The sequence below is a fragment of the Micromonospora sp. NPDC023644 genome, from assembly GCF_040640115.1.
Classification (GTDB): domain Bacteria; phylum Actinomycetota; class Actinomycetes; order Mycobacteriales; family Micromonosporaceae; genus Micromonospora.
Window position 1 is genome coordinate 1 of the sequence record NZ_JBFABA010000024.1, and the last position, 55,035, is coordinate 55,035.

Here is a 55,035-nt window from a genome sequence, read left to right on the forward strand (position 1 = left end):
TGCCGGCGACCGGGTCGCCGGCGTCGACCGCGCGCTGGGCGCGGATCGCGCCTTCCGCGAGGACCGGGGCCCCGACCCGGTCGCCGCCGGCACGGAGAGCGCGGCAGGGGAGCCGGGCCAGGACCGCCCGTCCGGCGGGTTGGGCCAGGATCGGGCCGCGGGCGGCCTTCGCGCGGAGCGGACGCCGGGCGCCGCCGGCCAGGAGCGGGCGGCGGGCGGGTTCGACCAGGACCGCATGGCGGGCGGGTTCGACCAGGCCCGCGCGGCGGGCGGGTTCGGCCAGGACCGCGCGCCGAGCGCCGCCGGACACGAACCGGCCGGGCGTGGCTTCGGCGCGGACCCGCGCCCGGGCGCGGACCGGTCGCCGGCCGCCGACCCGGCGACGCACGCTCCGGGCGCCGACCGGGAACCGTCGACCGACCCCGAACCGGTCGGCCCGCGACAGTCGGCCGCCGAGTGGCCACCGACGACCGAACCGGACTGGACCGGTCCGAACTGGAACCGCCCGAGCTGGGGCGCCGCGTGGGCGCCGCCCTGGGCCCGGGACGAGCCCGAGCCGACGGGGCGCCGCTCCCGCGAGGAGTCCGAGCCCGTGGGTCGCCGGTCGCGCGAGGAGCCCGAGCCCGTCGGCCGCCGGTCCCGGGAGGAGCCCGAGCCCGTCGGTCGCCGCTCCCGCGAGGAACAGCAGCCGGCCTGGGCCGGTGAGCCGCATCGGCCGTACGAGCCGCCGCGCGTCGAGCCCTCCCGGCCCTACGACCAGCCCCGCGAGTCCGGCCGCCCCTACGACGTCGGCCAGCCCGCGTCGGTGCCCCGCTCGTCGTACGAGCGACCGTCCGCCCCCGTCGACCGGCCGGGCGGGCCCGAGGCCGAACCGTCGACCCCGGTCGAGCGACCGGCCTGGGCGGCTGGCGGGTCGGTCCCCGCGCCGGCGGGCGCGCCCCCGCTCGCGTACGCCCCGGAGGCCGCTGCGACGCCCCGCGCCGAGGACGCCCCGGAGCGGGTCACCCGACCGTTCCGACTCCGGCCGGAGACCCCGGAGCCGGCCCCGAGGCCGACCGGCGCCCCGCCGACCGCCGCCGAGGCCGCCACCGGCGGGTTCGGGCGACGGGACCGCACCCCTGCCACCACGCCCGCCCCGACGAGCGCACCGCCCTACGCGGCCCGCCGATCCGCCCCCGAGCCGGCGCCGCCGGCCCCACCGGCCGCCGCCGACCAGGCGCCGGACCCCGCATCGGCGGTGTTGCCGCAGCGCGTCCCCGCCGAGCCGGACGTGCCCGTCGTGCCGGAGCCGCCAGCCGTGGACCCACCCGCCGAAACCCCCGAACTCGCCCGCATCGCCACCCACCTGCGCCGCGACGACGAGCCCGCCCCGCTGCGGGAGCGCCCGGAGGGCTTCGACGTCAACGCCATCCTCGACGCCGTCCGTGGCGTGGCCGGAGTCCGCGACGCGGCGCTGCGCCGTACCCCGGCCGGCGCGCACAGCCTGCGGCTCGACCTCGCCGACGGGGCCGACCCGGCCGAGGTGAGCCGGCAGGTCGCCCGCCTGCTCCAGGACCGGATGGGGCTGGCCGCCGCGCCGCAGAACCTGCCCGGAATGCCGGCCGCGTCCGCCCCGCCGGTGCGCCGCCGGTCGGCGGAGCCGCGCGGCCTCGACCCCAGGTCACCGGGCTCCGCAGCGCGCCTCGCCGAGTCGTCCGCCGCCGAGCCCCGGGTGCCCGGCGGCAGGGTGGCCGGCAGCCCCGCGGAGGCCCCGCCGACCCGCCCGGACCAGCGTCCCGAGGCGGTGCCCGAGACCCCGCGCCGACGCCGGCAGCCCGCCGCCCCGCACCGGGGCCGGGCCACGGTGGAGGAGCCGGGCTCGGTCTCCGCCGCCCCGGCCGGGAGCCCGGCCGGTGCCCCGGCGACCGTCGGCACGTCGTACTCCGGTGGGCAGGTGACGACGACGGAGACGGCGCCGTCCCGGCCGCTGGACACCGGCGGCGCGGTGGGCCCCCGGGTGGTGATCGACCACGTCCAGGTGAGCACCTTCGGCCTCGACGCCACCGTGGAGGTACGCCTGCTCGCCGGTGGGGAGAGCGCCGCCGGCTACTCGACCGGGCCGGCCGTCGACGGCTACGTGCTGCGACTGTGCGCGGTGGCCGCCGCCGCGGCCGTGGACGAGCTGCTGCGCGGCGGCGAGCCCGGCCCCGAGGCCGGCCCCGACCGTGGGCGCTGCTTCGTCGAGCACGCGGCCGTGGTGCCCTTCGGCAACTGCGACGTGGCCACGGTGGTGGTGCTGCTGGTCTGTGACGGCTGGGTGGAGCAGCTCGTCGGCTCCGCGCTGGTCGCCGGCGACCCCCGGCAGGCGGTCGTCCGGGCCACCCTGGCCGCAGTCAACCGCCGGCTCGAGGCGCTGCTGGCCTGAGCGCTGCCGCTCGGCGCGACCCCGGGCAGACTGGAGTCATGAAGAGCGCCACCCTGCGGCCGGACCATCTCCTTCCCGAGCCCTCCGTGCCACCGCCCTGGCCGGGGCGGGAGGTACGCCTCGACGGCACGGTGACGTACGTCCGGGACACGCCGGCCACCGCGCCCGGCGCGGAGCCGGCGCTCTACGTGCACGGGCTCGGCGGCTCGTCGCAGAACTGGACCGACCTGGCGTACCTGCTCGCCGACCACCTCGACGGGCAGGCCATCGACCTGCCGGGGTTCGGCCGCAGCGAGCCGGGTCGCCGGTACACCGTCCCGGCCTTCGCCGACCGGGTGATCCGCTGGATCGAGCACTCCGGCCGGGGGCCGGTGCACCTGTTCGGCAACTCGCTGGGTGGGGCGGTCTCGGTGCACGTGGCGGGGGTGCGGCCGGACCTGGTCCGGAGCCTGACCCTGATCTCGCCCGCGCTGCCGTTCCTGGACTTCCGGCGCTCGTTGCAGGGTCGGATGCTGCCGCTGCTCGCGGTCCCCCGGGGCGAGCGCCTGGCCGCCTGGCGGCTGGCCCAGATCGCGCCCGAGGTGATGGCCCAGCAGGTGATGGAGGCGTGCGTCGCCGACCTCACCCGGATCTGCGACCAGCGCCGGCAGGAGGCGCTGGAGGAGATCCGGGTGCGGCACGAGGCCGCGCACTACGCCGCCGCGTACGTCCGGACGTTCCGGGGGCTGGTCTCCAGCTTCCTGCGGTCGTACCTGCCGGGGTCGGGGTCGCTGTGGCGGCTCGCCGCGACCGTCGCGGCGCCCACCCTGGTCGTCGGGGGGCGGGCCGACCGGCTGGTGGACGTGCGGGTGGCCCCGCAGACGGCCCGCGTCGTCCCGGACAGCCGGCTGCTGATGCTCGACGGGGTCGGCCACGTGGCGCAACTGGAGGTCCCGCGCCTGGTCGCCCGGGCCGTGCTGGGCCTGCTCACCGATACGGGGGACACCGCCCGGCAGTCCGACATGGCAGGCTGACCGGGATGTCCCCCGCCCGTCACCCCACCCCGGCCCGTCACGTCCCGGCTCCCGCCGAGGGCCGCCGTCGTGCCCCGGCCGGGTCGCCGCCACGGGACGGCGGCGTGGACCTGACCCGCCCGCGGCACCGCCGTCCGGCGCGTCGGCGGCGTCTCGTGGAGCTGGTCGCGCTGGTGCTCGCCATCGGCGCGGCGGTGGCGGTGATCGCCGACCGGCGGGGCGGCGACGTCGGGGCGGAGACGCTCACCGCCGAGGAACTGGCTCCCGCGCCGATGCTCGCGCCGGGGGCGGCCTCGCCGCTGCCGTCGTCGCCCGCCGCGACGCCCTCGTCCGTCGAGCCTCCGCCGGCCGTGCTCCGCCTGCCCGGCCCGGTGCCGTCGGCGGGGCGCGGCAGCTTCGGCTACGACGACCGGGCGGGCCCGGTGCTGGGGGACGCGGGCACGCTGCGCCGCTACCGGGTCGCGGTGGAGTCGGGCGCCGACGAGGACGCGGGCGAGTTCGCCGCCGCCGTCGAGCGGGCGCTCGCCGGGCCGGGGAGCTGGGTCGACGGCGGGCTGCGGTTGCAGCAGGTGACCGCAGGCTCCCGGCACGACTTCACGGTCTACCTCGCCACGGCGAAGACGGCGGGCCGGATGTGTGCCGCTGGAGGGGTGGACATCCGGGTGGGCGGGCGGCCCTACACGTCGTGCCGCGCGCCCGGCAAGGTGATCATCAACCTGGACCGCTGGCGGCTCTCGGTGCCGCACTTCGTCAGCGCGAAGGTGCCGCTCTCGGTCTACCGGACGTACGTGGTGAACCACGAGGTCGGGCACCAGCTCGGGTACCGGCACGAGCGCTGCCCCGGCAGGGGTCGGGTGGCGCCGGTGATGATGCAGCAGACGCTCTTCCTCAACGGCTGCATGGCCAACCCGTGGCCATACCGCGACGGTCGCCGGTACGCGGGCCCACGGCTCTGACCGGCGACGATCGGGCGTCCCGCGCGGCTCGGAGGGAGCGGTCCGGGGGCGTTTCCGGGGGATGAGCCCTGTTCGGGTTTTACCCGGCGTAATGCCCGATTGGTGTGGGACGCTCGGCTCATGACGTCGTCGTCCCCTTACGACCCGCCTGACCCGGCACGCCGTCCGACGCCATCCCGGTCGTCGTCATCCCGGTCGGCGCGGTGGTGGCGACCGCCGGCCCCGCTGCGGGACCGGCGGGTGCTGGGGCTCGGCGTGCTCCTGCTGCTAACGGCGACCGCCGCCGTGACGCTGCCCCGCGCCGGCGGCCCCGCGACCGCCCCGGCCACCGACCGGGCCCGGCAGTCGTACGCCGCGAGGGCGGACGAGCGGGAACGGCCGCCCAGCTACCCCCGCACGGGCACGGGCGACTTCACCGCCGCGCCCGGCGACTCCCCGGTGCGGGGCACCGACGGGCCGGTCCTGCACTACCGGGTGGCCGTGGAGCAGGGCACCGGCCAGGACGTCGCCGCCTTCGCCGCCACCGTCGACGAGGTGCTGGCCGACCCCCGCGGCTGGATCGCCTCGGCGGAACTGCGGATGCGGCGGGTGGCGGAGGGGGCCGACGCGGACTTCACCGTCTACCTGGCCACGCCGGGCACCTCGGAGCGGATGTGCGCCGAGGGCGGGCTGAGCACCGAGGGCTACACCTCCTGCCGGCTCCCCGGGCAGGTGATCATCAACCTGGCGCGCTGGCTGGAGGCGGTCCCCGACTACGGGGCGCCGCTGGAGATCTACCGCGCCTACGTGGTCAACCACGAGGTGGGCCACGAGCTCGGCGAGGAACACCAGGCCTGCCCGGGGCCCGGCGAACCGGCGCCGGTGATGCAGCAGCAGACGTACGGCCTGGACGGCTGCGCCGCCAACGCCTGGCCGTACGTCGACGGCTCGCGCTACGACGGCGAGGTCGTTCCCGGCACCTGAGTTATTCCCCTTCCCGCAGTTCGGGCGACGTGTCACTCCTCATGGCCGATCGACCCGGGTACGAGCGACAATGGCCCGGTTCGCCTTCAGCCGATTCCGGGGAGTCCACCGTGTCGTTGCCCCCGCTCGTCGAGCCCGCCGCCGAGCTGACCGTTGACGAGATCCGCCGCTACTCGCGCCACCTGATCATCCCGGACGTCGGGGTCGAGGGGCAGAAGCGGCTGAAGAACGCCCGGGTGCTCTGTGTCGGTGCCGGCGGGCTCGGCTCGCCGGCCCTGATGTACCTCGCCGCCGCCGGGGTCGGCACGCTCGGCATCATCGACTTCGACACCGTCGACGAGTCCAACCTCCAGCGCCAGATCATCCACGGCGTCTCCGACATCGGCCGCTCCAAGGCCGAGTCGGCCGCCGCCTCGATCCGCGAGATCAACCCGCTGGTGCAGGTGGAGATCCACAACACGGCGCTGGACCGGGAGAACGTGCGGGACATCTTCTCCCGCTACGACCTGATCGTCGACGGCACCGACAACTTCGCCACCCGCTACATGGTCAACGACGCGGCGGTGCTGCTCGGCAAGCCGTACGTCTGGGGGTCGATCTACCGGTTCGACGGCCAGGCGTCGGTGTTCTGGGCCGAGCACGGCCCCTGCTACCGCTGCCTCTACCCGGAGCCCCCGCCGCCCGGGATGGTCCCCTCCTGCGCCGAGGGCGGCGTGCTCGGCGTGCTCTGCGCGTCGATCGGCTCCATCCAGGTCAACGAGGCGATCAAGCTGCTCGCCGGCATCGGGGAGCCGCTGGTCGGCCGGCTGATGGTCTACGACGCCCTGGAGATGAGCTACCGCAAGATCAAGGTCCGCAAGGACCCGAACTGCGTGCTCTGCGGCGAGAACCCCACGGTCACCGACCTGCTCGAGGACTACGAGGACTTCTGCGGCGCCGTGTCGGTGGAGGCCCAGGAGGCGGTGGTCGACGCGACCATCACCGCGCTGGAGCTCAAGGAGTGGCAGGACGCGGGCAAGGACATCTTCCTCGTCGACGTCCGCGAGCCCGCCGAGTACGAGATCGTCCGGATCCCCGGCGCGACGCTGATCCCCAAGGGCGAGATCATCTCGGGTGAGGCGCTCGCCAAGCTGCCGCAGGACCGGCAGATCGTGCTGCACTGCAAGTCCGGGGTCCGCTCGGCGGAGGCGCTCGCCGCGCTCAAGGCGGCCGGTTTCCGCGACGCCGTGCACGTGCAGGGCGGCGTGCTCTCCTGGATCAAGCAGATCGACCCGTCGCTGCCCGCGTACTGACCGGCGTCGGCCGAGGTCGCACCGGGCCGTCCCGGCCGGGCGCGGCCTCGGCCGATCCACCGAGGCGGGATCGCGTTTGCGCAGGTAGCGTTGCCGCCGTGGTCGACATCGATGCGGCGGTCGGGTTCGTCGTGGCACACGGGGACGCGGTGGACCGCGCCCGGCTGTCCCGGCTGCGCACCGGCGCGCCGCCTTCTGCCGAACTGCTCGACGACGCGGAGGTCGGCCAGGCGCCCGACGGCGGCTGGCCGGCGACGCTGGACGGGGAGGTCTCCTCCGTGGACGCCACCTGCTTCCGCCTGTCCGAGCTGGACGATCTCGGCGCGCTCGGCCGGCCGGCCGCCCGCCGGGCGCTGGACTGGCTGGCCGCGCGGCAGTTGCCCGACGGCGGCTGGGAGGAGGACGCGGCGCTGGCCGACGTCGCCCCCGAGTGGGCCCGGCCGGGCGACCCCGAGGCGGGGTTCCACCTGACCGCGAACGCCGGCTTCTGGCTGACCGTCGCCGGCCTGGACGCGCGGGCGGCGGGGCCGCTCGACCACCGGGTCGGCGGGGCGTACGCGGGCGTCGTGCACGCCGCCGCGCAGTCGCTCGTCGCCCGGCTGCGCCCGGACGGCAGTTGGCCGTCCTTCCTACCCGCCGGCTGGCTCAGCGCGGCGGTCCTGTACCGGCAGGAGATGTTCCACGAGGCGGCGCGGATCCAGGTGATCCTCGCCGAGCGGATGCCGGAGTTGTCCCCGGGCGACGTGGCCTGGCTGGCCGCGACGCTGCGGCGCATCGGCATCGAGGGGGAGGACTGGCTGCTGGCGCGGGCGCGGCGGCGGCTGGCCGAGACCCAGCGCAGCGACGGCGGGTGGGAGAGCGACGACGGGCACCAGTTCGACGTGCACACCACGCTGAGCGCGATCCGGGCCTGCCGCTGAGCCTCGATCCGTCAGCCGCGCGCCGGACCGGCCGGCCTCACTCGAGCTGGCTGATCACCAGGGGCCACCAGGCGTCCGGGGCGAACGCGGCGCGGTCGATGCTCTCCAGGACGGTGCGCAGCGCCTCCGCCCGCTCGGCCCGGCCCGGCTTGCCCTCGTCGGCCTCCACGAAGAGCGCGAACTGGTAGAGGAACTCGACGAAGGTGCGGAAGTTGCTGTTGACCGCCTGGACGTCCTGCTGTTCCAGGTCGAACTGGAGGATCTCGCCGGTCTTCGGGTCGAGCACGTAGAGCAGGTCGGCGTTGTCGGCGACCGCGCCCACCACGATCAGCCGGATGTCCAGCGAGCCGTCCTCGGTGCTCAGCTGGATCGTGTCGAACAGCTCGATGTCGCCTTCGAGGAAGGCGGTGTAGACGACCGCCACGTCGAGCGGGATCTCGTCGCCGGCCGGCAGCATGTCGGGGCCGAAGCCACCCTCCAGCCACGCCTCGCGCGGGTACGGGATGAGCTCGTCCTCGCTCCACAGTGAGCGGAACCGGGGGTCAGCGGCCATCGTTGGTCCTCTGCATTCTCGGCGGGACGGTACGGGTCAGGAGACGATGCCCGCGGTCACCAGCAGGCGCAGCCAGGTGTCCGCGTACTGCCCCTGGAACCGGCCCTTGCGTACCCGTTGCTCCCGCACGCCGGGCCCCAGGATCGTGTCGACCACCTGCGGGTACTTGTCGCCCAGCACGTACTCGTCGAAGAACGTGACGATGTCGGGGGCGAAGACGTGGATGTCGACCTCCTCGTCCGGGTGCTCGTAGAGGAAGACGTAGTCGTCCGGGTCGATGTGGTAGACGTCGCCCTCTTCGAGGTCGAGCGAGACGCTCTCACCGCCGTCGATCTCGTCGCGCAGCCGCGGCGGCACGCTGTGCAGCTCGCAGCCGATCGACACGGCGGGGCCGAGCGGGTCGTGCGGGTTGTCCGGCCGGGCCTGGAGGGCGGCCGGGCTGCCGATCTCGGCCGGCTGTTCGAACCGGAAGTGGCTGCCCTCGATCTTGCCGATGATGCGGAATACCTCGAACGCGCCCTCGGGCACGCCGGGGAAGGGCTCCAGCGGAACCCCGTCGACGAGGACGACGCCGAACCCGTGCTCCGCCTCCAGCTCCTTGAGCCGCGCGAACCTGGTGCGGATCCGGTCGAGCCTGGCCGCCGTCGCGTCACTCGTCACGGGATCACCTTCACTATGACCGGGGTCCCCTCGGGCACGTCCTTGAGCGCCTGGCCGATCTCCCGGCCGATCTCGCGGTTGGTCCAGGCGTCCATCAACCGGAGGTTATCGTACGAATCCTCGCCGCCCAGTTGCAGCTCGTGCACGTGGTCGGGGTCGAGTGTCACGCCGGGACCGGTCACCGGGTACTTGTCGGGCTTCTTGCCCCGGTAGAGGCTCTGGACCAGCTCCTTGTTGCTCATGTAGTTCTGGCCCTTGTTGAGCTGGCGGATCACGCGGTCCCGGTAGACCGTGGTCAGCTTTCGCGTGCCCGGCTTCTTCGGGTCCTTGTGTTCGACCTGCTTGCGTCTCGGCTTGGTCTTGACCAGCTTGCCCTCCTGGCCGAGCCGCACCAGGTCCGCCGCCTTGCGGTCGAAGTCCTTCTTGACGAAGTCCTTGCGGTTGCGCAGCACCAGGACGGCGGGGCCCTTGGGCTTGCCTCCCTTGGCCGTCCGGAAGACGTCCGCGTTCTCCAGGTAGGCCGAGACGAGCTTCGCGCCCTTGGCCTGGGTCTGCCGGGGCGGGGCGGTCCGCTGCCTAGGCATTGAGCACCGTGTCCACGGCCATCCCGATGAGCTGGTCGATGATCAGCCCCGTGATCATCTTGAAGATCGGGATCTGGAGGAGGGACGCGCCGAAGGTGACCGCCGCCGTCGCGATCGCCTGTGCGATCTGGATCGCCAGCAGTGCCAGCTGGACGATCACCTGGATCTTCAGGGCCAGCACCACGCCCGCCGCGACCATCAGCCCGACGCCGATGACGGTGGCCGGGCGGGCGACGTCCGCGATGTTGCGCGCGGCCGACTCGCCGTCGTTCCACTCACCCGCGAAGGCGGTGAAGCTCTCGCCCCGGTTGTTGTCGAGCACGGTGCGCGCCGCCGACTCCAGCTGCGCGACCGACCCGGAGATCCGGCCGGCCATGCCGGTCCACTCGCCGGCCAGCTGGAAGATGGCCGTCTCGTCCGACTGGGGCCAGTCGTAGCCGAGCATCGAGAGCAGGGAGGCGAGTTCGCCCGGGAGCGTCAGGCCCACCGCGACTCCTTTCCTAGGCCGGGCGGCGGCTCAGCCGCCCAGCGAGCCGAGCATCGAGCGGAAGGACGCGGCCACGTCGTCCTCGACGGCGCGGTAGCTCTCGGCCATCCCGCGCAGCCCGTCGACGTAGCTCTCCAGCTCGGTGATGTTGGTGTCGAGGCACTCGGCCAGCGCGTCCACGCACGCCTGGTGGGCGATGCCGAGCAGCGAGCCGATGTCGTCGCCGCCGAAGGCCGCGGCGTAGCCGTCGACCGACGCCTGGAAGCCCTCGAAGACCTGGCGGACCGACTCCTTGGCCCGTTCCAGCTCGTCCGCGCCGCGGCCCAGCGCGTCGATGTCGACGTCGAGGTTCTCCACGCTCAGCTCCTGTGCAGTTTCCGCATGGTCTCGCTGACGGTCTGGCTGATCTCCCGCATCTGCCGCAGGCCCTGGTCCTGGAGGCGCTCGATGGTGGCGGTCATCGCGGCGAGATCGGGCATCGGTTCGGTGGTGGCGGTCCCGTCGTCCTGACCGTCGAGCGCCGCGTTGACCGCCTGGCGCAGCTCGGCGGCGAGGTGTTCCGAGCCCTCCCGGAGCAGCCGGGGGTCGATGTCGACGGCGCTGACCCGGCCGTCGGTGCCGAGGGTGACCCGGATCCGGCCGTCGGCGGCCTCGGCCACCGACTCCGCCCGCTCCCGGGGTGCGGCCGCGCCGCCCACCTCGCGCAGCGCGGCGCGTGCCTGCGCCAGTTGCTGTTCCAGGGCACTCTCGCCCAGCATGCCGCCTCCCCAAGACAAGCCGTGCCGAACCCGCCCCAGACTAACGGTCACCCGCCATCCGGCGGTGCCCCCGCCGCCGCCCGGGGGCGGTCAGCCGCGCAGGTGGCCGTCGCCGGTGACCACGTACTTGGTGGAGGTCAGCTCGGGCAGGCCCATCGGGCCGCGGGCGTGCAGCTTCTGCGTGGAGATGCCGATCTCGGCGCCGAAGCCGAACTCGCCGCCGTCGGTGAACCGGGTCGAGGCGTTGACCATCACGGCCGCCGCGTCCACCCGGGCCACGAACTCCCGGGCGGCGCCGGTCGAGTCGGTGACGATCGCCTCGGTGTGCCCGGTGCCGTACCGCCGGATGTGCGCGACCGCCGCGTCGAGCGAGTCGACGACGGCGACCGAGATGTCGGCGGAGAGGTACTCGGTGGCGAAGTCCTCGTCGGTGGCGGGCCGCACCGCGGCGGAGTGGGCGGCGACCCGCTCGTCGCCGTGCACGGTGACGCCGGCCTCGGCGAACGCGGCCAGCACCGGCGGCAGGAAGGCGTCGGCGACCGCCGCGTGTACGAGCAGCGACTCGGCGGTGTTGCAGGTGGAGAGCCGCTGGGTCTTCGCGTTCAGCGTGATCGCGACGGCCTTGGCGAGGTCGGCGGCGGCGTCGACGTAGACGTGGCAGTTGCCCACCCCGGTCTCGATCACCGGCACGGTGGACTCCTCCACCACCGTGCGGATCAGGGACGCGCCGCCGCGCGGGATCAGCACGTCGACCAGGCCCCGGGCGCGCATCAGCTCCTTGACCGAGTCGCGGCTGCTGGCGTCGAGCAGCTGCACCGCGTCGGCCGGCAGGCCGGCGTCGGCCACCGCGTCCCGCAGCACGGCGACCAGGGCGGCGTTGGAGCTGGCCGCCGACGAGGAGCCGCGCAGCAGCGCCGCGTTGCCGGACTTCAGGCAGATGCCGGCGGCGTCGACCGTCACGTTCGGCCGGGCCTCGTAGATGATGCCCACCACGCCGAACGGCACCCGGATCTGGCGCAGCTCCAGTCCGTTGGGCAGGGTCGAGCCCCGGACCACCTCGCCCACCGGGTCCGGCAGCGCGGCCATCTGCCGCAGCGCGTCGGCGATGCCGGCCACCCGCCCCGCGTCGAGGGCGAGCCGGTCCAGCACGGCCGCGCTCAGCCCGGCCTCGCGCCCGGCCGCCAGGTCCGTGGCGTTCGCGGCCAGGATCTCGGGCGTACGCGCCACCAGCGCGTCGGCCATCGCCACCAGCGCGGCGTCCTTGGCCGCACGCGTGGCGACGGCCAGCGCCTCCGCCGCCGTACGCGCCCGCCGGGCCTGCTCGCTCACGCTCATCGCCGTACCCACTCCTCGGTCGTCACAGCAGTACCAGGTCGTCGCGGTGGACGACCTCCCGTTCGTACGCCGGGCCGAGCGCCGCGGCGAGTTCCGTGGTGGACCGGCCGAGCAGCCCGGGCAGCTCGACCGCGTCGTAGTTGACCAGTCCCCGGGCGACCGGCGCGCCCTCGGCGTCCACCAGGTCGACCGGGTCGCCGGCGGTGAACGCCCCGTCCACGGCCGTGATCCCGGCGGGCAGCAGCGACTTGCGCCGGCCCACCACCGCCGCGACCGCGCCCGGGTCGAGGTGCAGCCGCCCCCGGGGGGAGGTGGCGTGGGCCAGCCAGAAGAGCCGGGCCGCCGGGCGCCGCCGGCTCGGGTGGAACAGGGTGCCGACACCCTCGCCGGCCAGCACCGGGGCGGCCAGCGGCGCGGCGGTCAGCACCACCGGGATGCCGAAGCCGGTGGCGATCCGGGCCGCCTCCACCTTCGTCACCATGCCGCCGGTGCCCACCCCGGCCCGGCCGGCGCCGCCGATGTCGATCCCGGTCAGGTCCCGCTCGTCGTGCACCTCGCTGATCCGGCTGGAGCCCGGGCGGGTGGGGTCGCCCGTCCAGAGGGCGTCCACGTCGGAGAGGAGCACCAGCAGGTCGGCGTGGACCAGGGCGGCGACGAGGGCGGCCAGCCGGTCGTTGTCGCCGAACCGGATCTCCTCGGTGGCGACCGTGTCGTTCTCGTTGACGATCGGCACCGCCCGCAGGTCGAGCAGCTTGCGCAGGGTGCGGTACGCGTTGCGGTAGTGCGCCCGCCGGGTCACGTCGTCGACGGTGAGCAGGACCTGTCCGACGGTCAGCCCGTGCCGGGCGAAGGCGGCGGCGTACCGGCCGATCAGCAGGCCCTGCCCGACGCTGGCGGCGGCCTGCTGGGTGGCCAGGTCGCGCGGACGCCGGGAGAGCCCCAGCGGCGCGAGGCCGGCGGCGATCGCGCCGGAGCTGACCAGCACGACCTCCCGGCCCCCGGCGGCGAGCGTGCCCAGGGTGCCGACGAGCGCGTCGACCCGCTCGTCGTCCAGCCCGCCGGCGGCGGTGGTCAACGAGGAGGATCCGATCTTGACGACGACCCGCCGGGCCGCCGTGACTTCGTCGCGCACCCGCCCATTCTGCGCGGTCGGTCCCGGCCCGCCCCGGCGCGTTCCCATATCGTGGCCGGTCGTGAGACCTGACGAGTACGTCGAGGCGGTGCTGGAACTGGTCGAGCGGATCCCGCCCGGGCGGGTGATGTCGTACGGGGCGGTCGCCGACGCGCTGGCCGAACGCTCCGGGCGGGCCTCGGCCCGGCTGGTCGGCTCGATCATGGCTCGGCACGGCGGGGGAGTGCCCTGGCACCGGGTGGTGAACGCGGCCGGCCGCCTGCCGCCCGGTCACGAACGGGAGGCGCGGGCCCGGCTGCGCGCCGAGGGGACGCCGCTGCGCGGCGCCGGGGTGGACATGAGGGCTAGCTGGTCCCCCGAGGAGGGGATGTGACCCGCGCCATAACGTGAGTAACATTCGGCGTCATGGACGCGCCGTCGGGTGGAGCTGGTCCGGTCGCTGGCGTGCTGCCGCGCCGGGTGCACGCGGGTTACGCGCTCGGATCGCTCTCCACCGGCGCGTTCGGCACCGTGCCCGGCCTGCTCCTGCTGCCGTACCTGACCGACACCCTCGGCGTCGCGGCGGGCGCGGCGGCCCTGCTGGTGCTCCTGCCGAAGGCGTGGGACGTGCTGGTCAATCCCGTCGCCGGCCGGATCTCCGACCGCACCCGGTCGCGCTGGGGCGCCCGCCGGCCGTACCTGCTGGGCGCCGGGCTCGCCCTCGGCGTGCTCTTCGCCGCCATCTTCGCCGCGCCGTTCGGCGCCGGGCCGGCCGCCGGGGCGTACGTGGCGGTCGCCTTCCTCGCCACCGCCACCGCGTTCGCCTTCTTCCAGGTGCCGTACGTGGCGATGCCGGCGGAGCTGACCGGCGACTACGCCGAACGTACCCGGCTGATGAGCTGGCGGATCGCCGTGCTGGCGCTGGCCATCCTGGTCTCCGGTGCGGTCGCCCCGCTGGTGCGCGACGCCGGCGGCGGAGGCGTGGCCGGGCACCGCTGGATGGGGCTCTTCGTCGCCGGGCTGATCGTGCTCGGCGCGCTCGGCGCGTTCCTCGGCACCCGCTCCGCGCCCGGCGGCACGGTGGGGGAGAGCGAGCCGACGCTGCGCGCCCAGCTCGCCGTCGCCGCCCGCAACCGGCCGTTCCGGGCGTTGCTGGTCTGCTTCGTGGTGCAGTCCGCCGGGGTGGCCACCGTCCTCGCCGGGGTCAACTACTTCGCCGACCAGGTCCTGCGCGATCCCGACGGCGGGCCGACCGTCCTGTTCGTCTGCTTCGTCGGGCCGGCCCTGCTGGTGATGCCGCTCTGGACCCGGACCGGGGCGCGGATCGGCAAGCTCGCCGCCCTGGTCGCCGCGTCGCTGATCTTCGCGGCGGGCGCGCTGGCCCTGGTCGCCGCCCCGGTGCTGCCGGCGCCGGCGGTCTACCTGCTGGTCGCGCTGATCGGCGTCGGCTACGCCGGGCAGCAGGTGTTCGCCCTCGCCATGCTCCCGGACTGCATCGCCTACGACACGGCGCGCACCGGCCGGCGGCAGGCCGGCGTCTTCACCGGGCTCTGGACGGCCGGCGAGACCTTCGGGCTGGCCCTCGGGCCGGGCATCTTCGGCCTGGTGCTCCAGCTCAGCGGCTACGTCTCCTCCGACACCGGCACGGCGGCCGCCCAGTCCGACACCGCCCGACTGGGCATCCTGATCGGCTTCACGGTCCTCCCCGCCCTCCTGGTGGGCCTGGCGGTCCTCGCCCTGCGCCCCTACGACCTGACCCCGTCCCGCCTAGCGGCCGCCAAGGCGGACCCCACCCCCCGTACCCACCCCGCCGATCATGCGGTTGTGGTGGGGGAGGAAAGCCGCTGAACCCCATGGAAAGGGCACCACAACTCCATGATCGACGACGACGCTGACCGACGGGCGCTGCCCGGCAACGGGTTGCCCGCCGAGCGGGTGCTGGCGGAGGTGCGCGCCCTGCGCGACGCCGACCGGCCCACCCACGGGGGGCGGCTGTTCGCGTACGTCTACGACCCGGCGGTGCCGGGGCTGGACGAGCTGGCCGCCGCCGCGTACGCCGGCAGCGCCCACGTCAACGGGCTCGACCCGACCGCCTTCCCGTCGCTGCTGGCGATGGAGAACGCGCTCGTCGGCGCGGCCGCCCGGCTGCTCGGCGGCGGCCCCGGCAGCACCGCCCCGGACGTGGTCGGCAGCGTCACCAGCGGCGGCACCGAGTCGCTGATCCTGGCCGTGAAGGCCGCCCGGGACGCCCACCCGGAGATCGCGGCACCCCGGATCGTGGTCCCCGCGAGCGCGCACGCCGCGTTCGCCAAGGCGGCGCACTACCTGCGGGTCGCCGTGGACACGGTGCCCGTGTCGGCGTCGACGCTGCGGCCGGCCGCCGCCGACGTGGCCGCCGCCATCGGCCCGGAGACCGTGCTGGTGGCCTGCTCCGCCCCCTCGTACGCGCACGGCGTCGTCGACCCCGTCGCCGAGATCGCCGAGGCGGCCGCCGCGGCCGGGGTGCGCTGCCACGTGGACGCCTGCTTCGGCGGTTGGACCCTGCCGTACCTGCGCCGGCTCGGGGCGGACGTGCCACCGTTCGACTTCGCCGTCGCGGGGGTCACCTCGATCTCGGTGGACCTGCACAAGTACGCGTACGCCCCGAAGGGCGTCTCGGTGCTGCTGCATCGCGATCCGGCGCTGCGCGCCCCGCAGTACTTCGCGTACGCGGACTGGCCCGGCTACACGATGGTCAACCCGGTCATCGCCTCCACCCGCTCCGGCGGCCCGATCGCCGCCGCGTACGCCACCCTGCGGCACCTCGGCGACGACGGGTACCTGCGGCTCGCGGCGGCCACGCGGGACGCCGTCGCCGGCCTGGCCGACGCCGTCCGCGCGGTCGACGGGCTGCGGCTGATGGCCGAGCCGGAGTCGACCGTCGTCTGCTTCACCGCCACCGATCCGGGCCTCGACCTCTTCGTGCTGGTCGACGAGCTGGCCGCGCGCGGCTGGCACACCCAGCCCCAGCTGTCGTACGCCGACCTGCCGCCGAGCGTGCACCTGACGGTGACCGCCGCGGTGGCGCCCCGGGTGGCCGAGTTCGGCCCGGACCTGGCCGACGCCGTGGCCGCCACCCGGGCCGCCGGGCCGGTCGCGCTCCCCGCCGAGCTGCTCGCCCTCGCCGGCACGCTCACCCCGGAGACGCTCACCGCGGAGACGGTCGCCGGGCTGGCCGCCGGGCTCGGCCTCGGCGCCCCGGGCGCGGGGCCGGCGCCCGACCGGATGGCGCTGGTGAACACGCTGCTCGACGCGGCCCCGGCGGGCCTGCGGGAGCGGTTGCTCGTCGAGTTCGTCAGCCTGCTCCAGCGCCCGAGCTGGGAGTAGTCCCCGCTCGCCGGTGACCCGGTGCGCCCTCGCGTGGCGGCCCGGCCGGGGTCACCCCGACCGGGCCGTCCGTTCCTCGCGTGGCGGCCCGGCCGGGCCGCGCCGCGGTCAGACGCCGTCGAGCAGGGTCACCGGGAAGGACACGACGTTGTCCGCGGGGAACCGGTCGTCGACCGGACCACCCTCGTAGACGACCTCCGACGCGAACGTCCCGGTGCCGAGGACACCCGGGTCGGCATCGGCCGGGGCGGTCAGGCTGACCCGCACCACGCGCTGCTCACCGGCCATGAACTCGCCGCCCGGCACGAGGAAGCCGCCGGCGAACGTGGGCACCTCCGACGCCGGGTCGGTGCCGGGGATGTCCATCCCGTCCGGCAGGCTCGCCGCCACGTACAGGTCGTTGTGCGGCGCGTCGCCGCCGTACCGGATGGTCACCGGCAGCCAGCCGGCCCAGCGACCGTCCTCCTGCCGGGTGAGCCGGGCCTCCCCGACGGTGAGGGACGCGTCCGCCGTCCTGTCCTGACGGTACGGACGCGCCCCGGCCAGGCTGCCGGAGGTCGAACGGAAGAGGGTGCGGAACGGCGTCACCGTGGTCACCGGCGCGTCGTAGCCCACCTGCACCGCGACCTGCCCGCCCCGCGTGTACATCGGGTACGGCCGGGTGCGGGTCAGCACCTCGAACCGGGCCGAGAAGGTGTAGCTCTGGCCGGCGGCGACGGGCACCGCGCAGTCGTACGTCCGGACGAACTGCTTCGGCACCACCACGGTGCAGAACTCGTTGGCGAGGGTGCCCCGCCAGGAACCGGCGACCGGCTCGGTGACCAGCACGTGCGACACCGGCTGGGCGGTGTCGTTGGTGACCGTGATGGGCAGCGTGCCCTGGTAGCCGCGCGCGGACGGCTCCAGCACCAGGCGGCCGACCTCGGCGACGGCTCGGCCGGTGGTCGTCGGCGCGGCGGCGGCCGGGACGGCGGGTGCCAGCAGAGCGGCGGTCAGGCCGACGGCGGCGAGGCCGCGGCGGGTGATCGTGGTCATGGTGTCCTCCTGTTTCCCCGTGGGTCGCCTCCGGTCGGGACGACATGTCAGACACCCCCGTGACCCGGTGCGGGTTGCGGTGCCGGCGAGACGCGAACCCGACACCGAAAGTCGTCGATCGGGGTGTGCGGCCCCCGGAACCGGCCAGCGGTGTGCGGTCCGTCCGGACGGGTCGGGCGGGACGGCCACGCCGGGCGCTGTGGTTGACTGGCACCGGAAGCGGAAGGGAGACCGACGTGCAGGTGCCGGGAGTGCTCGGCGAGCCGATCCGGTTCGTGCTGAACTGGGGCCGCCGCTACTCGCTCTGGGTCTTCAACTTCGGCCTGGCCTGCTGCGCGATCGAGTTCATCGCCACCAGCATGGGCCGGCACGACTTCATGCGCCTCGGCGTGATCCCGTTCGCGCACGGGCCCCGGCAGGCCGACCTCATGGTCGTCTCCGGAACCGTCACCGACAAGATGGCCCCCGCCATCAAGCGGCTCTACGACCAGATGCCCGAGCCGAAGTACGTCATCTCGTTCGGCGCCTGCTCCAACTGCGGCGGCCCCTACTGGGACTCGTACTCGGTGACCAAGGGCGTCGACCAGCTCATCCCGGTCGACGTCTACGTGCCCGGCTGCCCGCCCCGCCCCGAGGCGCTGCTGCACGGCATCCTGCGCCTCCAGGAGAAGATCGCCGCCGAGCAGTCCGGGATCGGCGGCGTGCCCCGGCCGGACGCGCTCGCCTCGCCGGTCGACGCCCCGCCGGCCGACGCCGGGTCCACCGGCGTGCCGCCCCGCTCGGCGGAGTCGCTGACCGCCCCGCCGGTCCGCCCGCCCACCTCCTGAGGACGCACCGCCCGCCCACCTCCCGAGCCGTACCGTCCGGTCGGACGAGGGCCCGGGTTGGCCGCCGGGGGCTAGCCTGCGCACCATGAACCACTCCGCCGACCAGCGTTCCGCCCACATCGTCGACGTGCTCACCGAGGAGTTCGGCGCGTCGATGGCTCTCGACCCGGCAGCCTTCCGGCGCAAGTTCCGCAAGATGGCCGCGTCGCCGTTCGCCTTCTACCGGGGCAGCGCCTCGCTCTTCTACGCCGACCAGGTCGGCGACTTCGCCGACGACCGGTTCCTCGACGACCGCACCAGCCGGGTGTGGATCCACGGCGACCTGCACGCGGAGAACTTCGGCACGTACATGAACGCCTCCGGGCAGCTCGTGTTCAACGTCAACGACTTCGACGAGGCGTACGTGGGGCCGTTCAGCTGGGACCTGAAGCGGCTGGCGGCCAGCGTGGCGCTGCTCGGCTACGCCAAGGCGCTCTCCGACCGGGCCATCAGCGACCTGGTCGCCGGCTTCGCGGCGTCGTACCTGACCGAGCTGCGGGCCATCGCCGCCGGTGGCGACGACGCGATCGGCTCGATCACCCTGGACAACGCCGACGGGGTGCTCCGCCGGGTGCTCCAGCAGGCGCGGCTCAACACCCGGGTCGACCTGCTCGCCACGCAGACCACCATCGACAACTACGAGCGCCGCTTCTCGCTGGGCGACGGCGTCTTCGAGGTCGACGCCGCGACCCGGGAGCGGGTCTGCGCCGCGTTCGAGGACTACCTCGGCACGCTGCCCGCCTCCTCCGCCCAGTTCCGTCCCGTCGCCACGCACATCAAGGACGTGGTGCTGCGCAAGGGGGTGGGCATCGGCTCGGCCGGGCTGCCGTCGTACAACCTGCTGCTGGAGGGGCACACCCAGGCGCTGGAGAACGACGTCGTCATCTACATGAAGCAGGCCCAGGTGCCGGCGGTGGCCCGGCACATCGCCGACGAGTCGGTCGCGGGCTACTTCCAGCACCAGGGGCACCGCACCGCCGAGTCGCAGCGCGCCCTCCAGGCGCACGCCGACCCGTGGCTGGGCTTCACCGAGCTGGACGGGGCCGGGCAGCTCGTCGCCGAGGTCTCCCCGTACGCGGCCGACCTCGACTGGGCCGACGTGAACGAGCCGGAGGAGCTGGCCGGGGTGCTGGCCGACCTGGGCCGGGCGGTCGCCCGGATGCACTCGGTGGCCGACGACGAGTCCAGCCACGACCTCGTCGACTACTCCACGGAGGAGGCGATCGTGGCGGCGGTGGACGCCGACGAGGCGGGCTTCGTGGCCCACCTGGTCGACTTCGCCCACGCGTACGGCGTCCGCGCCCGACAGGACCACCAGCTCTTCGTCGACCTGTTCCGCAACGGCCGGCTGCCCGGCCTCTGAGCGGCGGTCAGGAGCCGAACTCCAGCACCACCTTGATGTCGTCCGGCTCGGGGGTGTACGCCCCGGCGTACGCCTCCACCGGCACCCGGCGGGTGATCAGGGCGTCGAGCCACGACCGGTCGGCGCGGGCCAGCGCCGCGGCGGCGAGGTCCCAGTGCCGGCGGTTGGCGTTGACCGAGCCGAACACCACGTTGTTCTCCAGTACGAGGGCGCGGTTGAGCGCCCCGGCGTCGAGGTCGATGGTCCGCCCGCCGCTGGAGACGCCGGTCAGGCAGACGATGCCGGTCGGCGCGGCCTTGTACATCACGTCGAGGACGACGACCGGCGCCCCGGTGCACTCCAGCACCACGTCCGGCTCGAAGTCCAGCTCGCCGACGGGCACGGTGTGGTAGCTCGCCCCGAGCGCCCGGACCAGGTCCGGCTTCGGCCCGGTGGTGTTGCGGTCCAGCACGTGCACGGCGAGGCCGCGCTGCGTGGCCAGCAGCGCGGCCAGCAGGCCGATCGGCCCGGCCCCGGTGACCAGCACGGTCTGCGGCTGCCACTCGGCGCGGGCGCCGATGCGCTCGATGTGCTCCCACGCCTTCGCCACCACGCTGGTCGGCTCCAGCAGCATGCCGACCGGGGCGAGGGCCCGGTCCAGCCCCACGGCGAACCGGGGTTGCAGCCGCCAGCGGTCCCGGGCGAAGCCGGGCAGGGCCTTGATGCCGTGCTCGGTGAACCGGCCGTTGCGGCACATGTCCCACTCGCCGACCGCGCAGTTCGGGCAGGGCACCGGGTCGGGGTGCCGGACGACGCCCGCCACCAGGTCGCCGGGTTGCAGGGTGCCCGACGGGTCCTCCAGCACCCGGCCCAGCGACTCGTGCCCCAGCACCAGCCGGTCCGCGCCGGGCGGCGCCTCGCCGTACTGGCCGGCGATGATCTCGTGGTCGGTGCCGCAGATCCCCACCGACAGTGCCTCGACCAGGATCGCGCCCTCCTCGGGCGGCGGCTCCGGATGGTCCTCGACCAGCCGCAGGGAGTCGGCGACACCCGGGGTGACAGTCACAGCGCGCACGCCCTCATCCTTCCCCGCCGCCCGTCCCCCCGCCGCCAAAGCCCCAGATCCCCCTGGCCTCCTCGCGCCGCGATCATGCAGTTGTGGTGGGGGACGGATGCCGCGTACCGGGGTGAGCCGGGCACCACGACTGCATGATCAACGAAGTGGGGGTCGGGGCGCGGGGGTGGGGGTGGGGGCGTTCGGTTCGGTGGGAGGTGCGGGCCAGGACCTAGGATCAGCGGCATGACTCCGGAAGAGGTCGGCCAGCGGATGGTCGCGCTGCTCGCGCCCGCCGAGGTGACCCCGTCGGTCTCCGGCGGCCAGGCGCACGCCCGCGCCACCGTCGACGTACCGCCGGCGAACTGGCCGGACGCGCTCCGTGCCGCCCGCGACGACGCCGAGCTGGCCTGCGACTACTTCGACTGGCTCTCCGCCGTCGACGAGCTCGCCGGTGGCTTCGACGTGGTGGCGCACCTCTGGTCCACCACCCGCCGGCACGGGCTCCTGCTGCGCACCCGGGTGCCCCGGGAGGCCCCGGCGGTCGCCTCGGTCGTCGACGTCTACCCGGGCGCCGGGTGGCACGAGCGGGAGACGCACGAGATGTTCGGCATCGACTTTCCCGGCCACGCCGGGCTGGCGCCGCTGCTGCTGCCGCCCGAGTTCGAGGGTCACCCGCTGCGCAAGGAGTTCGTGCTCGCCTCCCGGGTGGCGAAGCCCTGGCCGGGCGCCAAGGAACCGGGCGAGTCCGAGGCCGGCGGCGGGCGCCGGCCGATCCGCCCGCCGGGCGTGCCCGCGCCGGGGGAGTGGGGGACGACGCCGACGCCGGCCGGTGCGGGCGGGGTCGGGGAGGGGCCGCGCGGCGGCACCCCGGCGCGCCCGGCCCGGGAGCGGCCCGCCCGGCCGGCCCCGGGGGCCCGTCCACCCCGTACCGCCAGGCCCGCCGCCACCGCGGACGGCCCGGCGCCGGCCGACCCGGCGGACCGGCCGGCACCGCAGGGGCCAGCCGCGTCGGAGCGGTCCGGCGACGACGGAGGTACGCCCTGATGCCGCTGTGGTTGGAGCTGGTCATCCGGGTGGGGGGCGTGCTCGTCGCGTTCCTCACCCTGCCGCTGCTGGTCGGGCAGGCCGAGCACAAGGTGATGGCGCACATGCAGGGCCGGCTCGGCCCGATGTACGCGGGCGGCTTCCACGGCTGGGCCCAGCTGGTCGCCGACGGCGTGAAGTTCGTGCAGAAGGAGGACGTCACGCCCCGGGAGGCCGACCGGGCGGTCTTCCGGCTCGCCCCGGCGGTCGCCCTCGTGCCCTACCTGCTGGTGCTGCTGGTGATCCCGCTCGGCCCGAACGACCTGGTCGGGCAGCCGCTGGACATCGGCCTGTTCTTCGTGCTGGCCGTCGTGGGCGTGGGCGTCGTGGCGGTGCTGATGTCGGCCTGGGCGTCGGCCAACAAGTACAGCCTCCTCGGCGGCCTGCGCGGGGCGGCCCAGCTGCTCGGCTACGAGCTGCCGCTGGTGCTGGCCGCCGCGTCGGTGGCGATGGCGGCCGGCACGCTCAGCCTCTCCGGCATCGTCGAGGCGTGGCAGCCGTGGTGGCTGCTCTGGCAGGCCCCCGCCATGGTCGTCTTCTTCCTCGCCGGGCTCGCCGAGATCCGCCGCCCGCCGTTCGACATGCCGGTCGCCGACTCGGAGCTGGTCTTCGGCTACATGACGGAGTACACGGGCCTGCGGTTCGCGTTCTTCCTGCTCGCCGAGTACGTCGGCATCGTGGTGATCGCCGCGCTCACCACCGTGCTGTTCCTCGGCGGCTGGCAGGGCCCGTTCGCCGACGCGCAGCTCGGCTGGCTGTGGACCCTGCTGAAGGTCTTCGCCGTCTCGTTCCTGATCATCTGGCTCCGGGTGTCCTACCCCCGGCTGCGCGAGGACCAGCTCCAGCGCCTCTGCTGGCTCGTCCTGGTCCCCGTCTCCCTGGGCCAGCTCGTCCTCACCGCCGCCGTCCGCGTGGCGCTGTAGGCCCGTTCCGACCCCCGCGGGCCGGCGCACGTGCCGTGGCGGCGGCCGGCGCTGCGGGGCGCGTCGTCAGCGCAGCGGGGTGTGGGCGGGGTCGACGCGCTCGGCGGGCGGGGGCGGCGGGGGCGGGGTGCCGTCGCCGAAGGGGCGGCCGCCGAGGGCCTCCCGGCCGTGCGGGGTGAGCCAGTTCGCCAGGTCGGGGCCGAGCGGCACCACGCCGGTCGGATTGATGTCGCGGTGCACCTCGTAGTAGTGCCGCTTGATGTGGTCGAAGTCGATCGTGTCGCCGAAGCCGGGCGTCTGGAACAGGTCCCGGGCGTACGCCCAGAGCACCGGCATCTCCGCCAGCTTGCTCCGGTTGCACTTGAAGTGGCCGTGGTAGACGGGGTCGAAGCGGACCAGCGTGGTGAACAGCCGCACGTCCGCCTCGGTGATGGTGTCCCCGACCAGGTAGCGCTGCCCGGCCAGCCGCTCGCCCAGCCAGTCCAACCGGTCGAACAGCCGGCGGTACGCCTTCTCGTACGCGGCCTGGTCGCCGGCGAAGCCGCACCGGTAGACGCCGTTGTTGACGTCCCGGAACAGCACCGCGCTGACCTCGTCGATCTCGTCGCGCAGCCGCTCCGGGTAGAGGTCGGGCGCCCCCTCGCGGTGGTACGCCGTCCACTCGGTGGAGAGGTCGAGGCTCATCCGCCCGAAGTCGTTGGTGACCACCTGCCCGGTCGGCACGTCCACGATCGCCGGCACGGTGATGCCCCGCTCGTAGCCGGGGAACCGGGCGAAGTACGCCTCGGCCAGCCGCTCGATGCCGAGCACCGGGTCGCGCCCGCCCGGGTCGAGGTCGAACGTCCAGCTCCGCTTGTCGTGGGTCGGGCCGGCCACCGCCATCGAGATCGCGGCCTCCAGCCCGAGCAGCCGCCGGACGATGACCAGCCGGTTCGCCCAGGGGCAGGCGCGGCTGACCGCCAGCCGGTACCGGCCGGGCTCCACCGGCCAGCCGTCCCGGGCGTCGGCGGTGATCCGGGTGGCGATGTAGCGCTGGTCCCGGGTGAACTCGCCGCCCGGCTCGACGTACCTGCCGCCGGTCCGCATGAGCACGTCGTCGGCGCTGCCGCCGCCCGTCGCCGCGCCGCCCGTCGTGCCGCCCTCGGTCGTGCCGCCCATGCCAGCCCTCCGCCGTCGCCCGTCGCTCGTCCCATCATGGCGGCTGCGCCGCCCGCGGGCCCGCCGAGTGCCGACCTCCGCGATGAGGTCGAGCCCGGAGGCGGTGGGCCGGGTCCGGGCGGGGCGGCGGTTAGGCTGCCGCGATGATCGATGTGGAGGCGGCGGCCCGACGCTTCATCGCCGACGTGTGGAACGCCGGGCGGGAGGAGTCGGCGTACGAGCTGGTGTCGTCGGAGTGCCCGGGGCTGGGCGGGGCCGGCCCGGAGGCGACGCTGGCGTGGCACCGGGAACGGCGCGCCGCCTTCCCGGACCTGCGCTACAAGATCGTGGACGTGGTGGCCGCCGGGGACCGGGTGGCGGTGCACTGGCGGGCCGCGGGCACCCAGGCCGGGCCGTTCGGTCCGGTGCCGCCGACCGGGCAGGTGGTCAGCTACTCGGGGGCGAGCTTCCTGCGCTTCGACGACGCGGGCCGGATCGTCGACGTGTGGAGCTGCAACGAGCTGTTCCAGCTCCTCCAGCAGCTCGGCGTTGAGATGCTCCCGCCCGCGGCGGGTGGGCTCAGCGGGACCGGGGCGTGATCCTGGCGAGCGGGATGTCGATCTCCCACGGCTCGGGGACGAGGATGCCGTCGGTCATCCGGGCCTGCTCGACGTAGACCCGCCTGGCCGGGTCGAGCTTGTGGGCGTGCACGACGATCCCCGACTCGGTCTCGATCCGCCAGAAGTAGGGGATGTCCGCCTCGGCGTAGAGCGCGGGCTTGAGTACCCGGTCGATGCTCCGCGAGCCCTCGGAGACGATCTCGACCACCAGCATCACCTCGTGGGGCCGGTAGTGCGAGGGGTTGCGCGAGGCCGCGTCCAGCTCCGTGACCAGCACGTCGGGGATGAAGGCCCGGGTCCGGGAGAGCCGCACCTCGACGCCCTGCGTGACGTCGAGGTCGGCGGGGCAGCTCTCCTGCAGAGCCGCACCGAGCATGAGTGCGATGGACTGGTGGAGTCGCGTGGGGGAGGGCGACACGATGAGGTTTCCGTCCAGGAGTTCGTGGCGGCGGCCGTCGTCGGGCAGGCGGTCGAGGTCGTCGACCGTCCACCCGCCCGGCGGCGGATAGTCGCCCTGCAGCGCGGCGGTCATGGCGAGCCCTTTCCGGTGCGTCGTTCTCCCCGCTTCACCGTACCGCCGGCAGACCCCGGGTGGTGGTCGCGCGCGCCGCGGCCACAGGGCAGGATGGTCGGCATGACCGACCGCAGCGAGCGCAGCGAGCCGGGCGGCGCCGGCGGAGACCGTGGCCTGCCGGGCGCGGGACTGGTGAAGGGGCTCGCGGTCACGTTGAAGACGATGACCCGCCGCTCGACCACCCAGCAGTACCCGGACGTCGCCCCCGAGCTGCCGCCCCGCTCGCGCGGGGTGATCGCGCTGCTGGAGGAGAACTGCACGGTCTGCATGCTGTGCGCCCGGGAGTGTCCGGACTGGTGCATCTACATCGACTCGCACAAGGAGGAGGTGGCGGTGCCCGGCGCCGCCCGCCCCCGCCAGCGCAACGTGCTCGACAAGTTCGACATCGACTTCTCGCTCTGCATGTACTGCGGCATCTGTGTGGAGGTCTGCCCCTTCGACGCCCTCTACTGGTCGCCGGAGTTCGAATACTCCGAGTACGACATCAAGGACCTGCTGCACGACAAGGACCACCTCGGGCAGTGGATGGGCACCGTGCCGCCGCCGCCCGCGCACGACCCGAACGGTGAGCCGGCGAAGGAGGAGACCGCCGCCGCGCGCAAGGCCGCGGTCCCCGCCGCGCCCGCCGCCCGTCCCGCCGCCCCGCCCGTACGCCCCGAGCCCGAGGCCGGCGCATGACCGGTGCGGACGTGCTGCTGCTCGCCCTCGGCGCGGTGGCGGTCGGTTCGGGGGTGCTGGTGGTGGCGACGCGGCACCTGGTCCGGGCCGGCCTCTACCTGGTGGTCTGCCTCGGCGCGCTGGCCGGGACGTACCTGGTGCTCACCGCCGAGCTGGTGGCCTGGGTGCAGGTGCTGATCTACGTCGGCGCGGTGGTGGTGCTGCTGCTCTTCGCGGTGATGCTCACCCGCGCCCCGATCGGTGCCTCGGACGACCTGGACCGGCCCGGCTGGGCCGCGGCGCTGGTCGGCGGCGGCACCGGGCTCGGGCTGGCCGCCCTGCTGGTCGACGCGTACCGCTGGACGGCCGTGGAGCTGCCCGAGGCGGGCACCGCGGAACGCCTCGGCGACCAGATCTTCCGCAGCTGGGTGCTCCCCTTCGAGGTGCTCTCGGTGCTGCTGCTGGCCGCCCTGGTCGGCGCCATCGTGATCTCCCGCCCCGACATCGGCCGGCCGAGGGCCCAGGGGCCACGCGACGAGGGGCCCGGTGTCGACCGGCCCGACGCGGACCGGTCCCGCCCCGACCGGTCCGGCAGAACGGTCGCCGGCGGGGACCCGGGCGACGACGGAGGGCGGGCGCGGTGAGACCCGTCATCCCGTACGTCACCGCCGCGCTGCTGTTCGGCCTCGGCGTCTACGGCGTGCTGCGCCGCCGCAACGCGGTGCTGGTGCTGATGGCCGTCGAGCTGATGCTCAACGCGGTCAACCTGATCCTGGTCACCGCCGACACCACCGTGCGCGCGCAACTGCCGCACGGCGGGCAGGTCTTCGCGCTCTTCGTGATCGTGCTGGCCGCCGCCGAGATCGGGGTCGGCCTGGCGATCGTGCTCCAGCTCTACCGGCTGCGGGCCACCGTCGCCGTCGACGAGGTGCCGCTGACCGAGGGCGCGCCGACCGGACCTCCGGCCGAGCCGGCCACCGCCACCGCCGGCACCGCCGCCGGGACCGCCCGGCCCGGGTCCGCCGACCGCCCGGAGGGGGAGCGGTGAGCACGACCACCCTGCTCGGCGCGCTGCTGCCGGCCGTACCGCTGGTCGCGGGTCTGCTCGGCCTGTTGCTGCCGCCCTCGCCGCCCGGCGCCGGGACGGGCGGGGACCGCTCCCGGCGGGCGGCGATAGCGCTCGGCGTGGCCGGGGCGGCCGGTGCGCTGGCGCTCGCCGTCGCCCTGCTGGTCAGCCTCGACCGTCCCGCCGAGGCGTCCACCACCTGGGTGGACCTGGGCGGGCTGACCGTGAGCCTCGGGGTGCGGCTGGACGGTGCCGCCGCGCTGGTCGCCGTCGCGGTCGCCGCGGTGGCCCTGGCCGTGCAGGTCTACTCGGTCGGCTACCTGCGCCGGGGCCCGCACGACGACGTCGACACCGACCACCGCTACCCGCCGTACGCGGCGCAGATCAGCCTCTTCACCGCCGCCATGCTGCTGGTGGTGGTCGCCGGCGACCTGATCCTGCTCCTGGTCGGCTGGGAGGTGATGGGCATCTGCTCCTACCTGCTCATCGCCCACGACCGCCGGCTGCCGGAGGCGCCGGCCGCCGCCATGAAGGCGTTCCTGGTGACCCGGGTCGGCGACGTCGGCTTCCTGCTCGGCATCGCGCTGCTCGGCGTCTCGGCCGGCAGCTTCCGCATCGCCGACGTGCTCGCCCAAGACCACGCCACCGGCACGCTGACCGCCGCCTGCCTGCTGCTGCTCGCCGGGGTGGCCGGCAAGAGCGCCCAGTTCCCGCTGCACACCTGGCTGCCCGACGCGATGGCCGGCCCGACGCCGATCTCGGCGCTGATCCACGCCGCCACCATGGTCGCCGCCGGCGTGTACGCCGTCACGCGCCTCTACCCGCTGTTCGAGGTGACGCCGACCGCGCTGGCCGTGCTCGGCGTGATGGCCTCGGTGACCCTGCTGCTCGGCGCGTTCGCCGCCACCGCCCAGGACGACCTCAAGCGCGTGCTGGCCTGGTCGACGGTCTCCCAGATCGGCTACATGACCGGCGCGCTGGCGGTCGGGTCCACGCCGGCCGCGCTGTTCCACCTGCTCACCCACGCCGCGTTCAAGGCACTGCTCTTCCTCGCCGCCGGTGCGGTGATCCACGCCGTCGGCACCACGCTGATGTCGCGGATGGGCGGGCTGCGTCGGGGCATGCCGGTCACCTTCTGGTGCACGGTCGTCGGGCTGGGCGCCCTGGCGGGGGTGCCGCCGCTGTCGGGCTTCTGGAGCAAGGACGGCGTGCTCACCGTCGCCGGGGACGCCGCCCTGCACGGTGCCGGGCCCGCCCCGGCCTGGGTGGGCTGGCTGGTCTGGCTGGCCGGGCTCGTCGGCGTCGCCGTCACCGCCTGGTACGCCACCCGCCTGCTGCTGCGCACCTTCCTCGGCGAGGCGCGGATGCCGCTGGCGCACCCGCACGACCCGCCCGCCGTGATGCGCTGGCCGGTGCTGCTGCTCGCCGTGCCGGCCGCCCTGCTCGGCCTCGCCGGCTTCGACTGGGCCTTCGCGCGCCAGCTGCTGCTCGCGCCAACCGCGGGCGAGCCGGGCGAGCGACTCCTGGTCCACGTCGGCCCGGAACTGCTGCTGCCGCTGGCGCTGTTGGCCGTCGGGGCGGGGCTCGCCTGGCTGCGCTGGCGGCGGGACCCGGCCGCCGACCCGGCGACCGCTCTGGGCCCGCTGCGGCCGGTCTTCGCCGCCGCGTTCCGGCTCGACGACGTCCAGCGCGCCCTGGTCGTACGCCCGACGAAGGCGCTGGCCCGCGCGACGCGTACCGCCGACGAGGTGGTGGTGGACGGCGCGGTCGAGGGCAGCGGCCGGGCCGCGTTCGGCCTCGGCGGCGGCCTGGCGGCGCTGCACCGCGCGGCGCTGCCGCGCGCGGCGGCCGGCGTGCTGGCCGGGGCGCTGCTGATCGGCCTGGCGGCCGTCCTGATCGGAGGGTCGTCGTGAGCGCGAGGAGTGAGCCGGGGTTGCGAGCCCCGCAGTCGCGAACCGAGGTAATGCCGTGACCATGGGGGAGTTCCTGCTGGTGGCGGTGCTGGCGTTGCCGGCGCTCGGCGCGCTGGCGGTGGCGGCGACGCCGCGGGACCGGGCGGCCCGGGCGGTCGGCACGGCCGTCGCGGCGCTGACCCTGGTGGCCGCCGCGCTGCTGTTCCTCGGCGACCGGACCTGGTCGGCCTACGGGACCGACGCGCCCGCGGTGCGCCCGTGGCACCGGCTCGACCTGCCCTGGGTGCCCGGCCTCGACCTGCGCTTCCACCTCGGGGTGGACGGCATCTCCTGGCCGCTGGTCGTGCTGACCGCCCTGCTCACGCTGCTCTGCTGCGCCTACACGCTGTGGAAGGTCCCCGACGGCGGCAGCGGGCGGGCGCTGGTGGCCCTGCTGCTGGTCGTCGAGGTCGGCATCCTCGGCACCTTCCTCGCCCTCGACCTCGTGCTCTTCTTCGTCTTCTTCGAGGTCGTCCTGCTCCCGATGTACGCGATCATCGCCGGCTGGGGCGGCGCGGACCGGCGGCGGGCGGCGGCGAAGTTCGCCCTCTACACCCTGCTGGGCTCGGTGCTGCTGCTGGTCGGCGTCTACGTGGTGGTGGCCGCCGCCGGGACGGCCGACGTGGTGGCGCTGACCGGCGGGACGGGGCTGTCCCGGGGCACCCAGCTCGCGGCGTTCACGCTGCTCGCGCTGGCCTTCGCGGTGAAGAGCCCGCTCTGGCCGCTGCACTCCTGGCTGCCCGACGCGCACACGCAGGCACCCACCGTCGGCAGCGTGGTCCTGGCCGGGGTGCTGCTCAAGATGGGCACGTACGGGCTGATCCGGATCGCGGTCGGGGTGGCCCCGGAGGGCGCCCGCTGGGCGGCCCCGGTGCTCGGCGCGCTGGCCGTGGCGGCGATCCTGGTCGGGTCGCTGGTCTGCCTCGCCCAGCGCGAGCTGAAGCGGCTGATCGCGTACTCCAGCGTCGGGCACATGGGCTTCGTGCTGCTCGGCGTCGCCACGCTCACCACCACCGGCATCCAGGCGGCCCTGATCGGCAACGTCGCGCACGGGGTGATCACCGGCCTGCTCTTCTTCCTCGCCGGCGCGATCAAGGACCGTACGCACACCGGGTCGCTGGACGAGCTGTCCGGGCTGCGCGAGACCGCCCCCCGGCTCGCCGGGCTGCTCGGCTTCGCCGCCGTCGCCTCGCTCGGCCTGCCCGGGCTGGCCGGCTTCTGGGGCGAGGCGTTCGCGGTGGTCGCCGCCGTCGAGGTCGGCGGGGCGCTCTGGACCACCCTGGGCGTGCTGGCGGCGATCGGCGGGGCGCTCACCGCGGCGTACCTCCTGCGGCTGCTGCGCCGGGTGACGCACGGGCGGCCCAGCCCGGCGGTCGGGCGGCTCACCCCCGGCCTGGCCGGCGTGGAGCTGGTCGCGTGGGCGCCGCTGGTGCTGCTGGCCCTCGCGGTCGGCCTGGCCCCGACCCTGGTGCTCGGCGTCGCCGAGGCCCCCGTCGACGCCCTGGTGGAGGTGCTGCGGTGAGCGAACCGGGCCGGCGGTACGGACGTGACGGAGTGCCAGCATGAGCATGAGCGTGGTGCAGAGCGTCGACAACGTGGCGCTCCTTCCGGCGTACCTCGCCGCGGGGACGGCCGTGCTGGTGCTGCTCGCCGACCTGCTGGTGGCCCGGAGCCGGGTCACGCTGGCGACGGCCGCCGCCGGCGCGGCGGCCACGGCTCTCGGCGCGGCCCTGGTCGGCGGCGGGGACGAGCGCCGCACGTTCTGCGTCGGCCCCGACTGCTCGTACGTCTTCGGCGGCCGGGCCGCCCTGGTCGCCGCCGTCGTCGCCCTGCTCACCCTGGGCGTGCTCGCGCTGTCCGGCCCGCTGCTGCGGGCGGGGCAGTCGCCGACGGGGGAGTACTGCTTCCTGCTCGCCTGCTCGATGACGGGCGGCGTGGTGCTCGGCGCGGCCGGCGACCTGATCACCCTGATCGTGGCGCTGGAGACGCTCACCCTCCCGCTCTACGTGCTCGTCGGGCTGCGCCGGGACAGCCTGGCCAGCGCCGAGGCGGCCGTCACCTTCTTCGTGGTCAGCGTGGTCGCCACCACCCTGACGCTGCTCGGGGCGGCGCTGCTCTACGCGGCCACCGGCGGGCTGCACCTGGGCCGGATCGGCGCGATCCTCGCCGACCGGCCGGACCTGCTGGACCTGCCGCTCACCACCGCCGCCGTGGCGCTGGTGGTGCTGGGGCTGGCGTTCAAGGTGGCGGCCGTGCCGTTCCACGCCTGGGCGCCGGCCACCTACGACGGCGCGCCGCTGCCCGTGGCGGCGTACCTGTCCACCGCCTCCAAGCTGGGCGGCGTGGTGGCCCTGCTCGCCGTGGTGCAGCACGCGCTGCCGGCCGGCGTGACCGGCCCGGTGCTCGCCCTGCTCGCGGTGCTGACGATGACCGTCGGCAACCTGGTGGCGCTGCGCCAGCGGCGTACGGTCCGGCTGCTCGCCTGGTCCTCGGTGGCCCAGGCCGGCTACATCCTCGCCCCGCTCGGCGCGCTGGCGCTGGCCGCCGGACGCACCGCCGACGCCCGCACCGCCGCGTACGCGGCCGCCGTGGCGTACGCCGTCTTCTTCGTGGTGCTGGAGCTGGCGGCCTTCGCGGCCCTGGTGGCGCTGCGCCCGGCGGGCGCGGACGGCGGCACGCTCGACGACCTGCGCGGGGCGGCCCGGCGACACCCGTGGCGGGCGGCGGCGCTCGGGCTGGCGCTGGTCGGGCTCGCCGGCCTGCCGCCGGGCCTGGCCGGCCTCTTCGCCAAGGTGACCGTGGTCCGTTCGCTGCTGGACGGCGGCGCGGGCTGGCTCGCCGTGGTGGTGGCCGTGAACGCGGTGATCGGCCTCGCCTACTACCTGCGCCTCACCGCCACCCTCTGGGCCGCGCCGACCGCCGCGCCAGCCGCCGCGCCAGCCGCCGGGCCGGCCGGCACGCCGGGCGGGGACGCCCCGGTCGTCGGCTCCGGCGGCGCGCCGGCCGTGGTCCCCGTGCGGGCCCGGACGGTCGGCGTGGTGCTGGCCGTGGCGACGGCGGCGGCGCTGGTGCTCGGCTTCGCCCCGCAGCTCGTGCTCGACGTCGCCGCCCGCTGAGGCGGCGGTCCCGTCGGGCGGTCTTCCCGTCTTCGGGGGCGGTAGTCCCCACGGGCACTTCGGACATCTCAGGCAACTCACAGCCATGAGACGGATGGTTGGCGGGTACCGGGTTGTTGAACCGGTCAGCGGATCCCGCGTGATCCGTGCTGCACCGAAGGAGTGATCGTGCACCACAACCGTCTGAAGACCGCCGCGCTGCTCGGCCTGCTCACCTCGCTGATCCTGGCGGTGGGCTACTGGTTCGGCGGCAGTGGCGGCCTGGTCATCGCCGTCGTCGTCTCGCTGGTCATGAACGGCGTCACCTACTTCTACTCCGACAAGCTCGCGCTGCGCTCGATGCGGGCGCAATCGGTCAGCGAGGCGGAGTTCCCCGAGCTGTACCGGATGGTCCGCGAGCTGGCCACCGAGGCGGGGCAGCCGATGCCGCGCTTGTACGTGAGCCCGACGTCGCAGCCCAACGCGTTCGCCACCGGGCGGAACCCGCAGCACGCGGCCGTCTGCGTCACGCAGGGGATCACCGAGATCCTCGACTACCGCGAGCTGCGGGGCGTGATCGGGCACGAGCTGTCGCACGTCTACAACCGCGACATCCTCATCTCCAGCGTGGCGGCCGGTCTGGCCGGCATCATCACCATGCTGGCGAACATCGCCTGGTTCATCCCGCTGGGCGGGGGCGACGACGAGGACTCCCCGAACCCGGCCGTGCTGCTGCTCACCATCATCCTGGGGCCGATCGCGGCCACCGTCATCCAGCTGGCGATCAGCCGCAGCCGGGAGTTCCAGGCGGACGCCTCCGGCGCCCGGCTCACGAAGGACCCGCTGGCCCTGGCCAGCGCCCTCAAGAAGATCCACATGGGTACCCAGCGCCGGCCGTTGCCGGCCCAGGGGCAGCTCACCAGCACCGCCCACCTGATGATCGACAACCCGTTCCGGGGCGGCGGCGTGGCCGCGCTCTTCTCCACCCACCCCAAGATGGAGGAGCGGGTCGCCCGGCTGGAGCGGATGGCCGCGAACAGCGGACCCGTGCAGTTCCAGCGCTGAGGCGCTGATCACCTTTCCGCCCGTGTCCGGTCCGCCGGACACGGGCGGAACGCCGTGTGAGCGCGTTAACCGTTCCTTTCCCGCGTCCGGCGGCGTTAGGGTCGAAAGGTCCCCCACCCGTTACATCCCCTGGAGGTCGACCGTGGCCGCACTGCGCCAGTACCTGGGCGTCTGGCGGATCCCCGGAGCGCCGATGCTGCTGCTCACCGGCATCCTCGGTCGGCTCGGGATCGGCATGACGCCGCTGGCGCTGCTGCTGGTCGTCGAGCAGGTCACCGGCCGCTACTCGCTGGCGGCCGTCGCCGGGGGCATCTACGCCCTCTCCGGCGCCGCGCTCAGCCCCGTGGCCGGCCGGATCGCCGACCGGATCGGTCCCACTCCGGTGCTCGTCGGCACCGCCGTCGCCCACCCGTTCGCCCTGCTCGGCCTGCTCTGGTCCGCCCGCTCCGACGCCGGCAGCCTGACGCTGGTCTTCGTGGCCTCCGGGGTCGCCGGGGCCACCTACCCGCCGCTGACCGCCGCGATCCGGGGCGCCTGGAACGACCTCACCTCGCCGGCGTCCGGCCGGTGGCACCTGCGCAACACCGCCCTCGCCGCCGAGACCACGCTCTTCGAGATCGTCTTCGTGCTCGGCCCACTGCTGGTCGCCGGCTTCATCCTGTTCGCCGACGCTGGGGCCGCCCTGGTCGGTTCAGCCGTGGTGACCCTGGTCGGCACGATGGCGGTGGCCCTCGGCCGGGTGATGCGCGGCTGGCGGCCGCACCCGCGCGAGCACCAGACCAGAGGGCTCGGCCCGCTGCGCGTGCCCGGCTTCCCGGCCTTGCTGCTCTGCGTCGCGAGCCTGGGTATCGCCTTCGGCGCGGCCGGCGTGACCGTGCCGGCGTTCGCCACCGCCTACACGTCCGACGATCCCGACAGCCTCGCCGGGGTGCTGCTGGCCGTCTGGGGCGTGGGCAGCGCCGTGGGTGGTTTCTGGTTCGGCGTCCGCAAGCCGGCCCGGAACATGACCCGGCAGTTCTCGCTGCTGCTCGGCGCGGTGGCCGCCAGCTTCGCCGTCTTCGCGGTGATGCCCACCCCGGTGGCGCTGGGCACCGCCCTGGTGATCGGGGGCGCCACGATCGCGCCCGCGCTCACCCTGGAGAACACCCTGGTCGGCCGGATCTCCCCGACGAGCATGCTGAACGAGGCGTACACCTGGGTGGTCACCATGTCGGTGGGCGCCAGCGCCGCCGGCGGCGCGGTGGCCGGCCTGATCGTCGACCACGCCGGCGGGGTGCCCTGGGCGTTCGTCTTCGCCGGGGCCGCGGTCGCCGTCGGGGCCGGGGTCGCGGCCCTGCCCGCCGGGCCGATCTCCCGCGCGGAGGCCACGGCGGTACGCACCGAGGAGTTGCTGCCCGCCTGACGTGCCCGGGGTTCCCCGCCGCGCTGGCGGGGTACCACGCGGTCATGTTCGTCTTCTTCTCGAACCGGGTGGGCTGCCTCGGTTCCCTGCTGATCAGCGCGATCCTGACGGTGGTCCTGCTACTCGTCTTCTCCCGCTGACCCGACGCGGGCTCGCGCTGTCGATCCCTGCGGCCGGGGCGGATGTCGCGGGGCGACGGGACGACCGGTGGTGCGGCACACTGCCGAGGTGGGGATGCCAGCGCCGGTCACGGCTCATGACATGACGGTCGCTCTGGACTACGGGCAGTTCACGCTCTCCGGCAACCTGGACGACGACCCGGACTTCACGACGATCCTCCAGGACGCGCACGTCGACGCGCACATCGCCAGCACTGATCACACGGTGCTCGTCCTCGTGCCGCACCAGAACAACTTCAGGATGCCGCTTCGCGTCGAGGTGTGGGCCGCACCGCCGCCCCGCGACTTCGGGCACTGGGAAGAGATCTTCGAGTGCGCGCTGGCGGTCGACGGCGGCGAGCTGTGGTACGGCTCGCCGACGCTGGCAAGCCGGCCCTGCGAGGTGCCCGACGGGCGGTACGGCGTCCGCATCTGCGGCCGGGGCTTCGTCAACCGCGGCTGGCCCGGGTCCGCGACGCCAGGTGACGTCTGGCGGGTGCAGCTGTGGCCGTCCAGGAGGAACCTGCCGGACCGGAGGATCAGGGCGTGGCACCCGCCGGTGACCGGACCTGTTCCGCAAGCCGGCTGAGAGTGGCCCGCTCGTACGGGGGCAGAGCCGGTCGGCGGCGTGCGGACGGTTGCCCGGGGTGGCCGATGCCCACCGGCGCGGGGGCGGATGGGCCGGCCGGAGCTTGCGGGCGAGGGGCCGCAGTGGACGGGAGTGCGGGGCCCGACGCAGGGACGAGGGCCGCGCAGGCCGCCGCCAGGCCGTCGGAGGGCGCTCGGGAGCGACCAACGACGACTACTGGCGACGACGTGTGCCCGGGTGACCAGGCGTCATCGGGCCGGTTCGAGCCCCTTACCTGTGAGGCTCGGGGTCCCTTACCGGTAGTTGGTGAACTGGAGGGCGACGCCGAAGTCCTCGCCCTTGAGCAGCGCGATGACGGCCTGGAGGTCGTCCCTCTTCTTGCCGGTGACCCGCAGCTGGTCGCCCTGGATCTGGGCCTGGACGCCCTTGGGGCCCTCGTCGCGGATCTTCTTGCTGATCGCCTTGGCCTTGTCCGAGTCGATGCCCTGGATCACCTTGCAATCGATCTTGAAGATCTTGCCGGACGCGCGCGGGTCGCCGGCGTCCAGCGACTTCAGCGAGATGTTCCGCTTGATCACCTTCTCCTTGAAGACCTCCAGCGCCGCCCGCACCCGCTCCTCGGTCTCCGCCTGGAGGCTGATGGCCTCCTCGCCCGACCAGGAGATCTCGGCGCCGGTGCCCCGGAAGTCGAACCGCGTCGCGAGCTCCTTCTCCGCCTGGCGGAGAGCGTTGTCGACCTCCTGGCGGTCGACCTTGCTCACGATGTCGAACGACGGGTTCGCTGCCATGCTCATGCTCCTGCTGTCCGGCGGTTTGTGGTCCTTCGTCCCCCGCTGACCAGCGGTACGACCCCCTGACGGTACCCGGTTGCGCAGATGCCGGGGGCAGCCGCTATCCTTGCTTCCGCTGCCGCGTTACGACGCGGTGGGGTGCCCTGGCGGGTTGCCCGAGCGGCCAATGGGAGCGGACTGTAAATCCGTCGCGAAAGCTACAGAGGTTCGAATCCTCTACCCGCCACCAGGTGCAGAGAAGGGCCCCTGACCAGCGTGAACGCCGGTCAGGGGCCCTTCTCTATTGGTCCCGCTGAGTCTTACTCTGACCCGCTTGATCTCACCGGTTGTGTCGCATACGTGTCGCCGAGGATTGCTCCCCACCTTGGCTACAGCCTGGTGGTGAGCATCTCCATGGCTTCGACGCAGTTCTGCCGGTACTCCTCGTGAACGGTGACGCGGTGTCCCATGACGTCCAGCTTTCCGGAGCTCAGGGCGTAGAGGGGGCAGCCGCGGGCGAAGGCGACGACGCCTGTCGTCTGGAAGTCGCGGATGTCGACGAGGCCTTCATCGACGTCCTCGAAGGTGAAGATGTCCGGATGGCTCGCCATGAGCTTCTGGACGTCGACCGTGATCGACCTCAGCACGGCAGCATAGGCTGAGGCCGGGCCCATGTACTGCGTGAGGCGATTCTTGGCGATCATGTGCACCTTCGGCAACGTGCGTCCGGCCTGGTGGAGGCGTGTGGCGAAGGCGTAGGTCGCATAGATGTCGGAGGGCAGCTTCAGGCCGTAGACCAGAGAGAAGGCGTTCTGGATCGCGCGACGAGAGGAGTCGTCCGCCATGACCGGCAGCACCAGTCGCTCAACGGCCGACAGGGCAATCTGCGTGTAGATCGAGAAGCTCGGGTTGCAGTCGATGAAGATCGCGTCGTAGTCGTCCCGGATCGGATCGAGCAGGTCCCGGAGCCAGTCCACCACCGCCACCCAAGCATCGGTCCCGGGGATCTGGTTGTTGGCCAAGGTGGAGATCGCGTTGGCCTGGAGTTCCAGGAGCGGGTCACCGCAGATCAGGTCGATGTTCGCTGGCACCAGCGAGTTGAACTGATACGGCTGGGTGATGTAGTCGGCCGGGTTCAGGGCCGGCGGCGAGTAGGGCGAGGGCAAGCGGCGCTGGAAGTAGCCACCGATGGTCGCTCGGGGGAGCTCGCCCTGGCGAGCCAGCAGCTTTGCGCTGCCGTCATTGGCCAGGCCTCCGAGGAAGAGTTCCGAAAGGTTGGCCTGAGGGCAAACGTCGATCGCGAGAATGCGCTCGTCGGGGTGTTCTTCTGCATAGAAACAGATGGATTGAAAGCACAGGCTAGTCTTCCCGGTTCCGCCCTTGTTGTTCCAAAACGCGTAGATCGCCATTTGTCTCCGATCTTGGGTGGTATCGCCTATCAGCATCCACGTCCATATGGGCCGTTGTCAAGTCCGAATCGGACGTGCCGACGTCCGGGTGGGTTCGACGCTGGTTGATCCTGTGGTCAAGGCTGCCTCGATTCGGCGGCGCGCGGCCTCCTCCTGGCCGTAGACGCACTTCGCGTACACCCGCATAAGCACGTGCACGCTGTGCCCGGCCCACGTGGCGACCTGGGTAGCCGGCACCCCGGCATTGAGCCAGAGTGACACGGCGGCGTGCCGCAGGTCGTACGGCCGGCGAGCCAGCGGAGAGCGCTGTTGAGCCGGGGTGAGCACCTTGGCCCGCGCGTCCCGCCATGCCTTCCCGTAGGTGTTGTTCGGGATCGGCTGCCCGGCGGTGGGCACGTACCGCCCGCCGGGGCCGCGCCGGGTAACGAACAGCTTGCCGTTCGATCCCGGCGGGTACTCCTTGATGTGGTGATCGAGCAGCCGCACCAGCGGCGGCGGAACTGGCACATCACGCGTAGCCGTCTTCGCCCGGTGTTTCAGCCCTCGGTCCTCGGCGGTGTTGTCCCCGTCGCCCCAGTCTCGGCCCACGGCCACCGTCGAGCCGGTCAGGTGCAGCACGCCCCATCCCCCAGGCTGGACGGGTCGCTCGTACTCGTCTTCGCGGAGATGGAGCACTTCCTCGGGCCGCAGCGCGGCGTAGTACATGCACCCGAAGAACGCCTCTAGCTCGGGCACGTTGCGCCCCACCTCGGCGAGCAGCGCCCGTGCCTGCTCGGGGTTGACCACCGCCCGCCTGTCGACCTCATCGGCCGTCTTCGGGGCGGTCCAGCTCAACAGGGACATCGGGTGTGCGTCGAGTAGCCGCAGCTCGACCGCGTACTTGAGGGCGCCGGAGAAGACGGCTCGCTTGCGGGCGATCGTGCTGGGCGACGCGGGCGCGCCGTCCATCCGAAGCGCAAGCGTGTCGAGAGCTTTGCGGACCAACGCGGCATCGGCGAGCGCGGCCAGGTCGACGGTGTTGGCCTTGAGCCACCGCACAGCGGCGGCGAGGTCGGCGGGCGGCTCTCCGGCGTCGCGGCGGGTCTTGTTGAACACCCACCCGTAGAGCGCGGCGCGTAGCGCCTTGTCGCTGGGCACGCCGCGGTCCGTCGCGAGCAGGGCTGGCGTGACGGTCGCCAACGTCTCGGCGATGCCCTTGCGGTGCTTGGCCGACGCGCGGGGCCACTTCATGTCGACGTAGGCCACGGCGTGCTCGTACCACGACCGGGTGTTGAGCGCCCGCGCCATCGGTTCGGGTAGGCCGCTGGCCTCATCGAACGCGACGCCTTCCCGCTGGGCTACGACCAGCTTGGATCGGTAGCTCTCGGCCAGGGCGCGGGTCGCGAACGTCTTGCGGAACGCGTGGCCGGCGACCTTCCACCGGACCACGTAGGAGTAGCCCTTGGCGAGTTGGTTCTTGAGGATGCCGTGTACACGCACGTCGTAGGTGCTCATGCTGCCTCTTCGTGGTCGTTGAGCCAGGCGTCCAGGTCGCGGCGGCGGACGTACAGGCTGCCGTTGGGGTACTTGATGGTTCGGGGTGCGCGGCCGGTGGCCTTCCAGCGGAAGAAGGTCGACCGGGGTACGCGCAGTTCGTCCAGGACTTCGGCGAGGGTGAGCAGGTTTCCGGTCGGGGTGCGGCGAGTAGTCATCGGCGGGTGTCCTCCCTCGGGGTGGCGTCGAGGTAGATGCGCTGGAACATCGGGGGTCGGGGGTCGGGGTGCGGCCGGGAGGCGGTGCGGATTCGCAGCACTCGGGCGACGGGGGCAAGCGCTGCGGCTGTTTCAGCGGGGTTGCTGGGCAGTCCGATTCGCACGGTGAGGGCCTTTCGGTCGGCGCGGGTCACCTGTGGAGGGATAGGTAGACATCGCCGCAGAACGGCATAGAGCGACCCGATGAGAGCGCCGTAGACGCAAGATCCGGCGCAGGTCGGGGTAAGGGCATAGGGCCGAACCGTTTCCGTGGCTCTCAGCGGGTCGTTTCCGGGTGCCGGCGGGTCGCCTGGTGGTGGGCGAGGGGGTCGGGAAGCGTTGACACGTTGACAACCGGCCGACACGCGCACGTTTTCGCAGGTGAAGGCGGGTTTCGGGGTGTCAACGCCCCCCGTTGACAGGCGTTGACACCCGTTGACACCGGGCGGCCCGGCGGGCGGGGTGTCAACGCCTGTCAACGGCTGTCAACGCGGCCCGTTGACACCCTCGTGGGTGTCTTGACCTGCGGAAACGTCGCCGTTTGAGGCCGGTGTCAACGTGTCAACGCTTTCGGGCACGTCCGCCACGGCGCGGGGGTGCAGTTCGTACCGGCCGTCCGGCCCGTGGCGGACCCATCCGAGGGCGGCCAGCTCGGCGAGCACCGCCGACACTTCCTCGGACTTGGGGAGCCGGCGGGAGACGCGGCGGTGCAGTTCTCGCCGGGTGAACGTGGTCATGCCCTTGGCGGTGAGCACCCCGAGCACGTAGCGGGCGTTCTCCATCGCGGTGTCCGTGCCGATCGCGGTGAGCGCGGCCCGGTAGTGCGCGGCGAAGAACTCCGCCAGCCGCACCGCGTCGGCCATCCGGTCGGCGTCGACCGGCCGCCGCCAGGCGTCGGCGGGGTGGTGCGCGACGTGCAGCAACCCGCTCAGGCGCAGCGTTGCGCCGGAGAGCTTGTTGCCCCACTCGCGCATGTCGTAGAGGCTGCCGCCGGGCCGTAGCTCGGCCTCTACCTGCTCGGCGGCGGCCCGCCGCACCCGTCCGGCGTCCTCGGTGAGGGTGACCACCGCCGGGTCGGTCCACTCGGCGAGGGTGGCGGCCAGGTCGTGAACGCGGTGCGCGTAGCCGGCGGTTACCTGCTCGGGCACCGGCTCGGTGTCGACCGCCCGATACCCGGCCAGCGACCGGGGCAGGGCGAACAGGAACCGGGCCGGTAGCCCTCGGCCGGCGAGGTCGGCGTTGCCGCCGAACTTGCGCAGCACGGTCGGTTGTGCCATCACGCACACGGTCAGCGCCGGTTTCTCGACCGAGGCACCCTCGCGGGTCTGCCGCTCGTTGCTCATCGGCTGCCCCGCGTGCCCTTTCAGGTAGGGGTCGAGGTTGGGTGCGCCGGAGTAGCGGCCGGCAAGGGTGTCGAAGATGCCGCCCTCATCGCTGATGATCGCCATACGCCCGCCGTTGGCGGCCATCAGCCCGATCAACGCTTCCGGGGTGGCGTCGTCCACGATCAGTTTCGGTAGGACCGGCACGGTGATCGCCTCGGCCGCGATGGCGGCGGCCACCGCCTCGGCCGATGCCTCATCGCGCTTGGCCGGGTCGCTGGCCTTGGCCGCTGTCGCTTTGGCTTGCTCGGCCTGCCGGTCGGCGATGTCGCGCAGCGCGGCGGCCTCGGCTATGCGGGGCCGCATCGCCTCGGCGAGCGTCGACTGTGCGGAGAACAATGGCGCGGTCATCGCCCGGTGAACGGGCGACTTGCGTTCGCCGGGGCCGGCGATGACGGCGGCGAAGATGTTCACCGGCTCTCGCCACCCGGCGACCGGCTCTACCTCCAGGCGGCCACCCGCGCACGCGGACAGCACCGCCACGGCGAGGGTGCCGGCCATGGCCGGATCGGTCTGGGTGAACCGGGCGACGCCGGTCACCATGTCGCCGAGCCAGCGGGGGAACACGTCGGCCGGGAACGGCGGCGGTGCGGTGTTCGGGCCGGTCAAGGGCACTGGAACATCCCACAGTGGGCCGCCCGCGGATTGCTGCCCGGTGGTGTCGTTCGGGTCGGTGACGAGGTGCAGGCGGGCGGCGGTCATGCGGCCACCTTTCGGGGACGGTGGGAGCCAGCGGCTAGCCCGGATCGGATGGTGCGTGCCGTCTCGACGTGGCCGAGCCCGGCGCGCGCTGCGGCTTGTTCCAGCACTGCTCGGGCGTCGTCCTCCGTGAGCGCCCCACCGGCCGCAAGCTGGCCGAGGGCTACGGCGGCGATGTAGAGCGACCGATTGCGCTCTCCGTCTGGCGCGGTGGTCACCCGCTCGGCCTCCCGGTTGATCGCGGCCCGCACGTACGCCCCGGTGCGGTCGGTGGGCAGGTCGACCACCACCGGGCGCTGCGGCGGCAGCGGGGCCGGGGCGAGCAGGGCGGCCAGCCACGCGGGCAGTGGGGCCGGGTCGGTGTCCAGGTCGACCACGTACGGGCGGCCGGCGACCGTCGAGCCGGCGGCGACGACGTAGCCGCCGTGGGCGCGGGTGTCGACCATCGGGCCGAGGGTGCCGGCGGTGTTGCGCAGCGCCGGACCGTCGCCGGGGTGCCGGTAGTAGAGGTGGGTGCCGCCGCGCCCGGTGGTCACGGTGTAGGTGGCGTCGATGCCGGTGGCGTGCGCGGCGGCCAGCTCGGCGAGGGTGTCCAGCCCGGTCGGGCCGCCGGTCGCGTTGCCCTTGGGCACGTCCAGGTCGACCACGACAAGCCGGGACGGCCCGCACGCGAGGCCGATGCCGTAGGGGCGGGTCAACCACGCCCGGCGGATGCGGTCGGGGTCGCAGGTGGCGCGCGGCTCCCACCCGAGGTGCTGGCCGGCGGTGCGGCAACGCGGGTCGCGGCCGGTGCAGTCGTCGGCCGCGTGGTCGGGAAACGCTGGTCGCTTGTCGTCGGGGCGTAGCGGAAAGACGTGCCAGCCTCGTTCGGCATGGGCGAGCGCGGCGGCGAGCAGGTCAGCGTTAGGCATGGTGCTCCCTTTCGGTGGGGGCGGGGCGTGCAGTGGTGTCGACGGGGGCTCGGGCCGCCCGGCGAGCGCTGAGGGCGTGTGGGCGGGGCAGCGCAGCCCTTGCAGGTAGGGCCGTAGGGCCTCGGCGGTGTGGCAGTAGCGGGCGGCGGTGCCGGTCCAGTGGCCGCACCGCCCGGCGGTCACCGCTCGGCCCGCCTCGGCCGAGGCCGGGCGGCAATGGCGGCGCGGGTCACGGCCTGCCGCATGTCTCCGAGCAGCCCGACCAACTGACGGCGGGCCGCGATTTCGCCGGAGGCGAGGGCGACCCTGACGCGCACCTCGGCGTGCTCGCGGCCGGCGGCGGTGCGCACGCGCACCAGCACGGCCCGGCCGTGGCCGGCGACGTCGACCACGATTTCGTCGGAGCGGTGTTCGCCGAGGCCGCATCGGTGGTCGCGTCCGCACCAGTCGGTGTGGCCGGCGGTGCGGCGGTTCATCGGGTGCCTCGGCGGTGTTCGTCTTGGATGCGGTTGAAGAGGTGGACGGCGAGGCGGATGCGGCGGCCGGTGGCGTCGCAGCGGGGGCAGGGCGAGCCACGGCGGCCGGTGATGGTGCGCAGGCGGCTGGTGCCCCGGCACCGTCGGCAGGGTCCGAACGGGTCGGCAGCGCACCGGATGAGATAACCGAGTGTGACCACGACGAGGATGAGGCAGGGGGCGCTAGCGATCATGGCGAGGGAGTCCACAGGTGCCTCCACAGGCGGTTTCTCGGGTACAGGGCAGCCAGGGCGCTAGATCGCTAGCGTCCTGATGGGGATTGATGTGTGGGGCTAGCGGTGCCGCTAGGTCTAGCGGATCTAGGCGCTAGACCTAGCGGCCCGCGATGGGCTATCCGGCCTTCCGCTTCCGATCACGTTCGGTTACAGCGGTGGTGATGTCGTCGCGGTGGATGCCCTTGCGGTTGGCACCCTTGCCGGTGGCCGGGTCGGTGCCCCACACCTGCCGACCGACCGGCACCCGGTAGGGCTTGAGCGCCGCCGCAAGTTGCGCCGGCTCCCACCCGCCGTACGTCTCGGGCCGCAGCTCGGCCAACCGCGCGACGACGGTTTCCGACCACACCTTCGGCTCGCTGGCCGGGACAACGGTGAGGATGTCGTCAAGCAGGGTGTCTGCCGGGCCGCCGGCCATCTCGGGGGCCTGGCCGATGGCGTGGCCGGTAAGGGTGCCGGCGGCCTGCCGCAGCGCGTGAGCGCGGGTGATGACCTGCTCTACGTGCTCGGTCTTGGCGAAGTTGGTTCGCACGGTGACGGCCTCTTCGACCGCGCCGGAGTCGTCCGCGCCGAGCAGAATGCCGACTCCCTTGTGGGCGCGCTGGAACCGCGACGAGTCGTAGCCGGCCGGGTATGACCCGGCACCCAACACCGCCTCCGACGACTGCCACGTCATGGTCTTGAGGGCGAAGCGGGTGCCGATGTTGTCGCGCAGGTCGGTCGGTACGGCCTTGCCGTCCGGCTTCTGCGTGGCGAGCAGGATGATGATGCCGACCGAGGGGCCGACCTTGCACAGCTCGGTCAGCAGCTCCACGATCTCTTTGCCGTACTCGGGGTGCCCGCTGTAGCGCTGGAACTCATCGATCGCGACCAGCACCGGCCACAGCTTCAACGCCCGCTTGTCGGCAATCTCCCGGGTCACTTTCGACTCGGGGCACAGGTCCGGCGGGAGGGTGGCCATGGTGTCGTAGCGGCGGTTCATGTCGACTACCAGCGCCCGCAGGTCTTCGACCAGGCCGAGCACCACGTCGTCGCGGACGCCGAAGCCGACGCGGTGGGCGATGCGTTCGAACGCCCGCCAGTCCTGACCGCCCTTGCCGTCGTAGATGTGCAGCTCTACCGACGCGTCCAGCGCGGCGGCCAGCACCGGCAGGCGGGCGGCGAACGTCTTGCCCATGCGCGGGATCGCACCGACGAGCAGGGACGTGAACATCAGCAGCAGTGGCACCATCCGCCCGCGCTGGTCCTGACCGAACGGGAACGGCGCGAAGATGTCGACCGTGCCGCGCTCGATCAGCGGCCACAGGCCGGACGGCTTGGCGTAGGGGTCCTCATCGGCGACCCACAACGACAGCCGCCGCGCCGACCCGGTGGTGCCGCGCACCCGTTCCGGCCACACCTGCACCTCGTCCAGGTCCAGGCCGGCGGCCAGCTCGGTACGCCGCTTCACGGCCTTGTCAGCGGTCACGCCGAACGGCAGATCGACCACGGCCCGCCAGCCCGGCCCGTCGCGCATGATCGGCATGGGGAACGCGATCAGGTCATCGGGCTTGCACAACCCGGCGGCCAGGAACGCGCGGGTCACCACGTCGGCCGACAGCCGCCGCGCCCTGGGCGTCACCGCCGCCACGTCGAGCAACGGCTTGTCCTTCGGCGACCCGGCCAGACCGAACACCGCCACGGCGGCGGCGAGCATCAGCCAGCGTTGCCACGAACCGGCCAGCACCGCCAGCACCGCCACCGTGGGCAGGCCGAGCAGCAGCACCGCCGACACCACCAGCGACCGCCACCGCACCCGCGCATCACGCTGCCGCGACAGCTTCAAGTACAGCTCGGCATCCTCGCGCCGCACGGCGGCCAGGCGGACGGGAAGGCCCTCGGCATCCGACGCCCACCGCACGGTCGCGCCCAACAGCCGGGCGATGCCGAACGGGGCACGCCACGTCAGGCGACCGGCGTACTTCGGGGTGCGGGTCAGGTGGTACGCGGAGACGTGGGCGGTGTGCGACAGCGCCCACCGGGCCGCCGTGACCAGCTCGGCGCGCGACCGCAACCACGCCGGCACGATCGGCCGGCGCATCGCCGACCGCCCGGCCAGCACCGCCGCGAAACCCGACGGCTCGGAAACCGCGGGCGGGTCCACCGGCGGCGGGGTGTCGTCGTCCAGGTCGTCGGCCTCGTCGTCCAGGTCGACCGCGAACGCCCGCGCGTCGGGCTTGCGGCGCCGGGCCGCGTCCAGGTCGACCACCTCAGCATCCGGGCCGGTCAGGTCTTGCTCTGCGGCCTGCCAGTCGAAACGGTCGTCATCTCGGGGGGCAGTCATGATGGGGGTTCCTCCAACTGATCCGTCAGGGTCGGGGGATGAGGGCCGGCGGCACGGCGAGGTTGTCTAGGCCAGGTGCCGTGCCGCCGGGCCGGGTCAGAAGCGGATGCGGATGGGGCCGGTCACGGTGTCGGCCTGGATGCCGACGCGGGCGTTACCGGTGACGGTGTTCTCGGTCCGGCCCGGCTTGGTGTCGGTGTCCTTGGGGGTCTTGCTGGTGTCGCGGCGGCCGGTGACCTGACCGGCCTGCACGGCGATGCGGTCGTCGCCGGACGCGATGTTGGTGCGCTTGCCCATGGCGGTGGTGCTCCTTCGGTTGGGCCGTCAGCGGGTCTGGCGGCTTCCGCACATCACCGGGTGATGAGCCGGTGACGACGGGAGCGGTCAGCGCCGGGGCTTGCGGCTGCCGATGGCGGCTGCGCCGTTGCCGATCGCGGACTGCTTGGTGACCGTCACGCGGCCGGTGCTCACCGTGCCGCCGTTGTCGCTAGTGGCGGGGTCGAAGTTGTAGTGACCGGCGGTGCAGATGGCGAGGGTGCCGGTGCTGTCGACAGACACGCTCTTGAAGCCCTTGCCGCACTGGTTGCAGGACGAGATCGCCACGGGGATGCCTCCTTGTCGGGCTGCCAGCGGGTCTGGCAACCTCCGCACCCCACCGACCGTCAGAGGCCGGGCGGTGGAGCGCAGGGGTGGTCAGACCGCGCAGAACAGGGCGGCGATGAACAGCCACCCGATGTGCCACGACTGGTCGAGGGCGTAGGCCCCGGTGCCAAGCGAAGGGTTGTCGTCGCGCCCGGGGCGAGGTGCGCCGAGGGCGTAGAAGCGGGCCGAGCCGAGGGCAGCGGCGATGCGCTTAAGTGGGGTGCGCCGGTCGGCGACGTAGTGCGATACGGCCGAGATAGTCAAACCGACCGCCACGCCCCACGGGTCCAGCCGCAGGCCGGTACCGGCGACCAGGAACAGCAGCGCGACCAGGGCGGTAAGGGTGTAGGTGGCGACGTGCACGGCACAGGCGACACGGCCGGGCCAGCCGGGCTGGCCCTTGCAGTCGGCCTGGTGCTGGGTCTGGATCCAGTGGTCGCCGACCTGGTGGGCGACGTAGAGGGCGACGTACACGGCGGCGAACGCGGCGGCGTGGCGGCCAGTGGGATCTGCGAACATGGGTGGTCTCTCCCGAGGTCGGATCGGCTGAGGGGTGAGGGCCGGCGGCACAGCACTGGTTTCCAGGCCGTAGGGCTGTGCCGCCGGGCGGGGCTACGTGCGGTTGCGGTGGCGGTTGGTGGCGAGCAGGGCGGCGGATGCCATGACCATCAGGCCGTCGATGGCCAGGGGGCCGATGGCGACGGTGAGGGGGTCTTCGCCGAAGTGCTCCAGGAGTCCGGCGAGGTGCCGGTAGGACACGACGGCGGCGACCAGGGCGACGGGCAGCACGCCAACGATGCGGGCCATGAACCAGCGCAGGCCCTCGCCCCACGGGATGCGGGTCAGGATCTCGACCGCGACGAACAGGGCGACCGGCCAGAACACCGAGAACGCCACCGCCAGCGGTGAGGGGGACCAGTCCGGGGCCGGGGTCCAGCCGGCGGGTGCGCCCTCGGGCGGCTTCGGCAGGTAGGTGTGCGCCACGTTCGCCGCGATGGACACCACCCCGCCGAGAATCACCCCGACGTACGCCCACCCACGCCCCGCCGAACGGGTAGCAGCCGGGGCGGTGGTGATGTTGGGACCCGGGTGACCGACCACCGTGACCTGCTCGGCCGCCTCGGCGACGGGGGCCGCCGGTGCGGGGGTCGGGGCCGGCTCGGCGACCGGCACGGACTCGGGTACGCCCGGGTCCGTCCAGGACGTGCCGGCGGGCGGCAGCAGCGCGCCCCGGGCGGTCATCGCCGCGCGCAGCGTCTCGGCCCGCTCCGTCGTCTCGGCCGGTGCCGGCGGTGCCGGGTCCGGGCCGATCGGCTCGGCGTAGTCCAGCGGCACCGGGTTCGCCCCGTCGGCCGGTTCGTTGTAGATGTCGACGGGAAGGCCGGCGTCCCGACGCTGGCGGGCCAGAGGCACCAGCACGGTCATCAGGTGGGCCAGGTCCGGCCTGACGCCGAACATGGCCACGTACTCGGCGGCGGTGGGAACCTCGCCGCGTTCGTCGGCGATGTCGACGGCCGTGCGGAGCATGTCGGCGTCGCTGAGGCCGGTCAGGTCCCGCGGTGCGGGGGTGGCGTCCGGCTTCTCGGCCAGGTCGGTGCCGGCGAGCAGCCGGACCACCTCGGCCCGCACCGCGTCGGCCTTCGGCGCGCCGATGCGGTACTGCCGCATCAGGGCGTTACGCGACGGAATCTTGCGCTCCTGCTCGGCCCATGCCAGCGCGCGGGGCACCAGCTCGTCGATGGGCTGTGGGTAGCGGGTGCCGTTGATGGTGGGGGCAGTCATGACAGGTGGCCTCCGGTCAGTCGTTGAGAATGTCGGCGAGCAGGTCACGGTGGGCAGCGAACACCTCGCCGCCGTAGACCTCGGCCAGGTGGCGAGTCACGCAGTCGAAGTCGACGGCGGGCACCCACACCGCCCGGCGGGCGTCGTCGCGGCCGGTCACGTCGGGCAGGACGCGCCATCCGTGGCCGAGGTCGATGCGGACCGGAACGGTGACCATCCACGCCTCATCCGAGGCGCGCGGGTCGGGCACGTAGCGGGCCGGCATCGTCTTTGCCCACGGGGCCGTGTGGGTGGCGATCAGGCCGGTTTCCTCGGCCAGCTCCCGGAACGCGGCGGCGGTGGGGTTCTCCCCCGGGTCGACGTGCCCGCCGGGCAGCGCCCACCCGTGTCCGTCGCCGCGCTCGATCAGCAGCAGCCACCGCCACCCGTCGGGGTCCGAGGCGGTGACGATCGCGTCAGCGGCCAGGGCCTCGCCCCAGTGGCCGAGCTGGTTGCGGCCGTAGCGGATACCGGTCGGGGCGTACGGGTTGACCGGGCGTCCGTCGACCAGCGGGAACGGGATCGCGGCGGCGGCGCGGCGGGCGGTCCAGTCGATGGCAGTGGGGTCCATGGTCGGGTCGGCCCACGACGCTCCGGCGGCGATGCCGTCCAGAACGCTCGGGTGGGTGTAGGTGCGGGGGATCATGCGGCGGCCTCCATCGGGTAAGCGCATTCAAGGCACTCGCCGAGCGAGCGCGGGATGTAGTAGCTGCGCACCTGCCGGCAGATGCGGCAGGTGCGGCGGGCGGTCAGCGCGGCGCGGACCGCCCGCAGCTGGGCGGGGGTGGCGGTGCGCTTGGGTCGGGCCAGGTCGACCCGGTACAGGTAGGCGGCGCGGGTACCGCCGACCCCTTGCCAGAGCACCTGAGCGGCGATCGGCTGACCGCCGGGGCGTAGGCCGGCGGCGGTCAGTTGACGGCGGGTGGCGTAGCCAGCGGGGGCACCGCGCCACCAGTAGGTGGGGATGCCGTACCGCGTGCCCTCCGGGTCGTAGTAGGCGGCGCGGATGCGCGACATCAGGCCGCGCGGTGCGGGCCGGCGAGGGTGCCGGCGGCCAGCTCGGCGGCGGCGCGGGTGACGCGGGCTTCGGCCCGGCGCAGCCGCCGCCAGTCCAGGACGGTCGGCCCGCCGTGGTCCTCGGCGTAGAGCATCGTGATTTCGGCGTCGAGTACGTCCAGTTCGGCCGCGATCAGCGGCCACTCCGTGTCGATCGCGTCCAGGTCGGCTGCGGTCGGCGCGGCGGTGACGGGGGCGAGGTGCGTTCGCACGGAAACCTCCGGGGAGTCGATGAAGTGGGGAAAAGCCCCGGGGCGCGACCAGACCGGCCGCACCCCGGGGACGAGCAGAAACAGGAGGCAGAAGCCCAAACCGCGTGCCAAGATCCGGCCCACTCGCCCCGCTCGCCCGGGACCTACCGGGGTCGGCCACCGTGTGGCTCAAGGCGGGGATGCCGCAGACGGATCTACGCGGCGCTTCTGCTGTGAAGTTGTGAATGAACGACCGCACGACCGGCCCGTGGGCGCGCAGCGCAGTGCGCCACCTTCCCCGGCTTCCGCTCGGCTTGTCTTTCCTGGCTAGCCAGGTCCGACGTGATGACCGTAGGGCGGCTTGGCTAGTCAGGTCAAGAGGATGCGGCGAACTTCCCTGGCTTGGCTAGTCAGCGGTAGTGTGATCCTGTGAGCGAGAACCTTGACTTCCTCGGTCAGCTAGATCCCGACGACCCGAAACAGGCGTCGCAGCAGATTGCGAACAAGCTGCGAGCGGCCATCCTCACGCGGCGGCTCGCCCCGGGCGACAAGCTGCCGTCACAGCCCGAGCTAGCCGCCCGCTACGGCGTGGCGCGGGAGACGGTCAAGCGAGCCTTGGAGCTGCTCCGGGCAGAACGGCTGATCGTGTCCCGGCAGGGTAGCGGCGCGTTCGTCCGGGCGCAGACACAGCGAGCCGTCGAGCTGCGTCCGCACATCGAAGCCGCGTTCGATCGCTCCCACGTCAGCATCGACTTCGCCGGCTTCTCGGGCGAGACGCTGCGCGACGCGCTCGCCGAAGCACTCGATAAGGTGCGCGTCGGCCGGCTCGCGCCGGAGACGATCGCCGTGCGAGTCCTGATCTCCGACATGACCGTGCCAATGGCGCTGCCCGCACGGGCCGAAACGCAGGCCGACGACCCGGCCGTACGCGAACGCGCAGAGCGGATCACCCGCCGGGCCGCGGACGGCATCATCGATCAGGTCACCGAGCTGGGCGACCTCGGCCTAATCCGGTCGGCCACGGTTGAGGTGCGAATGCATCGGGCGGCCCCGCTGTTCAAGCTCTACATCCTGAACGGCGAAGAGGTCTTCTACGGCTTCTATCCGGTTGTGGAGCGGACCGTTTCGATCAAGGGCGAGCCGATGGCGATCTATGACCTGATGGGCAAGGATGTGCCGCTGTTCCACTACGCGGTGACCGATGACGACGCCTCGCACGGCACGCAGTTCGTGGAGGCGTCCCGCCAGTGGTTCGACTCGGTGTGGTCGACCATCGCCTACCGGTACGACGGATGAGCGCCGGCCTCGGCCGACTGATCGGTGAGGTCGGCGCCGTGCTGTTCGACTTCGACGGACCGGTGTGCAGCATCTTCGCTAGGTACCCGGCACCGAAGGTGGCCGCCGAGCTGGTCGACGTGCTCCGGCGGCACGGGGTCGACGTGCCGCCGGACCTCGCCAGCGAGCCGGACCCGCTTGAGGTGCTACGCCGGATCGGTGCGGCTGGAGATCACGGCATCACGCGGGCGGTGGAGGATGCGCTCTGCGCGGCCGAGCGCCGGGCCGTCGAAACTGCCGAGCCGACCCCGTATGGCCGGGAGGCCATCGTGGCTGCCCGACAGGCCGCACTACCTGTGGCGGTCGTTAGCAACAACTCCCCGGGAGCGGTTGGCGCCTACTTGGCAAGTCACCGGCTCGCCGGCCATGTATCGCCTGTGGTTGGTCGAGCATATGCCGATCCGGTGCAGATGAAGCCGAACCCTGAACCGATCCTGCAAGCCGTCCGAGCACTCGGCGTGTCCCCGGATCGCTGCGTTCTCGTCGGTGACTCGCTTTCAGACCTCGAAGGAGCGAGGGCCGCAGGGGTGTGGGTGGTCGGCTATGCGAACCGCCCACCGAAGGTTGAGGCCTTCGGATCGGCTGGGGCCGATGCAGTGATTACAAGTATGAGTGAGTTGGCAACGGCATTAATCCAGAAATGACTGGCTTTGCCATGCGCCTGTACCGGCGGCTAGGCAGGCTCTGTCATGTTTACGACTCAGCCCGTCGAGATGAGCGTTTTGGCCCTTTTTGCACCGCTGAATAGGCCTGTGTTTGGGTGGCCGGCGAGTTGTGAATGGAACGGGAGGCCGTCAGTGTCTTACCCTCGTGCAACGATGTTGACCGTCCAGGCGAGCCAATCGTCGATATTTACGCCGGGGGATAGAGGCATTATGGCCAAGTCGGTGTTCTTTAGCTTTCATTACAAGCGCGACGCTGCTCGGGTGCAGCTCGTGTGGAACATCAACGCTTTGGAAGGGCAGCCGCTACTGGAAGCTCAGGAATGGGAGAAGGTTCGACGCGAGGGCGACCCGGCCATCGAAGCATGGATTCAGAAGCAGATGGCCTACAAGAAGGCTGTCATCGTTCTGATCGGTCAGGAAACTGCCTCTCGTCCATGGGTGCAGTATGAGATCAACAAGGCGTGGGCCGATAAGAGGCCGTTGCTGGGTATCCGAATTCATGGTCTGTCCTCGTTCGGCTCGGTTGACCGGCCCGGGCCGAGCCCTTTCAGCGCAGCAGCTGGTATCCCCGTATTTGACCCCACCGTTAAGGGCGCCTACGGCCGAACCGACTCCCAGGCTACCTTCAACAACCTCGTAAAGAACCTGGAGCAGTGGTCAGCGCAAGGCGTGGTGCGTTCGTGATCGACGTCCAATCTGACTGCCCATTTTGCGAGATCGTTCAGCGGGAAACCCCGGACGTCCGAGAGGTTTACCGGGATGAAGGTGCAGTTGCCTTCTTTCCACTAGAGCCAGCAACCCTGGGCCATACGCTGGTGGTGCCCCGTGAACACATCCCGGATATTTGGTCACTCGACGAGAAGAAGGCATCCCACCTTGCTCGGGTCACCCTGAGGTTGTCACACGCGGTGAGGCGTGCAACTCAGCCGGAGGGTTTGAACATCATCCAATCAAACGGAGCGGTCGCAACGCAGACCGTTTTCCATTTGCACGTTCATATCGTTCCACGCTGGTCAAATGACGAACTGGGGCGCATTTGGCCCCCGGAAACTACGTACTCGGAGACGCAGAAGGACGAGGTCTGGGAACGGATCCGATACGAGTGCAGAAAAGCGGGCGTGTAGTGATCGATCCCATCGAGAGGGCCGTCGTTGGCGGCGACGATCGGCGCAAGCACCTGGATTACATCCAGGCTGTGGTGACGCGTATGTCCTCGGCCTCCTCTTCGGCGAAGAGTTGGCTACTTCCGGTAGTGACTGCGACTTACGGGTACGCACTGACGAAGAAGCAGAGTCCGGTTGCCTTGCTCGGGGTTGCAGCAGTGCTCTTGTTCGGCTTCCTTGATGCAAATTACCTGCGGCAGGAAAAAGCTTACCGAAGACTCTATGACGCGGTTGCGCGTGGAACGAGAGAGGTTCCCTTGTTCTCTCTCGACCCCTCTGACGCCGATGATCCAATCCCGGCGGCAGCCACGCGTCGGCAGAAGGTACGGTTGCTTATCGGGCGATGGTTTCCTGGTCGCAATGCTTGGCTCTCGTGGTCAGTGGCCCCCTTCTATGGAGCCTTGATGATTATCGGCTGCTCCATCGCGCTGTTGGTTAGATAGTCGGCTTGCTCCCGCTCGGTCGCGTGGAATCACCGGCCCCTCCCAGCAGCCTTACTGATGTTGTTACGTGAACTTGTAGGCCCCTGGAAGGGTCTTGGGTAGGTTGTCAATCGCCCGACTTGTAGATCGCCTCGCCTTAGCGCTTGTGGGCACCAGATGCAACCGTTCGTGCTGCGATAGTGGGCGCCCGGCCGACCCGCAATGTCGTAAGTCGTGACTAAGATCCCAAGCTATGGATTTGGGGGAAGCGCTCCGCGGTGTTCAGTTGAAGGCCTATGTCCACTCGCAGGGGAGGGGCCAGCCTGCGCAGCAGCACCTACAGGCGGTCCGGCGTGAGTTGCCAGCGCTCGTGCCGTCGGGCATGAAGGTGCTCACAAGCGGCGCCGGCCAGAGCTTGCCCGTAGTGCCGTGGATCGCGGTCCTCGACAGCAATGTGACCACGACAGCGCAGGAGGGGCTCTACGTCGTCTACCTGTATCGGCAGGATCTCTCGCGGGTCTACCTGAGCATGAACCAGGGTGCGACGCAGCATCAGCGGAACGCCGGCGAGGCGGGCCTAACCGGTGTCGCGCAGGATCGGGCAGCCCTAGCCGAGCTTCGGGCGGAGACTGCACTGCTGCGCAAGCACCTCAGCGACGAGGTGTTGGCCGGTTTGAAAGGGATTATCGAGCTTGGGGCGCCGCGAAATCGCTTCCTGCCGTGTGGCTATGAAGAGGGCAACGTTGCCGCGATCGAGTACTTCCCGGCGCAGCTGCCGGACGAGGATGCACTGCAAGCTGACCTCAACCGCTTCCTTGCGCTGTACGCGACATGCGTCGAGATCAAGAGCGAAATCTTGGCGACCGACCCAGGCCTCATCAAGACAACCGCCGGCTCTGAGAAGGCCAAGCCCAAGTTCAAGCCCAAGCCGCCGGCGTTCCGCCCTAAGACGCCCGCGGAGTACCGCGCGCAGATGAAGGCGTATGTCCAAGATCGCAAGCCACGCCACGAGGCGCTGCTGAACGACTTCGCAAAGCAAGCCAAGGCAGCAGGGCTCGTTCCGGCTAACAACGCTCACCCCTGCGACCTCACGGTCACCGGCCAGGGCAACCACTGGCTAGTCGAGGTCAAGACGGTCGGTGCAAACGCGGAGCACGCAGTCCGAGACGCGATCGGGCAGCTCTTCTCCTACCGGCACTTCTGCTACCGGGAGAACTCCCGCACCGACCCGTCCCTGGTGGCGTTGTTCTCCGAGCCCGTGGGCGAGGCACTGGTGGATCTCATCGTGTCCTTAGGTATCGAAGCCGTCTGGCGGCAGGGCGCCGAGTGGTATGGCCGTACGCGTGTCGGCGCCCAGAGCCTTCTGGCTGCCGCTACAACCTCGACTGCTTCCACTGCCTAGTACGCCGGGTGCGCCTCGGGCTGTGTCAGCTCGGCCGTCGACTGGCAACCATGGTTGTCGCTGTAGCGGCCCGACGGCGCGGTCGACGTGCTGGAGCTGAAAGTAGTTGTCTGGACCCACTAGGAAGGGGCCTGTGGAGCGCGAAGTTCGACCTCTGCCACTGGCGAGCACCAGCGTCGGGGTGCCACCAGTCTCGCCAGCGGATAGTCCCGTGCCGGAGCTCCGGCTCTGGAGCATCCGCCGGTCGATGGCGGTGGTCATCGCGGCTGCGGTGCTGGTGGTCGGAGCCCTGGTTGCTGGAGCTCTCTGGTACGCCGGGTGGCCGGGCCTCCGTCGGGACAGCACCGTCACGGCGGGCACCCTGTTTGACCTTTTGAAGCTGGTCTTTGCTGTGGTGGCAGGCGTCGGGGGCGTCGCGGCTCTAGTAGTGGCGTACCGACGGCAGCGCGTCGCTGAGCACGCAAACGAGCTGGCCGAGTTTGCGCACCGGTTGGCACATGCCGCTGACCTCCGCGCCGAGGCGGCCGAGGGCCGAGCCACGGTCGAAACCGACCGTAACGGCATCCGGCTGTTTAACGAGCGATTCGCCAAGGCTTCCGAACAGCTCGGCTCGGATAAGGCGGCAGTGCGGTTGGCCGGGGTCTACGCCATGGCCGGGCTCGCAGACGACTGGCGAGATGGCCGGCAGACCTGCATCGACGTCCTCTGCGCCTACGTCCGCATGCCCTACACCCCGCCGCCGCAGCCCTCAAGCGAGGCGCAGACGCAGGCCGACGACGAAGCGTCGATGGCGATGGCAGAGACTGCTCGGATCGCTCGCGAGGAGCGGGAGGTGCGTCATACCGTCATTCGACTCATCGGCAGGCACTTGCGTCTTCCCGAAGAGGCTGCGACATCATGGCGCGGCTTCGACTTCGACCTCACCGGGGCAGTTCTCGACGGTGGTGACCTCTCCACGGCGACGTTCAGTGGCGGGCGAGTGTCCTTCGCCGGGGCGACGTTCATCGGTGAGAGGCTGTCCTTCTTCATGGCGAAATTCACCGGGGGGACGGTGTCCTTCGAAGGGGCGACCTTCAGCGGCGGGACGGTGTCCTTCGCTAGGGCGACCTTCAGTGGCGGGCGGGTGACCTTCGACGGGGCGACGTTCAGCGGCGGGGCGGTGTTCTTCGACGTGGTGACGTTCGGCGGCGGGCGAGTGTCCTTCGCTAGGGCGACCTTCAGCGGCGGGTTGGTGTCCTTCGAGAATGCGACGTTCAGCGGCGGCGGAGTGGTCTTCCGCGGGGCGAGGTTCGGCGGCGGGCCGGTGTCCTTCGTTTCGGCGCGGTTCGCAGGCGGAGTGGTTT

Annotated in this window: 56 protein-coding genes and 1 tRNA gene (1 of these 57 only partly in view); 30 read left to right on the forward strand and 27 right to left on the reverse strand. The window is 72.7% G+C overall.

All coding sequences use genetic code 11. From position 1 onward, the window contains the following. The first annotated feature begins 235 nt into the window (after positions 1 to 235). The 6 genes from AB0G08_RS18270 (at position 236) to AB0G08_RS18295 (ending at position 7,548) form a co-directional block, all read left to right on the forward strand. Positions 236 to 2,404: a hypothetical protein gene (locus tag AB0G08_RS18270; RefSeq protein WP_358089225.1), complete on the forward strand. Its 2,169-nt coding sequence runs from the start codon at positions 236 to 238 to the stop codon at positions 2,402 to 2,404. Between the two features lie 38 nt (positions 2,405 to 2,442). Beyond that, positions 2,443 to 3,417, forward strand: coding sequence for an alpha/beta hydrolase (locus AB0G08_RS18275; RefSeq protein ID WP_358089036.1), 975 nt, complete (start codon positions 2,443 to 2,445; stop codon positions 3,415 to 3,417). Between the two features lie 104 nt (positions 3,418 to 3,521). Beyond that, entirely contained in the window at positions 3,522 to 4,373 is an 852-nt protein-coding gene (locus tag AB0G08_RS18280) for a DUF3152 domain-containing protein (protein WP_358089039.1), read from the forward strand. A 240-nt stretch (positions 4,374 to 4,613) separates the two neighbouring features. Then, on the forward strand, positions 4,614 to 5,336 hold the full coding sequence (locus AB0G08_RS18285) for a DUF3152 domain-containing protein (RefSeq protein WP_358089042.1): 723 nt from the start codon (positions 4,614 to 4,616) through the stop codon (positions 5,334 to 5,336). Positions 5,337 to 5,446: 110 nt separating this feature from the next. Further along, a complete protein-coding gene (gene moeZ, locus AB0G08_RS18290; protein ID WP_357879297.1) occupies positions 5,447 to 6,628 on the forward strand; it encodes an adenylyltransferase/sulfurtransferase MoeZ in 1,182 nt (393 codons plus the stop codon). After that, positions 6,625 to 7,548 (forward strand): prenyltransferase/squalene oxidase repeat-containing protein, encoded by a 924-nt coding sequence (locus AB0G08_RS18295; protein WP_358089228.1) that lies wholly within the window; start codon positions 6,625 to 6,627, stop codon positions 7,546 to 7,548. The genes moeZ and AB0G08_RS18295 overlap by 4 nt, the downstream gene beginning before the upstream one ends. Before the next feature lie 37 nt (positions 7,549 to 7,585). Here the strand turns inward: AB0G08_RS18295 and AB0G08_RS18300 are convergent, their stop codons facing one another. The 8 genes from AB0G08_RS18300 to proB all read right to left on the reverse strand — a co-directional run bounded on the left by AB0G08_RS18300 (position 7,586) and on the right by proB (position 13,105). Continuing rightward, a complete protein-coding gene (locus AB0G08_RS18300; protein WP_358089045.1) occupies positions 7,586 to 8,101 on the reverse strand; it encodes an SUKH-4 family immunity protein in 516 nt (171 codons plus the stop codon). 36 nt (positions 8,102 to 8,137) lie between these two features. Next, complete coding sequence (locus AB0G08_RS18305) at positions 8,138 to 8,761, reverse strand: hypothetical protein (RefSeq protein WP_358089047.1); 624 nt, start codon at positions 8,759 to 8,761, stop codon at positions 8,138 to 8,140. Beyond that, the gene (locus AB0G08_RS18310; RefSeq protein ID WP_358089050.1) at positions 8,758 to 9,345 is read right to left on the reverse strand and encodes a hypothetical protein; all 588 of its coding nucleotides are present in this window, start codon (positions 9,343 to 9,345) and stop codon (positions 8,758 to 8,760) included. The genes AB0G08_RS18305 and AB0G08_RS18310 overlap by 4 nt, the downstream gene beginning before the upstream one ends. Next, on the reverse strand, positions 9,338 to 9,832 hold the full coding sequence (locus tag AB0G08_RS18315) for a hypothetical protein (RefSeq protein ID WP_358089053.1): 495 nt from the start codon (positions 9,830 to 9,832) through the stop codon (positions 9,338 to 9,340). Before AB0G08_RS18315 ends, AB0G08_RS18310 begins: the two co-directional genes overlap by 8 nt. A gap of 30 nt (positions 9,833 to 9,862) precedes the next feature. Beyond that, positions 9,863 to 10,189 carry a hypothetical protein gene (locus AB0G08_RS18320; RefSeq protein WP_358089056.1) on the reverse strand — a complete coding sequence of 109 codons (327 nt, stop codon included), beginning with the start codon at positions 10,187 to 10,189 and terminating at the stop codon, positions 9,863 to 9,865. 2 nt (positions 10,190 to 10,191) lie between these two features. Continuing rightward, complete coding sequence (locus AB0G08_RS18325) at positions 10,192 to 10,590, reverse strand: YbaB/EbfC family nucleoid-associated protein (protein WP_358089059.1); 399 nt, start codon at positions 10,588 to 10,590, stop codon at positions 10,192 to 10,194. A 90-nt stretch (positions 10,591 to 10,680) separates the two neighbouring features. Continuing rightward, positions 10,681 to 11,925, reverse strand: a complete 1,245-nt coding sequence (locus AB0G08_RS18330) for a glutamate-5-semialdehyde dehydrogenase (protein WP_358089062.1) — start codon at positions 11,923 to 11,925, stop codon at positions 10,681 to 10,683. Positions 11,926 to 11,947: 22 nt separating this feature from the next. After that, a complete protein-coding gene (gene proB, locus AB0G08_RS18335) occupies positions 11,948 to 13,105 on the reverse strand; it encodes a glutamate 5-kinase (RefSeq protein WP_358089065.1) in 1,158 nt (385 codons plus the stop codon). Positions 13,106 to 13,118: 13 nt separating this feature from the next. On the opposite strand from proB, the gene AB0G08_RS18340 reads away from it, so the two are divergent. The 3 genes from AB0G08_RS18340 to AB0G08_RS18350 are packed head-to-tail and all read left to right on the forward strand — an operon-like array spanning position 13,119 to position 16,402. Then, positions 13,119 to 13,430, forward strand: a complete 312-nt coding sequence (locus AB0G08_RS18340) for an MGMT family protein (protein ID WP_357879268.1) — start codon at positions 13,119 to 13,121, stop codon at positions 13,428 to 13,430. A gap of 32 nt (positions 13,431 to 13,462) precedes the next feature. Continuing rightward, entirely contained in the window at positions 13,463 to 14,884 is a 1,422-nt protein-coding gene (locus AB0G08_RS18345; RefSeq protein WP_358089068.1) for an MFS transporter, read from the forward strand. A 27-nt stretch (positions 14,885 to 14,911) separates the two neighbouring features. Beyond that, positions 14,912 to 16,402: an aminotransferase class V-fold PLP-dependent enzyme gene (locus AB0G08_RS18350; RefSeq protein WP_358089071.1), complete on the forward strand. Its 1,491-nt coding sequence runs from the start codon at positions 14,912 to 14,914 to the stop codon at positions 16,400 to 16,402. Between the two features lie 108 nt (positions 16,403 to 16,510). On the opposite strand, the gene AB0G08_RS18355 is transcribed toward AB0G08_RS18350, so the two are convergent. After that, complete coding sequence (locus AB0G08_RS18355) at positions 16,511 to 17,437, reverse strand: hypothetical protein (protein WP_358089075.1); 927 nt, start codon at positions 17,435 to 17,437, stop codon at positions 16,511 to 16,513. Between the two features lie 236 nt (positions 17,438 to 17,673). On the opposite strand from AB0G08_RS18355, the gene AB0G08_RS18360 reads away from it, so the two are divergent. Next, positions 17,674 to 18,264: an NADH-quinone oxidoreductase subunit B family protein gene (locus AB0G08_RS18360; RefSeq protein WP_358089078.1), complete on the forward strand. Its 591-nt coding sequence runs from the start codon at positions 17,674 to 17,676 to the stop codon at positions 18,262 to 18,264. A gap of 85 nt (positions 18,265 to 18,349) precedes the next feature. Further along, a complete protein-coding gene (locus tag AB0G08_RS18365) occupies positions 18,350 to 19,666 on the forward strand; it encodes a DUF2252 domain-containing protein (RefSeq protein WP_358089081.1) in 1,317 nt (438 codons plus the stop codon). Positions 19,667 to 19,673: 7 nt separating this feature from the next. Here the strand turns inward: AB0G08_RS18365 and AB0G08_RS18370 are convergent, their stop codons facing one another. After that, entirely contained in the window at positions 19,674 to 20,720 is a 1,047-nt protein-coding gene (locus AB0G08_RS18370; protein WP_358089084.1) for a glucose 1-dehydrogenase, read from the reverse strand. Positions 20,721 to 20,945: 225 nt separating this feature from the next. Here AB0G08_RS18370 and AB0G08_RS18375 point away from each other — a divergent pair, with 225 nt between their 5' ends. Beyond that, a complete protein-coding gene (locus tag AB0G08_RS18375; protein WP_358089087.1) occupies positions 20,946 to 21,746 on the forward strand; it encodes an NADH-quinone oxidoreductase subunit C in 801 nt (266 codons plus the stop codon). Continuing rightward, entirely contained in the window at positions 21,746 to 22,708 is a 963-nt protein-coding gene (locus tag AB0G08_RS18380) for a complex I subunit 1 family protein (RefSeq protein ID WP_121399913.1), read from the forward strand. Before AB0G08_RS18375 ends, AB0G08_RS18380 begins: the two co-directional genes overlap by 1 nt. Positions 22,709 to 22,774: 66 nt before the next feature. On the opposite strand, the gene AB0G08_RS18385 is transcribed toward AB0G08_RS18380, so the two are convergent. Then, positions 22,775 to 23,794, reverse strand: a complete 1,020-nt coding sequence (locus AB0G08_RS18385; protein WP_358089231.1) for a glutathione S-transferase C-terminal domain-containing protein — start codon at positions 23,792 to 23,794, stop codon at positions 22,775 to 22,777. A gap of 215 nt (positions 23,795 to 24,009) precedes the next feature. Here AB0G08_RS18385 and AB0G08_RS18390 point away from each other — a divergent pair, with 215 nt between their 5' ends. After that, complete coding sequence (locus tag AB0G08_RS18390) at positions 24,010 to 24,444, forward strand: ester cyclase (protein WP_358089090.1); 435 nt, start codon at positions 24,010 to 24,012, stop codon at positions 24,442 to 24,444. Here the strand turns inward: AB0G08_RS18390 and AB0G08_RS18395 are convergent. Further along, on the reverse strand, positions 24,425 to 24,997 hold the full coding sequence (locus AB0G08_RS18395; RefSeq protein ID WP_358089093.1) for a Uma2 family endonuclease: 573 nt from the start codon (positions 24,995 to 24,997) through the stop codon (positions 24,425 to 24,427). The genes AB0G08_RS18390 and AB0G08_RS18395 overlap by 20 nt on opposite strands. A 93-nt stretch (positions 24,998 to 25,090) precedes the next feature. Here AB0G08_RS18395 and AB0G08_RS18400 point away from each other — a divergent pair, with 93 nt between their 5' ends. The 9 genes from AB0G08_RS18400 (at position 25,091) to AB0G08_RS18440 (ending at position 35,023) form a co-directional block, all read left to right on the forward strand. After that, a complete protein-coding gene (locus tag AB0G08_RS18400; protein WP_334607456.1) occupies positions 25,091 to 25,717 on the forward strand; it encodes an NADH-quinone oxidoreductase subunit I in 627 nt (208 codons plus the stop codon). Further along, entirely contained in the window at positions 25,714 to 26,340 is a 627-nt protein-coding gene (locus AB0G08_RS18405; RefSeq protein WP_358089097.1) for an NADH-quinone oxidoreductase subunit J, read from the forward strand. The genes AB0G08_RS18400 and AB0G08_RS18405 overlap by 4 nt, the downstream gene beginning before the upstream one ends. Further along, positions 26,337 to 26,744, forward strand: coding sequence for an NADH-quinone oxidoreductase subunit NuoK (gene nuoK, locus AB0G08_RS18410; protein ID WP_358089099.1), 408 nt, complete (start codon positions 26,337 to 26,339; stop codon positions 26,742 to 26,744). The genes AB0G08_RS18405 and nuoK overlap by 4 nt, the downstream gene beginning before the upstream one ends. Further along, positions 26,741 to 28,675: an NADH-quinone oxidoreductase subunit L gene (locus tag AB0G08_RS18415; RefSeq protein WP_358089102.1), complete on the forward strand. Its 1,935-nt coding sequence runs from the start codon at positions 26,741 to 26,743 to the stop codon at positions 28,673 to 28,675. Before nuoK ends, AB0G08_RS18415 begins: the two co-directional genes overlap by 4 nt. 61 nt (positions 28,676 to 28,736) lie before the next feature. Beyond that, entirely contained in the window at positions 28,737 to 30,236 is a 1,500-nt protein-coding gene (locus tag AB0G08_RS18420; protein WP_358089234.1) for an NADH-quinone oxidoreductase subunit M, read from the forward strand. Between the two features lie 46 nt (positions 30,237 to 30,282). Continuing rightward, positions 30,283 to 31,830 (forward strand): proton-conducting transporter membrane subunit, encoded by a 1,548-nt coding sequence (locus AB0G08_RS18425; RefSeq protein ID WP_358089237.1) that lies wholly within the window; start codon positions 30,283 to 30,285, stop codon positions 31,828 to 31,830. A gap of 168 nt (positions 31,831 to 31,998) precedes the next feature. Then, a complete protein-coding gene (gene htpX / locus AB0G08_RS18430; protein WP_358089105.1) occupies positions 31,999 to 32,874 on the forward strand; it encodes a zinc metalloprotease HtpX in 876 nt (291 codons plus the stop codon). Between the two features lie 142 nt (positions 32,875 to 33,016). Then, positions 33,017 to 34,276 carry an MFS transporter gene (locus AB0G08_RS18435; RefSeq protein WP_358089108.1) on the forward strand — a complete coding sequence of 420 codons (1,260 nt, stop codon included), beginning with the start codon at positions 33,017 to 33,019 and terminating at the stop codon, positions 34,274 to 34,276. Between the two features lie 261 nt (positions 34,277 to 34,537). Beyond that, complete coding sequence (locus tag AB0G08_RS18440) at positions 34,538 to 35,023, forward strand: hypothetical protein (protein WP_358089111.1); 486 nt, start codon at positions 34,538 to 34,540, stop codon at positions 35,021 to 35,023. Positions 35,024 to 35,316: 293 nt separating this feature from the next. Here AB0G08_RS18440 and AB0G08_RS18445 read toward each other — a convergent pair whose 3' ends face one another. Next, positions 35,317 to 35,811 (reverse strand): YajQ family cyclic di-GMP-binding protein, encoded by a 495-nt coding sequence (locus AB0G08_RS18445; RefSeq protein ID WP_132230880.1) that lies wholly within the window; start codon positions 35,809 to 35,811, stop codon positions 35,317 to 35,319. 148 nt (positions 35,812 to 35,959) lie between these two features. Here AB0G08_RS18445 and AB0G08_RS18450 point away from each other — a divergent pair. After that, positions 35,960 to 36,043: transfer RNA gene (locus AB0G08_RS18450), tRNA-Tyr, on the forward strand. Positions 36,044 to 36,182: 139 nt separating this feature from the next. On the opposite strand, the gene AB0G08_RS18455 is transcribed toward AB0G08_RS18450, so the two are convergent. The 14 genes from AB0G08_RS18455 to AB0G08_RS18520 form a co-directional block, all read right to left on the reverse strand. Then, a complete protein-coding gene (locus AB0G08_RS18455; protein WP_358089114.1) occupies positions 36,183 to 37,202 on the reverse strand; it encodes a ParA family protein in 1,020 nt (339 codons plus the stop codon). Between the two features lie 57 nt (positions 37,203 to 37,259). Further along, entirely contained in the window at positions 37,260 to 38,696 is a 1,437-nt protein-coding gene (locus AB0G08_RS18460) for an integrase (RefSeq protein WP_358089117.1), read from the reverse strand. Then, positions 38,693 to 38,893: a helix-turn-helix domain-containing protein gene (locus tag AB0G08_RS18465; RefSeq protein ID WP_203222408.1), complete on the reverse strand. Its 201-nt coding sequence runs from the start codon at positions 38,891 to 38,893 to the stop codon at positions 38,693 to 38,695. Before AB0G08_RS18465 ends, AB0G08_RS18460 begins: the two co-directional genes overlap by 4 nt. 524 nt (positions 38,894 to 39,417) lie before the next feature. Beyond that, positions 39,418 to 41,016: a YfjI family protein gene (locus AB0G08_RS18470; protein WP_358089121.1), complete on the reverse strand. Its 1,599-nt coding sequence runs from the start codon at positions 41,014 to 41,016 to the stop codon at positions 39,418 to 39,420. After that, positions 41,013 to 41,924, reverse strand: coding sequence for a bifunctional DNA primase/polymerase (locus AB0G08_RS18475; RefSeq protein ID WP_358089124.1), 912 nt, complete (start codon positions 41,922 to 41,924; stop codon positions 41,013 to 41,015). Before AB0G08_RS18475 ends, AB0G08_RS18470 begins: the two co-directional genes overlap by 4 nt. Before the next feature lie 179 nt (positions 41,925 to 42,103). Beyond that, positions 42,104 to 42,400, reverse strand: coding sequence for a hypothetical protein (locus tag AB0G08_RS18480; protein WP_358089127.1), 297 nt, complete (start codon positions 42,398 to 42,400; stop codon positions 42,104 to 42,106). A gap of 390 nt (positions 42,401 to 42,790) precedes the next feature. Further along, a complete protein-coding gene (locus AB0G08_RS18485; protein ID WP_358089130.1) occupies positions 42,791 to 44,995 on the reverse strand; it encodes a cell division protein FtsK in 2,205 nt (734 codons plus the stop codon). A gap of 96 nt (positions 44,996 to 45,091) precedes the next feature. After that, on the reverse strand, positions 45,092 to 45,292 hold the full coding sequence (locus AB0G08_RS18490) for a hypothetical protein (RefSeq protein ID WP_358089133.1): 201 nt from the start codon (positions 45,290 to 45,292) through the stop codon (positions 45,092 to 45,094). An 87-nt stretch (positions 45,293 to 45,379) separates the two neighbouring features. Then, entirely contained in the window at positions 45,380 to 45,598 is a 219-nt protein-coding gene (locus AB0G08_RS18495) for a hypothetical protein (protein ID WP_358089136.1), read from the reverse strand. Between the two features lie 90 nt (positions 45,599 to 45,688). Beyond that, positions 45,689 to 46,156, reverse strand: coding sequence for a DUF3307 domain-containing protein (locus AB0G08_RS18500; protein WP_358089139.1), 468 nt, complete (start codon positions 46,154 to 46,156; stop codon positions 45,689 to 45,691). A 93-nt stretch (positions 46,157 to 46,249) separates the two neighbouring features. Next, positions 46,250 to 47,419, reverse strand: coding sequence for a DUF2637 domain-containing protein (locus AB0G08_RS18505; RefSeq protein ID WP_358089142.1), 1,170 nt, complete (start codon positions 47,417 to 47,419; stop codon positions 46,250 to 46,252). Positions 47,420 to 47,435: 16 nt separating this feature from the next. Beyond that, complete coding sequence (locus AB0G08_RS18510) at positions 47,436 to 48,104, reverse strand: NUDIX domain-containing protein (protein WP_358089145.1); 669 nt, start codon at positions 48,102 to 48,104, stop codon at positions 47,436 to 47,438. Further along, positions 48,101 to 48,475, reverse strand: coding sequence for an RRQRL motif-containing zinc-binding protein (locus AB0G08_RS18515; protein ID WP_358089148.1), 375 nt, complete (start codon positions 48,473 to 48,475; stop codon positions 48,101 to 48,103). The genes AB0G08_RS18510 and AB0G08_RS18515 overlap by 4 nt, the downstream gene beginning before the upstream one ends. Further along, positions 48,475 to 48,726, reverse strand: coding sequence for a DUF6284 family protein (locus tag AB0G08_RS18520; protein ID WP_358089152.1), 252 nt, complete (start codon positions 48,724 to 48,726; stop codon positions 48,475 to 48,477). Before AB0G08_RS18520 ends, AB0G08_RS18515 begins: the two co-directional genes overlap by 1 nt. A 408-nt stretch (positions 48,727 to 49,134) precedes the next feature. Between AB0G08_RS18520 and AB0G08_RS18525 the strand changes: the two genes are divergently transcribed. The 6 genes from AB0G08_RS18525 to AB0G08_RS18550 form a co-directional block, all read left to right on the forward strand. Next, complete coding sequence (locus AB0G08_RS18525) at positions 49,135 to 50,001, forward strand: GntR family transcriptional regulator (protein ID WP_358089155.1); 867 nt, start codon at positions 49,135 to 49,137, stop codon at positions 49,999 to 50,001. Next, positions 49,998 to 50,684, forward strand: coding sequence for an HAD family phosphatase (locus AB0G08_RS18530; RefSeq protein ID WP_358089158.1), 687 nt, complete (start codon positions 49,998 to 50,000; stop codon positions 50,682 to 50,684). Before AB0G08_RS18525 ends, AB0G08_RS18530 begins: the two co-directional genes overlap by 4 nt. Positions 50,685 to 50,858: 174 nt before the next feature. Beyond that, positions 50,859 to 51,389 carry a TIR domain-containing protein gene (locus AB0G08_RS18535; RefSeq protein ID WP_358089161.1) on the forward strand — a complete coding sequence of 177 codons (531 nt, stop codon included), beginning with the start codon at positions 50,859 to 50,861 and terminating at the stop codon, positions 51,387 to 51,389. Next, a complete protein-coding gene (locus AB0G08_RS18540; protein WP_358089164.1) occupies positions 51,386 to 51,829 on the forward strand; it encodes an HIT family protein in 444 nt (147 codons plus the stop codon). Before AB0G08_RS18535 ends, AB0G08_RS18540 begins: the two co-directional genes overlap by 4 nt. Positions 51,830 to 52,543: 714 nt before the next feature. Then, positions 52,544 to 53,692 carry a DUF3578 domain-containing protein gene (locus tag AB0G08_RS18545; RefSeq protein WP_358089167.1) on the forward strand — a complete coding sequence of 383 codons (1,149 nt, stop codon included), beginning with the start codon at positions 52,544 to 52,546 and terminating at the stop codon, positions 53,690 to 53,692. A 211-nt stretch (positions 53,693 to 53,903) separates the two neighbouring features. Continuing rightward, positions 53,904 to 55,035 carry the 5' portion of a pentapeptide repeat-containing protein gene (locus AB0G08_RS18550; protein ID WP_358089170.1) on the forward strand. Its footprint extends 92 nt past the window's final position, so only the first 1,132 of its 1,224 coding nucleotides appear in the window; it begins with the start codon at positions 53,904 to 53,906; its stop codon lies beyond the right edge, outside the window.

Excerpts from the sequence above, each read along its gene's own strand:
- AB0G08_RS18270 (WP_358089225.1), top strand. The coding sequence starts at position 236 with ATGGCGGGCGGGTTCGACCAGGCCCGCGCGGCGGGCGGGTTCGGCCAG.
- AB0G08_RS18275 (WP_358089036.1), top strand. The coding sequence starts at position 2,443 with ATGAAGAGCGCCACCCTGCGGCCGGACCATCTCCTTCCCGAGCCCTCC.
- AB0G08_RS18300 (WP_358089045.1), bottom strand. The coding sequence starts at position 8,101 with ATGGCCGCTGACCCCCGGTTCCGCTCACTGTGGAGCGAGGACGAGCTC.
- AB0G08_RS18310 (WP_358089050.1), bottom strand. The coding sequence starts at position 9,345 with ATGCCTAGGCAGCGGACCGCCCCGCCCCGGCAGACCCAGGCCAAGGGC.
- AB0G08_RS18325 (WP_358089059.1), bottom strand. The coding sequence starts at position 10,590 with ATGCTGGGCGAGAGTGCCCTGGAACAGCAACTGGCGCAGGCACGCGCC.
- AB0G08_RS18330 (WP_358089062.1), bottom strand. The coding sequence starts at position 11,925 with ATGAGCGTGAGCGAGCAGGCCCGGCGGGCGCGTACGGCGGCGGAGGCG.
- proB (WP_358089065.1), bottom strand. The coding sequence starts at position 13,105 with ATGGGAACGCGCCGGGGCGGGCCGGGACCGACCGCGCAGAATGGGCGG.
- AB0G08_RS18345 (WP_358089068.1), top strand. The coding sequence starts at position 13,463 with ATGGACGCGCCGTCGGGTGGAGCTGGTCCGGTCGCTGGCGTGCTGCCG.
- AB0G08_RS18350 (WP_358089071.1), top strand. The coding sequence starts at position 14,912 with ATGATCGACGACGACGCTGACCGACGGGCGCTGCCCGGCAACGGGTTG.
- AB0G08_RS18355 (WP_358089075.1), bottom strand. The coding sequence starts at position 17,437 with ATGACCACGATCACCCGCCGCGGCCTCGCCGCCGTCGGCCTGACCGCC.
- AB0G08_RS18365 (WP_358089081.1), top strand. The coding sequence starts at position 18,350 with ATGAACCACTCCGCCGACCAGCGTTCCGCCCACATCGTCGACGTGCTC.
- AB0G08_RS18375 (WP_358089087.1), top strand. The coding sequence starts at position 20,946 with ATGACTCCGGAAGAGGTCGGCCAGCGGATGGTCGCGCTGCTCGCGCCC.
- AB0G08_RS18380 (WP_121399913.1), top strand. The coding sequence starts at position 21,746 with ATGCCGCTGTGGTTGGAGCTGGTCATCCGGGTGGGGGGCGTGCTCGTC.
- AB0G08_RS18385 (WP_358089231.1), bottom strand. The coding sequence starts at position 23,794 with ATGCGGACCGGCGGCAGGTACGTCGAGCCGGGCGGCGAGTTCACCCGG.
- AB0G08_RS18390 (WP_358089090.1), top strand. The coding sequence starts at position 24,010 with ATGATCGATGTGGAGGCGGCGGCCCGACGCTTCATCGCCGACGTGTGG.
- AB0G08_RS18395 (WP_358089093.1), bottom strand. The coding sequence starts at position 24,997 with ATGACCGCCGCGCTGCAGGGCGACTATCCGCCGCCGGGCGGGTGGACG.
- AB0G08_RS18400 (WP_334607456.1), top strand. The coding sequence starts at position 25,091 with ATGGTCGGCATGACCGACCGCAGCGAGCGCAGCGAGCCGGGCGGCGCC.
- AB0G08_RS18405 (WP_358089097.1), top strand. The coding sequence starts at position 25,714 with ATGACCGGTGCGGACGTGCTGCTGCTCGCCCTCGGCGCGGTGGCGGTC.
- AB0G08_RS18420 (WP_358089234.1), top strand. The coding sequence starts at position 28,737 with ATGGGGGAGTTCCTGCTGGTGGCGGTGCTGGCGTTGCCGGCGCTCGGC.
- AB0G08_RS18425 (WP_358089237.1), top strand. The coding sequence starts at position 30,283 with ATGAGCGTGGTGCAGAGCGTCGACAACGTGGCGCTCCTTCCGGCGTAC.
- AB0G08_RS18440 (WP_358089111.1), top strand. The coding sequence starts at position 34,538 with ATGACGGTCGCTCTGGACTACGGGCAGTTCACGCTCTCCGGCAACCTG.
- AB0G08_RS18445 (WP_132230880.1), bottom strand. The coding sequence starts at position 35,811 with ATGGCAGCGAACCCGTCGTTCGACATCGTGAGCAAGGTCGACCGCCAG.
- AB0G08_RS18455 (WP_358089114.1), bottom strand. The coding sequence starts at position 37,202 with ATGGCGATCTACGCGTTTTGGAACAACAAGGGCGGAACCGGGAAGACT.
- AB0G08_RS18460 (WP_358089117.1), bottom strand. The coding sequence starts at position 38,696 with ATGAGCACCTACGACGTGCGTGTACACGGCATCCTCAAGAACCAACTC.
- AB0G08_RS18465 (WP_203222408.1), bottom strand. The coding sequence starts at position 38,893 with ATGACTACTCGCCGCACCCCGACCGGAAACCTGCTCACCCTCGCCGAA.
- AB0G08_RS18470 (WP_358089121.1), bottom strand. The coding sequence starts at position 41,016 with ATGACCGCCGCCCGCCTGCACCTCGTCACCGACCCGAACGACACCACC.
- AB0G08_RS18475 (WP_358089124.1), bottom strand. The coding sequence starts at position 41,924 with ATGCCTAACGCTGACCTGCTCGCCGCCGCGCTCGCCCATGCCGAACGA.
- AB0G08_RS18480 (WP_358089127.1), bottom strand. The coding sequence starts at position 42,400 with ATGAACCGCCGCACCGCCGGCCACACCGACTGGTGCGGACGCGACCAC.
- AB0G08_RS18485 (WP_358089130.1), bottom strand. The coding sequence starts at position 44,995 with ATGACTGCCCCCCGAGATGACGACCGTTTCGACTGGCAGGCCGCAGAG.
- AB0G08_RS18490 (WP_358089133.1), bottom strand. The coding sequence starts at position 45,292 with ATGGGCAAGCGCACCAACATCGCGTCCGGCGACGACCGCATCGCCGTG.
- AB0G08_RS18500 (WP_358089139.1), bottom strand. The coding sequence starts at position 46,156 with ATGTTCGCAGATCCCACTGGCCGCCACGCCGCCGCGTTCGCCGCCGTG.
- AB0G08_RS18505 (WP_358089142.1), bottom strand. The coding sequence starts at position 47,419 with ATGACTGCCCCCACCATCAACGGCACCCGCTACCCACAGCCCATCGAC.
- AB0G08_RS18510 (WP_358089145.1), bottom strand. The coding sequence starts at position 48,104 with ATGATCCCCCGCACCTACACCCACCCGAGCGTTCTGGACGGCATCGCC.
- AB0G08_RS18515 (WP_358089148.1), bottom strand. The coding sequence starts at position 48,475 with ATGTCGCGCATCCGCGCCGCCTACTACGACCCGGAGGGCACGCGGTAC.
- AB0G08_RS18530 (WP_358089158.1), top strand. The coding sequence starts at position 49,998 with ATGAGCGCCGGCCTCGGCCGACTGATCGGTGAGGTCGGCGCCGTGCTG.
- AB0G08_RS18535 (WP_358089161.1), top strand. The coding sequence starts at position 50,859 with ATGTTGACCGTCCAGGCGAGCCAATCGTCGATATTTACGCCGGGGGAT.
- AB0G08_RS18545 (WP_358089167.1), top strand. The coding sequence starts at position 52,544 with ATGGATTTGGGGGAAGCGCTCCGCGGTGTTCAGTTGAAGGCCTATGTC.